The organism is Flavisericum labens (assembly GCF_045446075.1).
Lineage (GTDB): Bacteria > Bacteroidota > Bacteroidia > Flavobacteriales > Flavobacteriaceae > Flavisericum > Flavisericum labens.
Window position 1 is genome coordinate 230,228 of the sequence record NZ_JBJJBQ010000003.1, and the last position, 57,671, is coordinate 287,898.

Consider the following 57,671-nt stretch of genomic DNA (forward strand, 5'->3'; position numbering starts at 1 on the left):
ATGCCACAACAAGTTTTACATCGGGCTAATAAAATTCTGAAGAAGTTGGAGAAATCGCATTCCAGTGAAGAGCTTACTGATAAGGTGAAATCGATACAGGACGATATGCAATTGAGTTTTTTCAACTTAGACGACCCGTTACTTGAGAATATTAAAGACGAAATATTACAAACTGATATTGATACACTTACTCCCGTAGAAGCGCTTATGAAACTGAATGAAATTAAGCGGATGTTGGTCAAGAAAAAACAGGCGTAAAATAAATTTTATTTATTTTAACAAAAGGCTTTGGTTTTATTAGAAATATTTTAAATTTGCATCCGCAATACGCTATTGCACGTTCATCAACATACTGCGAAAGTAGCTCAGGGGTAGAGCATCACCTTGCCAAGGTGAGGGTCGCGGGTTCAAATCCCGTCTTTCGCTCTGATACTTTTTAGATATACCAATGCTGAAGTGGTGGAATTGGTAGACACGTTGGACTTAAAATCCAATGACCATTAGGTCGTGCGGGTTCAAGTCCCGCCTTCAGTACTTAGAAAAACCGTAAACGATTAAATATCAATTGTTTGCGGTTTTCTTGTTTCTTATCTAGTCAACCATTAGTTAACAATTTCAATAAAAGGGGGATTTTTACTCTTTTTTATAGGTTGGAAAAACTCGGTCTTTGTTGTGTGTAGTGTTTTTAACCTACCATTCTTAAAGCAATATCTCCGTTCGATTGTTGCTCGGTTTGTATAAAAACTAAATTCAAGTTTAAAATATTATCGTACTTTAAGATTAGAGCGTGACCTTTTATATCTTTGTACTCTAACTCATTTAGAGGTTTGCGAGAAGCATCTTTTATGTAAATTAAATTAAGATTTCCATCTTCTGAAAGTTCATAATCACTAGTACACCTGTATAGGTAAATGGACTTGCAACAAAAAGTCCAGTCTAATATAGTAAGTCCATCCTCAGAAAAAATTTCGAATGGCATATTTTCGTTGTTTATGAATCTTATGTAATAAATAAAGTCCGTCCCTTGTTCCCGCACTGTTCCTTGTTGCTCTTCCAAAAAGGCAATAGTTAAGTTGTAGTCATCTGAATCATTACAACTAACAATTAAAAGCAATAATGCTAAAATGTAAATTAATTTTTTCTGCTAAATTTATTCTATATTTCGACTTAAAACTTTCCGATATTTCTTGGGCCTTATTATGCTTATTTTAAATGAGAAGTGATATAAAATAAATCTCAAATATTATGATGATAAACAATAAGATAACGACATCAATCTTTTTTAGCGTTTTTATTGCGGTTTTAATATTTAGCTGCAAGCAAGAAAATAAACAACCCAAATCCATCATCCAATCCGAAAGTCACCAAGACATCAAAACTCCCGATGGTATGATTTGGGTAAAAAGGAAGACCTTTACCCAAGGGGCAAAGGATGGAGATAAATATGCGATGCCTCGAGAAAAACCTTCGCACACTGTTACTGTAGATGGTTTTTTTATTGATATCACCGAAGTAACAAACAAAAAATTTAGAACTTTTATTGATGCTATCGATTATGTAACCGTTGCAGAACGCCCCATAGATTGGGAAGAAATGAAAAAAGACTTGCCTGAAGGTACACCAAAGCCACACGATTCTTTGTTGCAACCAGGCAGCTTAATTTTCAATAAAAATGTAAACCAGGTAGCTACTATGGGTGATTATTCGCAGTGGTGGATCTGGAAAACTGGTGCCAATTGGAAACACCCACTAGGGCCAGGAAGTTCAATTGATGCTAAAGATAATTATCCGGTCGTGCATATTGCTTATGAGGATGCCCTAGCCTACTGTAAATGGGCAAATAGGCGCTTGCCAACCGAGGCTGAATGGGAAGCGGCAGCGCAGGGCACTGCAATCAATAATATTTATACATGGGGAAATAGCATAGAAGTTTTAAACGAAAATGCGAATACATGGCAAGGCGTGTTTCCCATTAAAAATGAGCCTATAGATGGATTTGAATTTATAGCCCCTGTTAAGTCTTATCCTCCAAATACTATTGGTTTGTATGACATGATGGGTAATGTTTGGGAGTTGACTAGCGACTGGTTTAACGTGAACTACTATCAAGAATTAGACACGACAACGGATGTGGTAAACCCCAAAGGTGCCGATAAAGGTTATAGTCCCAGTAACCCTTACCAAGAGGAGCATATTATAAAAGGAGGCTCGTTTTTGTGCCATGCATCGTATTGCGCCAGTTTTAGGATCTCTGCAAAAATGGGGACAAGCCCAGATTCGGCATCAGACCACGTTGGGTTCAGAACGGTGGCAACGCCAATAATGTTAAGAAATAAATAAAGCTTATTTCGGACACGTAAAATCGATTTCAATAAAATTCAATTTAGTTGAAGCTTAAGAATAAAATGTGTTTCTTTATTGCGTATTTGAACTAATATATTATTCAGTAACATTAAAGTCGACTAAATAGAAAAATATGGTATCCTTAGACACCTTAGATTATGTATTGATTATATTATTTTTTGTAATTACTTTATCCATAGGGATTTATGTTTCAAAAAAATCTGGAAAAAATTCTTCAGAGTTTTTTCTGTCTGGACGAACGATGCCATGGTGGTTGTTAGGAGTTTCAATGGTCGCTACAACATTTTCAACCGATACGCCTAATTTAGTTACCGATATTGTTAGAACTAATGGGGTTTCTGGTAATTGGGTTTGGTGGGCATTTTTGCTCACTGGTTTGTTAACGGTTTTTGTGTACGCTAAATTATGGCGAAAATCGAATGTGAACACCGATATTGAATTTTATGAATTTCGCTATGGCGGAAAACCAGCCAGTTTTTTAAGAAAATTTAGAGCGATTTACCTTGGCGTTATTTTTAATATTATCACGATGTCTTCGGTGACTCTGGCGGCCATAAAAATAGGAGGTATCATGTTAGGCCTAGAACCATGGCAAACGGTGGTTAGTGCAGGTTTAATAACGGTAGTCTTTAGTGCGTTGGGCGGTTTTAAAGGTGTGGTTTACACCGACTTTGTTTTGTTTTTTGTGGCTATGGGAGGTTCTATAGGAGCTGCATATTACCTTGTAAATTTGCCAGATGTGGGTGGTGTGGAAGCCTTACTGGCGAATGAAGGGGTGGCGGACAAATTATCAATATTACCAGATTTTGGCAATACGCAGGCATTAATAACCTTATTGATTATTCCTTTGGCAGTACAATGGTGGAGTTCTTGGTATCCTGGTGCTGAGCCAGGAGGAGGAGGGTATATAGCACAACGAATGTTGGCCGCAAAAGATGAAAACCATGCTATTGGTGCCACGTTCTTCTTTAATATTATGCATTATGCGTTACGCCCATGGCCATGGATTTTGGTGGCTCTGGCATCGTTAGTTGTTTTTCCTGATTTGGCTAGTATTCATGAGGCGTTTCCAAATATAGCAGATGACAAATTGGGTCATGATTTAGCCTATTCTGCTATGCTTACCAAATTACCGAGTGGTTTGTTAGGTTTGGTTTTGGCATCTTTGATAGCAGCTTACATGAGTACCATCTCTACACAATTAAATTGGGGATCGTCTTATATCGTCTACGACTTCTATAAACAGCAAATTAACCCAGAAGCTTCAGAGAAAAAATTAGTAGCTATTGGTAGATTTTCAACCGTGGTTTTAATGGTTTTAAGTGCTGTTTTGGCGTTGGTATTGCAAAACGCGCTACAATTGTTTGAACTCTTACTTGTGTTTGGTGCAGGTACAGGTTTAATATTTATTCTGCGCTGGTTTTGGTGGCGCATTAACGCATGGAGTGAGATTACGGCTATGTTTGCATCGGGAATTATATCTATTGTTTTAAAGCTTACACCAATAGGTGATGTGTTATTTGATGTGGAATCCGGAATATTCCCAGATTGGTTCGAATACCCTTTTGTTGTTCTTGTTACAACTATAGTTTGGTTGTTAGCGACTTATATTACGCAGCCAGAATCTAAAGCTGTACTTCGGTCTTTTTATGAAAAGATACAGCCAGGAGGACCGGGTTGGAGTAAAGTTGTTCGGGAGGCAGAGCTTGAAAATGTAAAAATAGCTGATAGTGGGAAAGAGTGGTCGGTGCCGTCAGGAATCAAGGCTATGGTATTGGGGTGTATTTTAATTTATAGCTGCATGTTTTCAACGGGTTATATTATTTACGGCGACTACAATAGGGCATTAATTCTAATTTCTATAGCGATTTTATCAGCAATACTGTTGATAAGAATTTGGAAAAAAATAAGAACAAAAATATTATGAGATTTATTCTATTTCGAAACGTAATTATTTAATGTCGCAGTTTTAAGTGGTTAGTTTCTAAGTGATTTGAAAATTCAAGATTAGATGTTTGCATTATCCTGTTGCATATTAATATGGTCTCTATTGAAAAAGTTATTTCTACAGCAAAACAAAAGCCGCCCAATTAAGGCGGCTTTGATTTTATTTATAAAAAAACCAGTATTTTTATTCTAGTTCTTTAGCTTTATTTTCAATAGCGTCACCAGCTTCTTCCATGGCTTCCCCAGTTTCGTTAACGGCTTCGTCTGTAGCGTCAATAGCTTCGTCTATGGCTTTGCCAGCTTCTTCCATTGCGCCTTCTGTAGCATCCGCTGCGTTGTCTGCAGCTTCTTCCATTGCATCACCAGCATTCTCCATAGCTTCTTCAACTGAATCAGCTTTTTTAGTATCTCTACAAGAGGTGAAACTTATAGTTAATGCTGCCAACAAAACGGTACTCAATAATAATTTTTTCATTTTAGTATTCATTTTAGTGTTAATTATTTAAGACGCTGATTAATTTAAGGAATTTTTTTGTTAATTCTGTTAATGACTAACAAAATTTATTGCGACTTTATGGTTATATACGAAGTTGATTGAGGATTTGGATTACCGCACCTTTGTTTTTAATGATGAATTTGGAATTAGCCGTACCAGTTTCTTGACGTTTTACTTCATTTTTAATCAAATCATCCAAAATATGGTTTAATTCTTTTTGATTTGAAATTGAAAACATGCCACCATTGTCTATGAGGTCCTTAGCTTCGGGAAATTTATCATAATTATGGCCAATAATAATGGGTACACCAAATACGGCTGGTTCCAGAGTGTTATGTAGGCCAGTATTCCCCATGGCGCCACCTACATAAGCAATGTCGGCGTAGTTGTAAATTTTTGTGAGAATACCGATCGTGTCAATTATAAAAACTTTCTGTTTTGAGAGCTGTGTATCGTCTTTTTCAGAATAAAGCACATGAGATACTTTTAATTTTTCCTGAATGTTTTTGATGTGCGTAGCCTTTATGTCGTGCGGTGCAATAATAAATTTTACATCGGCTTTATCATGCTTGTTAATATATTCGATCAATAAATTTTCATCTTCAGGCCAGGAACTACCAATTACAATACATAGTTGGTTGTTTTTAAAACCTTCAATAAAAGGTAAAGTATTGTCTTGCTCTAATTGACTGAAAACTCTATCGAACCGGGTATCGCCACTAACCGTAACATTGTTGTAATTTATGGATTCTAACAGTTGTTTTGAAACCTCGTTTTGGGTAAAAATGTGTTCGAAAGCAAAAAGAGACTCTCTAAGCGGTTTACCCAATGGTTTAAAATATGTTTGATTTTTTCTGAACGCCGCCGATATTAAAATGGCTTTAAGATTGTTTTTTTTTAGTTGATTTAAATAATTAGGCCAAATATCATATTTGACGAATACGGTAAGTTCAGGTTTTACCAAATCTACAAAATGCTTGGCATTAGTCTTTGTATCCATGGGTAAATAGATTACCACATCAGCTATGGGAGAGTTTTCCCGCACTTCGTAGCCCGATGGTGAAAAAAAAGTTAGAACAATTTTGTGTTCAGAATAGTGTTTTCTGAGGACTTTAAAAACGGGAAGACCTTGCTCATATTCGCCTAGTGACGAACAATGAAACCATAAAGTTTTGGCATTATCAGCTAACTCTGAATTTAGTGTGTTAAATGCTCGTTTTCTTCCTTCTACACCGCTTTTCAACTTGTCATTAAATGGTGCAGCACATTTTAAAATGAAATGTGCCATGTAAATGCCTATGTTATAAATAAAACTCAAATGCCTTTATTTGTTGCTAAAATACATTTCTTTAAGAAAACGAATTCCTTTATTTTTAAAAAAGAACACTTATATATAATCAAGAACTCTATTAGGCAAATATTCACAAATGTTTGATTGTATAGCGTTAATGATTTTTGTAATTTTGAGAACTGCGAATCCAGTGGGATTTGTGTTAAAACGGCTTTTCAAATAAGGTGTAAAAGCTATAATATTTTTTTGATGAAAAAAATTCAAATGGTAGACCTTAAAGGTCAATATAACGACATAAAAGATGTTGTTAATCCTTCCATCCAAGAGGTTATTGATAATACTGCATTTATAAACGGACCCAAAGTACACGAATTTCAACAGCAATTGGAAGAATATCTAGATGTTAAACATGTTATTCCTTGTGCCAATGGCACCGATGCCCTTCAAATTGCTATGATGGGATTGGGGCTGAAACCGGGTGATGAAGTTATTACTGCCGATTTTACTTTTGCAGCTACTGTTGAGGTTATTGCGCTGTTACAATTAACACCTGTTTTGGTTGATGTTAATGAAGACGATTTCAACATAAATATCGAGGCTATAAAAAAAGCCATTACACCAAGAACAAAGGCTATTGTTCCGGTGCATTTATTTGGTCAGTGTGCCAATATGGAAGCCATCATGGAAATTGCCCAAGAGCACAATTTGTATGTCATTGAAGATAATGCGCAGGCTATTGGAGCAACATACACATACAAAAATGGCAAAAAAGTTATGGCGGGGACGATTGGCGATGTAGGGGCGACCTCGTTTTTTCCTTCTAAAAATTTAGGTTGTTACGGTGATGGCGGTGCTATTTTTACTAATAATGATGATTTAGCACACACCATAAGAGGTATTGTAAACCATGGTATGTATGAACGTTACCATCATGATGTGGTCGGCGTGAATTCTAGGTTAGATAGTATTCAAGCGGCCGTTTTGGGTGCTAAATTGCCCTATTTGAATAGCTATAATGAAAAGCGAAGGATTGCGGCCAAAAAATATAATGAAGCTTTTAAAGGGATTGATAAAATTAGTACTCCAAAAGTTTCAAACGGATGCACTGAAATATGTGATACTTGCGATTGCCATGTATTTCATCAATACACCTTGCGACTTAAAGGTGTTGATAGGGACGCATTGGTAAAGCATCTTAATGAAAACCAAATACCATGTGGTGTATATTATCCCATCCCACTTCATAAGCAGAAAGCTTATTTGGATGAACGTTATAATGAAAATGATTTTCAGGTAACCAACCAATTAGTACAGGAGGTTATCTCACTTCCAATGCATACCGAATTGGATGACGAACAAATAGATTGCATTACATCAACCATAATAAAATTTATAAATGGATAAAATATTAGTAACTGGCGGCCTAGGTTTTATAGGTTCACATACTGTTGTTGAATTGCAAAACGAGGGCTACGAGGTCGTTATTATTGACGATTTGTCTAATTCTTCTGAGAATGTGCTAGATGGGATTACTGCCATAACAGGAAAAACTCCAATTTTTGAAAAATTGGATTTAAAAAACAGGACTGGTGTAGAGGCTTTTTTTGCTAAACATAATGATATTAAAGGTGTTATACATTTTGCCGCTAGTAAGGCCGTTGGCGAAAGTGTACAGGAACCATTACTATATTACGAAAACAATATTGGTACGCTCGTTTATATTTTAAAAGAATTAAAAAAGCTTCCTGAAGCGAGTTTTATTTTTAGTTCTTCGTGTACAGTTTATGGCCAAGCTGATGAATTGCCTATAACAGAAAATGCACCGGTTAAACAAGCTGAATCTCCATACGGAAACACCAAACAAATAGGCGAGGAAATCATAAAAGATACTTGCAAAGTAACGCCAAGCCTTAAGGCTATTGCATTGCGGTATTTTAATCCAGTTGGTGCACACGAATCGGCTAAAATTGGTGAGTTGCCTATTGGGGTACCACAAAATTTGGTTCCGTTTATTACGCAAACGGCCATTGGGTTACGTGAGCAATTATCGGTTTTTGGTGATGATTACCCAACTCCCGATGGTACCTGTATTCGCGATTATATTCATGTTGTCGACTTGGCAAAAGCTCACGTCGTGGCATTACAGCGTTTGTTAGGAAACAAAAACAAAGACAACTACGAAACTTTCAATCTAGGAACAGGAAAAGGAAGCTCAGTACTCGAAGTAGTTAAGGCTTTTGAGAAAGTTTCTGGAGAAAAACTCAACTACAAAATTGTTGGGAGACGTGAGGGTGATATTATTTCTGCCTATGCAGACACCAATAAAGCGAATAACGAATTGGGTTGGAAAACCAAATTAACGTTGGATGATGCTATGCGTTCTGCCTGGAAATGGGAACAATTGGTTAGGAGCGAAAAGTAAATAATTCAAATAACTTCTAGAAAAAATGAAGCCATTCTCATAATAGAGAATGGCTTTTTATATGAATGGACATATTTTGATTTTAACCAGAGAATCATTCTTTTTAAGAAACTATTCTATCCTGCTTTTTCTTTCTGAAGCTTGCCAATACCAAAATTATCATTCCCGTAGTTACGGAGAGGTCGGCCAGGTTGAAAATACCGGTTTTAAAAACACCGCCTAAATCTATAAAGAGGAAGTCGGTTACCTTTCCGTAGACCACCCGGTCATAAACATTAGCTACACCGCCACCAATAATACTTGAAAAAGCAAATAATGACCAATAATCTAAAGATTTATCTTTTATGATATATCGAAGCACAAACGCTAAAACAACAATGGGTAAAATGAGCAATAGAATAAGGCGCATCGTTTCGCCCAATTCACTACCCATACCTAAAAAAGCACCAGTGTTTTCAACATGCATTAAAACAAAAGCGTCACCAATTAAAGGGATACGTTCACCAGGGCTGATGCCATTTCTTAAATCAACGTTTGCCCGAACTAATACTTTTGATATCTGATCGGCAGCTATGGTTAAAACTATAACGACGGTAATAAAGAAGGAGCGTTTGCTTAGCTTCATTTAGCTATTGGTTTCAAAAGTTGCTGAAGCAGTTTCAGATTCGCGATTAATTTTCTTAACTAAACCTTGTAAAACTTTACCGGGGCCAACTTCAGTAAACAATGTAGCGCCGTCGGCAATCATTTGCTGAACGGATTGTGTCCATCTCACCGGAGCAGTAAGTTGCGAAATCAAATTAGTCTTTATTGCCGCTTCATCAATTACGGCATTGGCCGTTACATTTTGATAAATGGGGCAATTCGGTTTGCTAAATGTTGTACTTTTTATTGCAGCTGCCAATTCTTCGCGAGCTGGTTCCATTAAGGGTGAGTGGAACGCTCCGCCAACCGGTAATACCAACGCACGGCGGGCACCAGCATCTTTTAAGCTTTCACAGGCTTTGTTTATGGCTTCAACTTCACCAGAAATAACTAATTGACCAGGGCAATTGTAGTTTGCTGCTACTACAACACCTTCGGTCGTAGCACATATTTTTTCAACAATATCATCATCTAAACCTAAAACAGCAGCCATGGTGCTGGGCTGTAATTCACAGGCTTTTTGCATCGCTAAAGCACGTTGCGATACCAATTTTAATCCGTCTTCAAAATTTAAAGCGCCATTGGCAACCAATGCGGAAAATTCACCAAGTGAATGGCCGGCAACCATATCTGGCTTAAAGCTATTGCATAATGTTTTGGCCAAAATCACCGAGTGTAAAAATATAGCGGGTTGGGTTACTTTGGTTTCTTTAAGGTCTTCCGCAGAACCTTCAAACATAGTGTCTGTAATACTGAAACCTAAAATATCGTTGGCTTGTTCAAAAAGGTCTTGTGCTAGCGGTGAGTTTTCGTAAAGATCTAAACCCATTCCCGAAAATTGAGCGCCTTGGCCCGGAAAAATATATGCGTTCATTTTTTAGTTCGTTTTTAGTGCTGCAAAAATAGGAATAAAAATGTAACTATAAATTATTTGTTGCAGCTTCAGCACATCTTTCGCCATCCATAGCCGCAGAAACGATACCGCCAGCATAACCAGCACCTTCGCCGCAAGGGTAAAGATTTAAAATTTGAGGATGTGCGAAGTTTTCAGTTCTAGGTATGGAAACTGGTGATGAGGTTCTGGATTCTACCCCTACAATGTTGGCTTCGGAAGTATAGTAGCCTTTCATTTTTTTACCAAAGGCATCAAAGCCTTTTCTTAATCTGCTTCCAATTAGTTTTGGCAATAGGGAGTGAAGGGGAGCAGAGTTTAAACCTGGTTGATACGATGAAGCGTTCAAGGTATTTGAAAAATGCCCTTCAACAAAATCTGTTAAACGTTGGGCTGGAGCAGTTTGGGTTCTTCCACCTGCTGTAAAGGCCAATTTCTCCAAGTTTTTTTGGTATTCCAGTCCTTTTAAAGGGCCAAATTTTTCATATTTAGACAAGTCGGAATCGACATTAATTTCGACAACAATGCCTGAATTGGCGTATAGGTTATTTCGTTTTGAAGGCGACATTCCGTTCACTACAACTTCGCCATTGGCTGTTGCTGCAGGCACTATAAACCCACCTGGGCACATGCAAAAGGAATATACACCACGGTTATTTACTTGTTCTACCAAACTGTAAGAGGCGGCAGGTAATAATTCAGAACGCTTGCCCGAACAGTGATATTGAATGGAATCGATAATATGTTGCGGGTGCTCCACACGAACACCCATAGCAAAAGACTTAGCTTCTAAAGCCACTTCTTTCTCATGAAGTTTATAAAATATATCACGAGCGGAGTGTCCAGTGGCTAAAATGACTTTATTCACAGCCATTATATCACCATTTTTTAATTGAATGGATTGGATTTGTCCGTCTTTTATTTTGAAGTCGGTTACACGAGTTTCAAAATGGATTTCACCACCGTGTTTTAAAATAGTTTCTCTAATATTTTTAACCACTTTGGGTAGTTTGTTGGTCCCAATATGCGGATGGGCATCTACCAAAATTTGGTCGGTTGCTCCATGAAAAACCAGATTTTCAAAAATCCTGCGTACATCACCACGTTTTAAGCTTCTGGTGTATAATTTACCATCGCTATAAGTACCTGCACCGCCTTCGCCAAAACAATAATTGGAATCTTCGTTTACAAAATGCTCTTGGTTAATAGCTTTTAAATCGCGCCTGCGGTCACGAACGTTTTTACCGCGTTCTAACACAACAGGTTTGTAACCTAGTTCGATACAGCGTAGGGCAGCGTACATTCCGGCAGGGCCAAAGCCAATAATATGAATAGTCTTAGCCTTTGTTACGTCTTTATAATCAAATTGATATTCTGATGTTTTTGGAACTTCCTCGTTTATAAAAACCGAAACTTTATAGTTGAATACAATGTTCGGTTTACGGGCGTCAATCGATTTTCGGAGGACTTTAATGCCCGAAATGTCAGCTTGGTTAATGGCTAATTTTTCAGCAGATTTTAAGAGCAGAATATCGCTGATTTCTTCCTCTTTTAAACTAACACGAAGCTGAATGTCTTTTATCATACTGCGAAAATAATGAAAATAGCCATCGGTTCTATTGATTTTTATAATCCTCATAAATTGAGGAAATGTCTATAGCATTCGCGTTTCCGTTGTGAACGATTAATCGGTATTTTAAAATGGTAGGTTGGGTTTGGGAAAGCGATACGGGTTCTGCTCCTGGAAACGGATACACCGCATTTTGCATACTCTTTTTAGAGCGTAAAATCCATCGGTTTATGGGCTTGGGGTTGTCTGGATGGCAAAGTGTTGTAAGCCCGGAAATGGCATTTTTTTTACTCAAAGAACCAGAAATATCCATCCAAGGCCCTGCTTTTATGGGCAAGTTTTCTGGTACTATATTGCCTATAGAGCTGGTGAATGTTACATCTTGGGGAAGCTTAATCCTCGGTGAAAATCCGCCGTAACCCTTTTCGTTTTCGGCACCACCAATGCGCATATTTGGTTCCAAGGCGAGCAAGGAAATTTCAATATCTATTAGTCTGTAGTTTTTTTCTTTTGGATAAACTTTTATGGTGGTGCGCTCTTTTACGAAAGGTTTTTGGTTTCCGATACTATCTTTCCAAAGATTGGATTTCCAAAATGTTTCTGCCTGTATTCCTTTCGCGGAAGATTTTTGGAGAAGTGCTCCAACAGAGACAACATCCCAACTAAAATTTTCAATTTCCCAACCGTCCCCAATTCGTTTATCACCAATATGTAATTGATGCCAAGCCCAAAAAATCCCCCGGTGGTGCAGGTGGTCTTCAGGGAAATCTTCGGTTAAAATGTCGCCATCTAATGTGTAAAGTGGATGGATGTAATTAGCTCGATTGTAGGTTCCATTCAAACTTTTTTCCGCTATTTGGTATTTTAAAATGCTGTCATTTCCTTCGGTGAAGTAAGTGCCTTCGGAATTTATATGGACATTAATTGGTGTTGAATTTGTGCAACTCGTAAGTCCGAATAGGAGTAATAAAAAGGTTAAACATTTCATTTTAAATGTGTTTTAAAGAAATCGTAAAGAACGTTTAAATCAGCATAGTTTTGAGGTACAGAATGTCCTTCGCCATAATCGATTAAGGTTGAAGTTGGGACGTTCAAGGAATCCAACTTGTTTTTGAAATGCTCAATTTGATATTGGTAATACGGCGCATCAGTGGTGTTATAAAAAAATAACGTGGGAGCTGTTCTTGAAGATTCCACCAAATAACTTGCCCCCATAGTTTCCCATAATGCTCTATTACTTTCTAAATTACCCCATGCCCACGGACATCGCATTTCAAGGTTTTTATCGCCATCGTCCTTTACATTATAAATTTGGGTATAGTCAAAAACCCCGGAGCCAAGAGCTGCGGCTTGCACATCATCTGAAATACCTTGATTAAAACCTGCGTTTTCAAATTCCGGAACTGATTTATCACCAATAGCCATGGCGCCAGCGGTAGAACCCCGCGAGAAGCCGTAAATGCCAATGTTGCCCGAAAGCCCTAAGGCTTCACCTTTTTTCCGTAACGTGCGAATGGCCGACTTTACTTTTTGGGCGGCATCAGGATTTACTTGATAAGATTTGTAAGTTTCGGGTTGACCTCCCTTGGGTTGGCCTTCTCCCCAAGGACAATATTTAGGGTGGTCGGCAATGGCCCAAGCCATGCCATGTGCGGGTGCACCTTCTAAAAAAGAATCGTTAAAACCCGCAAACGTATATTTTAAATAGGTGCGTTTGTTTTGGTTGGTATTGGTGAGTTCCCCAGCTTTGGAGTCGAAAGTTGCGTAACTGTTGCTGTATGAAAACGACAGTACCACTGGAACTGTGGTTTTTGGGTTAGCTGGATAAATAATATCCATGTTTAGGGTATCGCCTTCAGTATATGCCTCTGGTGTGTTGTAAACGCTAGGGTCGTCTTTAAAATAAGGAACGTCCCTGGCAATTCTGTAGCCTTCAAATAATATATAGCTTTGGTAATTAGAGCAGTCGGTCAATCCACAAAACGCCCCATCTTCAATGGCATCATTAATGGCTATAATATCTTGGTTTATTTGTGTTGGCGTCGCATTTGGGTGATACTTGTAATCTAGTTCTATAACACGATAGCCTTGATTAAGTAGCCAACGGATATCTTCTTTATTGGAATTTTCACCTGTTTTTTCGAAAGCCAAATTTTCAAGGTATATAATGGTTAAAGGGTTGCCTTTAAAATCTACTAAAGGTGTTTTTGGGTGATTTATCTTATATGTAATGGGCGAGTTTGTAATACCACTATTCCAGTATTTGGCAGGTGAGCATGATAAAATGGAAAAACATATTATTATGTTGTAGATTAATATTTTTAACATGCAGTAAAAATAGTTAAAAACAGAGCAAATATTTTTAATGAGTTAGTTTTTAATATGAAGTTCTACATTAAATTCTTGGATAAGAAGCGTGTCTCTAACTCCTAATTTTGAATAGGATTCAGAATCAAAAGAGTTATTGGTTCTTTTATAAGCTTGCCAATACTCAAAAGTTTCATCAAATTCATCATAACTAATAAAATAATGGTCTACAAAGGGCATATATAAAACCTTTCCGTCTTTTTTTTACATATTTACATGCTTTAAATTTAACCGCATCACGGTATCCGCTTAAGGGAGGGGGGGGATAAAGTGTTCTTCAAATAAGGGATGGTATTTTAAATGGTTTTTATTAAAATCAAAACTATAGTAGCTATTGCCAACAACTGCAACACTGGTATCTCGACTTTCCCAATACGTTATTTCAGGGGTTTCATATAAATTAAGCATTTTGTTAAACGAACTACTCATTGAAATTAACTCTACACTTGTTTCAGAATGGTAGGTTACTGAAATGTCGTTTTCTATTTGTGTGGTATCGAGGTCTGTGAGATATTGTTTTACGCGCTTGAAAAGATTGGTTGATATTTCAGAATCTTTTACTTCGCCATATCTTGTAAAAACCCTAATGTTTTGTCCAGAAAATTTGGTTGATGTAAAGGTGGTTGGATATTCAATAATGTATTCTTCTTCCTTAGCACAAGAACTGAGAACTACAACAGTTATTAATAAACTTAAAAATATTTTCATGGTATAATTAGTTGCTACAATTACCATCAATTAAATTTTGTTTTGTTGGATTATAAGCATTCTTCTCTATTGTCATATCAAGATTAGGAAGGTTTTTAATGAGTGGCTCAACGCCACATAGGTTTGTTAAATTAGAATTCCATCTTACTCTAAGATATCCAGCAGTAGATAAATTTTTTAAACCATTTAGATTAGTTATGCTGCCATTACCAGAGATATCTAAATATCCACCAACAGAATTCAAATTAGCTAAGCCATCCAAGTTTTTTAACTTTGCATTTCCTATAATTTCTAAACGAGCAGCAAAAGTAGAATCATTATTTACATCGCTAATGGTTGAAATATTTTTCAACCCATCAATGTTTTCTAAAGATTCATTTTGCTCAATTCTTAATAATTTTAAGTTGCTACTGATGTTTTCTAATCCATCGATATTTGTTAGTTGCGAATTATCAAAAATCCATAATCTTTCAATATATGTAATTTTTTTAAGTGAGTTTATGTTGGTTAATGCTGTATTGCCTAAAATAGCTAATCCTTCATCAATGGATTTTAGGTTACTGAGTGGCTCTATATTTGACAATACCGTGTTGCCTGAAATTATTAAATAATCAATAGACGTTAAAGTACTCAAACCCTCAATATTTGATATGGAGGACGTTTGATGTCCATAATCAACACCAATCATAACAGTTCCAGTTACTTTAGTGTAGCCTTCTTTACCAAAATCATCAATTTGTTGTTGGGTGTTAAAAATAATATCACCCTCATAAACAACTTCGGGTTCTTGGTCCTTGGAGCAATTGAATAAAAGAATAAATACGGAAAGAATAAATGTAATTTTTTTCATTTCGAGATTTATGAGATGTCAGTCGAAATATAATAAAAATAATCTTACAAAAGTAAATTAATCGACGAAGCGAATTCTATCTTTTCCAGATAACCCCATCAAATCCTGTAAATCATAAAACTTTAAAACGCCATACAGCACGTTGGTGTAGACGTCTTTTTGCATCGGGTTTTCCAGAAAGTTGTAAAACGATTTTATAGACCGAGATATTTCGGTACGGTTTATTCTGCTGTCAAGATAAGTGGTGTGTATGGCCGTTGGACCGTAAAGCCCGTTGGCTATGAGTTTAATGTCGTGGTTTTTTAGTTTGTCGTGTTGTTCAATAAAATCGAGCACGGTCATCACATCCACGACACGCTGCCCCATAATAGGCTTGCCAATATGCATACTGGCCATGGCGTTGCGGTACTCCCAATTCCAGTATTTGGAGTCGTTGAGGTTAATGGGGTCGGCCGTTTCACCAAACCCACGCAAATCAGGAACCACCAAAATATCGTTTTGGTTGATGTGGTGGTCAATTAAAGGTTCGTTATTCAGTACATCGGCTTTACCGCTTTCATTTAAATACAGAAAGATGTCACTTTTTGCATTTGCGTTTTCGGGCATTAAAACTAAACAGGGTACAGGGAATTGTCCTGTTCTATTGATTTGGTATTTGTGTAAATTGAATTTTCTAAATGACTTTGAACCTGTTGGAAGCACATCGATTTCTTCCGTAGGAAGTACTTCAATACCCAAAAGTTTCATTACTTGTGTTCGTATTTCTATGCTGTCTTTTTTCAAAAAATCTTTTCTGCTGCTTTTCAATTTTTGAAATTCTTGTCTGTGGAATTCAGGAATAGAAATATTACCAGCAATGGAGGTGATTACTTGACCGGTTTCCGTGCAATTTAAGTTTTCAATATCGGTTGAACGGGTTTCGGTTTCCTTTACTGGCGTGTCATCGCCGTAAAACCATGTTTTAAACCAAGTGGTCATGGCTTCGCGTTTGGGTTTGGGCATTCCGTGGCCCGCTTCAACAGAAACCATTTTCACATGTTCCGGCTGGCCTAAAACTGTATAGGCTTGTTCTAGGTCTTTAAAAGCCTGTGTGGCTCCCCAATAATCTACAAAATCGTATTTCCCCGACATGATTAACACAGGTTTGGGAGCCATCATCAAAACAAAATCGGCTAGTTCCAGTTGCTCTCTGCCTTCATAAGGAATGTGTTGGCAACCATCGGAAGCACCATAAACCTCCAAAACCTTTTGGCGCTTTGTAAAATAACTGCAAACGGTGGCGACTTTTATGCGCTCGTCGAGGCCGAGCATATAGGTGGTTTGGGTACCGCCACCCGAACTGCCATAAACACCAATTCTATTATTATCGATGTCCTTTCGGTTTTCCAAATAATCAATGGCACGGTGGTTGTCCCAATATTCGTAAGCAGCTAAACTGGAACCCAAGAGGTTGGCACCGGCATTTACTAATGTGTGCTCTGTGGTGGCACCCCGAGTAAGTGATTTGCTGTTTTCATCTATAAACTGAATACGTTCACCTTGCCCAATAGGGTCGACCACTAAAACCGCAATTTTCTTTGTAACCATTAAAGTCGCCGCTCTCGATAACGGAGCCTTTCCGCGAAGACCGTGGCCGCATAAATGTAGCGTTGCAGGGAAGGGACCATTGCCATCGGGAATATAAAGGTTTGCGGTTACATAACGTTTCGGAGAACTTTCAAAAATGATGTTTTCAATCCTAAAACCATCCATTTGCGTAGTGCCAACTACTTTAGCGTTGAGTTTGCTTTTTTCAGGAAAATCGCCAACGATGTTTTTGTAGCGTTCAATGCATTCGTCTCGATATTTTACAAGGTTTTCTTTTGATTTTAAAGCTTCGGAAAACTCATTGTCACGAAGGTCGTATTGCTGTTGCATATCGCGTAGCAAAAAGTTGTTGTAAGCCGTACTCATTCGCCACGATAGAGCATTGCCAGGCTCCTGTGCTATTACTTTTAAACTTAATAAAAGAAAGGCTAGAGTTACAGATCTAAATAGTTTCATTTGTAAACGGATTAACAAAGTGATTACAAATTACATAAAATATGTGGAAGAAAAACGAAGCCTAGCACGAACCTATTTTCTTTCGTAAGTAATAAACGAAAATTCATAATCGTGGTCGCCATCTTTTTTATGAAAGGTGTTAGCGGTTTCTTTCCAAACAGTATCATCTACTTTCGGGAAAAATGCATCAGCCTCAAAACTTTCATGAACACGTGTTAATTCAATTTTATCAGCACTAGACATGGCCTGTTCATAAATTTGTCCACCACCTATTATAAAAGGTTGCGAGTCGCTTTTTGAAGCGTCAAGTGCATCTTCCAAACTGTTTACAACAATAACGCCTTTAGGAGCTTTGTAGTTACTTTGTCGGGTAATCACGACATGGGTTCTGTTCGGTAGTGGTTTTGGAAAGCTTTCAAAGGTTTTACGGCCCATAATGATATGGTGTCCACTCGTTAGAGCTTTAAAGCGTTTTAAGTCGTCTCTTAAATGCCAAATCAGTTGGTTGCCTTTTCCAATAGCATTGTTTTCGGCAGCAGCGACAATAATGGTCAATATCGATTTTTTATTCTGTGGGGATGTATTGTTTTGCTCATTGTAGACTTCGCTTTGCGCCAACAAAGTCTCCTCTTTTACAAGACCTTGTTTTATTTTTTCAATTCGGTCTTTCTGTTTGGCTACCAATTTTTCAAGCTGTTCTTTTTCCCATGCTTTCCCCATAAAATTATGGGTTATGAAAACATTAAAAACATGGTACAAAAGAAAAAATAACCATAAAAGAATAGCAAATAAAAACCATTCCATACCAAAAGGTCTGAATTCTTTCTCAATGCCAAGAACGGTGTTTGCCACGATTAAAAGAACAGCGCCAATTAAAAACAGCACGAAATGAACATAGAGTCGCTTTTTTTGCTTGATACGCCTCTGGGCATTTTCAATAAGCTCTAATTGGTCTTTGTCTATTTGCGGTTTGGCCTTCTTCTTTCCGAACATATTTATGTAAATAAAGTTTGTAAAGTTAATTTTTTTTTGATCAATATGTAATGAATGATTAAATACTCCATAAGAAAACATCAATGAATATGATTGATGAATAAAAACCTCTGAAAATCAGAGGAAAACGGAGTACGTTGCATTGATAATATTACAAATATTCAGTTGTTTTTTTTGTTTACCCTAATTTTAATCGATTACATGTTAACAAAATGATAATTCTTTACTGTAAACGAATTTAAAAGTACAGCACAAGCGAATTGTTTTTTAAATTTGTTCCAAAATACAACACAATTAAAATTTGAATTATGGCTATTAAAAAACAATACCTAAAAAGCAAACCAGTTTGTAAAGTAACTTTTTCTTTACCTGCAGAAGATGCCAAAAAAGTTTCTGTAGTTGGAACTTTTAATGACTGGAATGAAAAGAAAACAGCTCTTAAAAAATTAAAGAATGGTACTTTTAAAGGTACTTTAGATTTAGAAACAGGAAGTTCTTACGAGTTTAAATATCTTGTTGACGGTGTTTACGTTAACGATGAAGCAGCCGATGCTTATGCCTGGAATGATTTTGCCGGTGCAGAAAACGGTGTTTTAAACTTATAGTTTCTCTTATAAGACATTTTAAAAACGCACCTCATTTTTTAATGGAGGTGCTTTTTTTATTTTTACTTTTTTTGGCGTTACCCAAGGGTGGGGCCTTCGGCAGTCTCTGCCTCCTTTTTCGGGGAGCTTCAACAAGTGCCTTAATCCCTAATGCGGGTTTATTTTACTAATATTTTGCATATTCAAATGGCAAGGCTATTTTAAACAGCCACAGCACCTTTAATGTGTGGATGCGGATTATAATCCTCTAATGTGAAATCGTCAAAAGTGAAATCGAAGATGTCTTTTACATCGGGGTTTAACTTCATTTTTGGCAACGGACGAAGGTCTCTGGACAGCTGCAACTCCAATTGCTCAAAATGGTTGCTGTATATATGCGCATCACCAAACGTATGGATGAATTCCCCAGCTTCATAGCCACAAACTTGAGCCATCATCATGGTAAATAAAGCATAAGAAGCAATATTAAAAGGAACACCTAAAAAGATATCTGCACTACGTTGGTACAATTGACAGGATAATTTTCCGTTGGCCACATAAAATTGAAAAAAAGCATGGCAAGGCGGAAGGGCCGCTTTACCGTTGGCAACATTTTCGCTAAATGATTTTGAGGTGTCAGGGAGTACGGACGGATTCCAAGCTGAAACCAACATTCTTCGGCTATTGGGGTTGTTTTTTAGCGAATGGATAACCTCCTTGATTTGGTCAATTTCATCACTGTTCCAGTTGCGCCACTGGTGGCCATAAACAGGACCTAAATCCCCTTTTTCATCAGCCCATTCGTTCCAAATTCTAACACCGTTTTCTGTTAGGTATTTTATATTGGTATCGCCTTTTAAAAACCATAGCAATTCATAGATAATCGATTTTAAGTGCAATTTTTTGGTGGTTACCATCGGGAATCCTTCACTTAAATCAAATCGCATTTGGTAACCAAAAACACTTTTCGTTCCCGTGCCCGTGCGGTCTCCTTTCTCATTACCGTTTTCTAAAACGTGTTTTACTAAATCGTGGTATTGTTTCATATGCCCATCTTCCGTCTTCCCAAAGGGAAGAAATTTTCATAAGTTAAATTTGAATTATAAATAGTTAAAAATCAAATAGCTGTTTATTCAACAGGCTGACGACGAAAATAAAAAAAACGCATTAACGACGCCTTGTTTTAAGGTGTATAATATTAAAAAGTTATTAACGATTGTGTTTTATGTTTCGGTTTCCACTTTGGGGAATTAAAGGGGCTCTTTTATCCGATAATCATTCCAGCGATGGTGGCCGAAATCAACGAAGCAATAGTTCGCCCAATAGGCGCTTAAAACCATATCTGCATTGTATGCGCCAAAGACTACTTATGGGAAAGCATTGGCTCGTGATGATATTCGTTTACAAGATGTTTTTAGTGTTGGTTTTGCAACTTTTGACACTTCTAATTGTAAAGAAGAGGCTTTAATTAATTTGACTGTGTTTCGGTTCGCCAGCAATGTGAACGGAATCCTTTGAAATTATGTTGTCTTTACTTTGTACTGAAATGTTTAGAGTGAAGAAAAAACATAAAGCAAAAAATAGAAACAGCTTTTTCATAAATTAATAACGAGTTTATTCTCTTTTAGAAATTTCGTCACGAATATATGCTGCCTTTTCGTAGTCCTCTTTCGCAACGGCGTCTTCTAAAAGTTTTTGAAGTTCATCGAGTGTTTTGCCTTTTAAATTTTCTCGGGGCGATTCGGCCTCGAGCTCTTTGGCTACAACTTCATCCATTAAGATACTATCTTCCGTTCCTTCCCTATCTTCATCTTTTTTGGGGTTTACCTTAAGATAAATACCCGCTTTGTCAAGAATGTTTTTGTATGTGAATATTGGTGCTTGAAACCGAAGTGCCAAAGCAATGGCATCACTGGTTCTAGCATCGATAATTTCTTCAATTTTATCGCGTTCGCAAATTAAGCTTGAATAAAATACGCCATCAACCAATTTGTGGATAATCACTTGCTTAACCACTATTTCAAATCGGTCAGCAAAATTCTTAAAAAGGTCGTGTGTTAATGGGCGCGGCGGGCTAATTTCCTTTTCCAATGCTATGGCTATAGATTGCGCTTCAAAAGCACCAATAACAATAGGTAGTTTTCGGTCGCCATCAACTTCATTTAAAATCAAGGCGTATGCGCCATTTTGGGTTTGGCTATAAGAAATACCTTTTATATTTAATCGTACTAAACTCATATTATTTTCAAAACGCAAAGAACTGTTTAAATTAGAACTTTACCAAGTGCCAAGGCACAATTATGTATAAAGTGCTAATTTAAGCAGTTAAAAACGACTATACAATTTATGAAAAAATAAATTACTCGATAATCGAGATTTAAACGCTCCACTTGTATCGAAACTAAAAAAATATTTTACTGTTGTGCTTTAAAGGCTTTCAATTTTTCAATGAGTTCTGGAACCACTTGAAAAGCGTCGCCAACAACACCGTAATCGGCGGCTTTAAAGAATGGTGCTTCAGGGTCTGTGTTGATAACTACTTTAACTTTTGAAGCGTTAATACCAGCCAAATGCTGAATAGCACCAGAAATACCAATGGCAATGTATAAATTGGCGGCTACGGGTTTTCCGGTTTGTCCAACGTGCTCGCCATGTGGTCTCCAACCTAAATCGGAAACAGGCTTAGAGCAGGCTGTGGCTGCGCCTAAAATATCGGCAAGTTCTTCAATCATGCCCCAGTTTTCAGGGCCTTTTAAACCTCTTCCACCAGAAACTACGATTTCGGCATCGGCAATAGTTACTTTATCGGTAGCCTTATCAACAGACTCCACTTGAACTTGTGATTCTGGAACGGAAGGCGAGAAGTCTTCCGCAGAAGCACTACCACTATTTTCAACCAAACCAAAGGCATTGTTGGAAACTCCAACAATTTTTACATCGGTATTTATTTGTGAGTTTTCGAAAGCTTTATTGGTAAAAGCAGAACGTTTAACCGTAAACGGGCTTGTACTTGACGGCGCTTCAACAACGTTTGAGGCGTAACCTGCATTTAACCCTACTGCTAAAAGGGGGGCCAAATATTTACTATTTGCACTAGAGCTCACAACCACAACTTTAGAGCCTTCTTGCTCTGCAGCTTGTTTAATAACCGATGCATAAGTCTTCGCGTTAAATTTGTCCAGTTGGTCGTTTTTTACGTCCAATACTTTGTCAACGCCATATTTGCCCAATGTAGAGACATTATTGGTATTTACAGCAACCGCTGTAACAGTAGTGCCTAATTGTTCCGCCACAGCTTTGGCGTAAGATGCTACCTCGAATGCTGCTTTTTTAAAGGTGCCTTGTTCTGATTCTGTATATACTAAAACTGACATAATATTTTTTAATTTGTCATCCTGAAGCTATTTTTCAGGATTTTATTAATTTGTTATTCGTTTGAAAAAAATTCGAACGAGCGCGGAATAATCTAATTCCTAAATCACCTTGGCTTCGTTGTGAAGTAGGTTTACCAACTCGTCTAAATTATCTGGTTCAACTAACTTAACCGTACCTTTTGGAGCTGGTTTTTCGAAAGAAGCGGAAGTAGTTTCGGCTTCGGCATCAACAGGTTCAACAACATTCAATGGTTTTTTTCTAGCCATCATAATGCCTCGCATGTTAGGGATGCGCAGGTCGCTTTCTTCAACCAACCCTTTTTGTCCACCAATAACTAACGGCAACGATGTTGAAACGGTTTCTTTTCCGCCGTCAATTTCTCTAATAGCTTTTGCCGAGGTGCCATCAACTTCTAGACCAATACAGTTATTTACAAAATTTGCATCAGTTAAACCGGCCACCATGCCCGGAACCATACCGCCATTATAGTCTATTGATTCGCGTCCGGCAATTACTAAATCGTATCCGCCGTCTTTAGCCACACTGGCAAGTTGTTTCGCAACTGAAAAACCATCGGTAGGAGCAGTGTTTACACGAATGGCCTCATCAGCACCAATGGCTAGGGCTTTACGCAACGTAGGCTCCGTTTCAGCGCCACCAACATTTACAACGGTAACTATTGCGCCTTGTTTTTCTTTAAACCACATGGCACGGGTTAAACCAAATTCGTCGTTAGGGTTTATAACAAACTGTACACCACTGTTGTCAAACTTGGTATTGCCATCAGTAAAATTAATTTTTGATGTAGTATCTGGTACGTGACTTATGCACACTAATATTTTCATGATAATTTATATATTAAAATGTCCTATTTTTTCAGGCTACGAAGTTAATTATTTTATTCTGAATATTTGTTATGCGCGCATAGTAAATTTTAAAAAAATCTTATCTCTTGGTAAGTCATTTATTGTTATTTTTGCTATTCCAATTAAAATTTTTTTAATGAAAACAATTCAATTTAGAGAGGCTATTTGCGAGGCCATGAGTGAGGAAATGCGTAAAGATGAAAGCATTTATTTAATGGGTGAAGAGGTTGCCGAATATAACGGGGCCTATAAAGCATCAAAAGGTATGTTGGACGAATTTGGGCCAAAGCGTGTTATAGATACGCCCATTGCAGAACTAGGTTTTGCTGGTATAGCTATTGGATCAACCATGACGGGCAACAGACCTATTGTTGAATACATGACTTTTAACTTCTCTTTAGTAGGGATTGACCAAATTATAAATAATGCTGCCAAAATCAGACAAATGTCGGGTGGGCAATTTAAATGCCCAATAGTGTTCCGTGGACCAACTGCTTCGGCAGGTCAATTGGGAGCCACGCACTCACAGGCTTTTGAAAACTGGTTTGCGAATACACCGGGATTAAAGGTAGTTGTGCCCTCAAACCCATACGATGCAAAGGGTTTATTGAAAGCTGCTATTCGTGATGATGACCCAGTTATCTTTATGGAAAGTGAGCAAATGTACGGTGATAAAGGCGAAGTGCCCGAAGGCGAATATATTGTGCCATTAGGTGTTGCCGATATTAAACGTGAAGGAACCGATGTTACTATTGTGTCTTTTGGAAAAATTATTAAGGAAACTTATAAGGCGGCCGACGAACTAGAAAAAGAAGGTATTTCTTGTGAAATCATCGATTTGCGTACCGTACGCCCAATGGATAGAAAAGCTATTTTGGAGTCGGTTAAGAAAACAAATAGATTAGTGGTAGTGGAAGAGGCTTGGCCATTTGGAAACGTCGCTACTGAAATCACTTATTTGGTTCAATCTGAAGCTTTTGATTATTTGGATGCTCCGGTTGTAAAAGTTAATACGGCCGATACACCGGCACCATATTCTCCAGTGCTATTGGCAGAATGGTTACCAAATCATGAAGATGTGATTAAGGCCGTTAAAAAGGTGATGTACAAATTATAAATAAAACAGAATTATTTACGTTAAATAGGCTTCATCAGCACTCTTGCTGATGAAGTTTTTTTGTATTATGAACTTGAGACTAATTATTGCCCTTTTTCTACTCGGAACTTTTTCTGCCTTTGCCCAAACTAAGGTTAGTGGTCATGTCTTTGATGAAAATGAAGAACCCATACCTTTTACCAATGTAATATTTCAGGGCTCTACGCAAGGTACTATCACCGATGAAAATGGTAAGTTTTATTTAGAATCAGACGAAACATGGGCTGGGCTTGTAGTATCTTTTATTGGTTACGAAACTTTAATAGCGCCCTTAAATAAACGGGTAAATTATAATTTAAAATTTACATTAAAGGAAGAACGTGCAGAACTAAATGAAGTTTTAATTGTAGCAGGCAAAATATCTAAAAAAAACAATCCAGCTATTGATATTCTTAGAAAAATCTGGGACAATAAAAGAAGTAACGGCTTAAAGCAATTCGCCCAGTATCAATATGATAAATATGAAAAAGTTGAATTCGATATTAATACCATCGATAGCGCACTTATAAAAAGTAAGCTCTTCCGAGGGATGGAATTTGTTTTTAACGAAGTAGATACCTCGCGCGTTACAGGAAAAACCTATTTGCCCATATTTATTAACGAGGCAGCTGCAGAAGTTTATGGAGATAACGAAATCAATAAAACCAAAGAGATTTTAAAAGGAAATAAAAACTCAGGTTTTAGCGATAACCAAATAATCATCGATTTTGTAGACGACCTGTACAACGACTTTAATATCTACAATAATTATCTCCAGTTTTTCGATAAAAGTTTTGTTAGTCCGCTTTCTAAAACCGGAATCAGTACCTACAATTATAAACTGATGGATAGTGCTTTTATCGATAATAAATGGTGCTATAACATAATCTATTACCCACGCCGTAAAAATGAACTTACTTTTAAAGGTGATTTTTGGGTGGCCGATACCACTTATGCTATCAAGGAAATTAATCTTCAAGCATCAAAAAGTGCTAATATTAACTGGATAAAAGATATTTATATTGAGCAGGAATTCGAAGTATTGAATGATTCGTTATTCCTAATTAAGCGGGATTATATGATGACTGATTTCGCATTCAATAAAAAGGAAAAATCGAGAGGTGTTTACGGAAAAAGAACGACACTATACGATAATTATAAGTTCGACATAAAAAAGGATGAAGATTTTTACGAAAAGGATGTGTATAATTACGACATGGATGTTTACCATCGAGATGATTCATTTTGGGCTAAAAATCGATTGGAAGAACTGAACAAAGATGAAAAGGGCGTGTACAAAATGTTGGATACGCTAAAAACCGTAAAAAAGTTTAAGCGGCTTTATAATTTGGGAAGCATTTTGGCATCGGGTTATATTGAATTTAATAAACTTCCGTTGGATTATGGCCCCATTTTTTCAACCTTTGGGTTTAACGAAGTTGAAGGACTAAGAATGCGAGCTGGTGGACGTACCTATTTCGGGCCAAATGACCTTTGGCGATTGGAAGGGTTTATGGCTTATGGTTTTAGAGACGATAAATTTAAGTACGGCATATCTGGAAAATTGCTGCTGAATAAGAAAAACCGACTTATCATTTCCGGAGGCAACCGTCGCGATGTAGAACAAATAGGGGCTAGTTTAACAACAAGTACCGATGTATTGGGTAGGAGCTTGGCGTCGTCGTCATTAGTCGGTACGAGCGCCAACGATAAGCTCACTAGTATAAACTTAACCAGTTTGGCAATTGAGGCTGAACCTTGGCGAAACGTAATATTTAGGCTGGGTGCTAACTACCGTACTTTAGAGTCGGCGTCGCCAACCTTCAGTTTGGATTATAATACGACTGATGGGGTAAAATCTGAAATTAACCAATATGAATCTACTTTATCGGTATCTTATTTCCCGAAGCGGAAAATGACCGGTTATGGTGTAGAACGCCGAACAGCCAACGATGATTTTGCACGACTCTTTGCGCAAGTTAGCCGGGGTGATAAAACCATTTTAGATAGTGATTTTGACTACACAAAACTGCAGTTTTCGTATATCCAGCCATGGCAAGTGGGCGGTTTTGGTAGGTTGACCGCAACAGTTGAAGCAGGTAAAACCTTTGGCAAGGTACCGCTTGGGTTGTTAAGTGTGGTTCCGGGAAACCAATCATACTTTTCAATTTATAAAACTTTTTCACAGCTCGATTTTTATGAGTTTGTTACCGATACCTATGCCTCATTTCATTTTGAGCATAATTTTAATGGGCGCCTGTTTTCAAGAGTACCACTGTTAAGAAAGCTAAACCTTCGTGAAATTGTAAGCGTACGCGGGGCATGGGGCAATCTTTCGGATGAAAATATAGCACTGAGCACCACCAGTAACCCAAATAACATTGATTTGGTGGCGCCATCAAACCAACCTTATTACGAATACAGTTTAGGTGTTGGCAACATTTTTAAGGTGTTTAGAATCGACTTTAATTTTAGGGGAAATTACAAAGACAAGGTAGAATATCCCAACGCCCGAAAATTTGGGATAACAGGTAGTTTTGGGTTTTATTTTTAGAGGGCGCGTTTAACGTTTTGTATAAGATTAGAGTAGTGTTGTGTGCAAGGGTTTTCGAAAGGAAATAGGACATAACAAAAGTTCAAGAACTCATAATTAATTACCTGATTTAATATTATATTTTGCAAAGTTATATTTAGTTATTAGTGTAATTAATTAATGATAGCCACAATCCTTAAAGGGGCACCACTTCCACCTTGAATTTTCATGGGCAATGCAACTATTTCAAATCCAGAATTTGGTAATTTGTCTAGATTGGTAAGATTTTCAAAGGCTGGAATGTTATGTGAAAGTAAAATAACATGACTTTCAAAATATTCAGATTGACCATAATCGATACTTGGCGTATCAATTCCAATTGCATTAATATTTCGTTGCTCAACCAGCCATTTTGCCGCTTCTTTAGATAATCCAGGGAAGTGTAGTTTTTTAACCGCATCTTCACCGCGTTGGGCTGTTCCCATATATTTAGCTTTGTCAGGATAATATTTAGAAAATCCTGTTTCTAATAAAATAATACTTCCTTTTGGGATTTTAATTTTTTCTTTATTTTCCCACGCTAAAAAGTCATCAATCTTTATTAGGTAGTCAGAATTATTAAGTGCGTCAGAGGAAATATCAATTTTAATTGCTGGTCCGATTAATTTTTCAAGAGGAATTTCATCTACAGTTTGGCCTTTTTCTGAAAAATGAATGGGTGCGTCTATATGAGTTCCACCATGTTCAGCAGTGCTAAAATTATTTGCACAATAATAAAACCCTTTATCAGTATGTCCTTTAAAAACAGTATCTAATTTGAATTCCTTTGCAGTTACCCAATACACGGTTTTATCAGAATAGGCATGTGATAAATCTACCAGTTTCCGTTCTGATGTTTTTATTTGAATAGGTTTAACAGAATCTGACGAAGCTGTTTGTTTTTGAACACATCCAATCAATAAAAAAGGGAATGATAGAATAAATAAAAGTTGCGTTTTCATTTTTGTAGGTTTTATACTCTAGACGTTTAATAATTATGCTTGTACAAGGTTGTACGTCGTTACGTTTCAATGTATTATATGCATCGTTGAACGAAGTTAGTTGAAAATTTTTATAAAATTAAGTTTACAATAAAAAAAGACCGCTATTTAGCGGTCTTTTTAAATATCTAAAAAAGTACTGGTTTACAATCCGAAAACGTCTTTTACTTGTTCCACATAATCCAACTTTTCCCAAGTAAACAATTCTACATCCAATGTTACGGTTTCGCCATTGGGTTGCGAAAAGGTTTTGGTTACGGTTTCGTTGGTGCGTCCCATGTGTCCGTATGCCGCAGTTTCACTATAAATGGGTGAACGTAATTTTAGGCGTTCTTCAATGGCAAACGGGCGCATATCGAAAATTTCAGAAACTTTTCTGGCAATTTCACCATCGGTCATATCTATTTGGCTAGTACCATAAGTGTCTATAAAAATACCCATAGGCTCAACTACGCCAATAGCATAACTTACCTGAACTAAAATTTCGTTGGCAATGCCAGCAGCGACTAAGTTTTTGGCAATATGTCGAGTAGCGTAAGCGGCACTTCGGTCTACCTTACTAGGGTCTTTTCCTGAGAATGCACCACCACCATGGGCACCTTTTCCACCATAGGTGTCCACAATGATTTTACGTCCGGTTAAACCGGTATCGCCGTGCGGTCCACCAATAACAAATTTCCCGGTAGGGTTAATGTGGTATTTAATGTTGCTGTTAAACAATTTTTGTGCGTTTTCTGGTAATTTGGCCACCACACGCGGTATTAAAATATCAACAATATCTTTTCTAATTTTTGTCAACATGGTATCGTCATCGGCAAAATCGTCGTGCTGTGTGGAAATCACAACAGCATCAATACGTTGCGGTACATTATCATCACTATATTCAATAGTTACCTGACTTTTACTGTCGGGACGCAAATAGGTGATATCTTTATTTTCTCGTCTTAATTCGCCGAGTTCTTTTAGAATTCTATGCGACAAATCCAGAGCCAATGGCATAAAGTTTTCTGTTTCATTGGTGGCGTAACCAAACATCATACCTTGGTCGCCAGCACCTTGCTCTTCTTTGCTGCCTCGGTCTACACCTTGGTTAATGTCTTCAGATTGTTCATGGATGGCTGAAAACACCCCACAAGAATTTCCATCAAACATGTATTCGCCTTTGGTGTAGCCAATCTTGTTAATAGTGTCTCTGGCAATTTTCTGCACATCTAAATAGGTGGTAGATTTTACTTCACCGGCAAGTACTACCTGCCCTGTGGTTACCAAAGTTTCACAGGCTACTTTCGATTCGGTGTCAAAAGCCAAAAAATTGTCGATTAAGGCGTCGCTAATTTGGTCAGCTACTTTGTCTGGATGCCCTTCAGAAACACTTTCTGAAGTGAATAAATAAGCCATATGTTTTTGTTTTATTGCAAGATTTGACGGAAAACGTCGAAGGAAGTTTACACTGCCTTTAGCATTTTTTTTAATACTGAACTTGTTTCAGTATCTCTTCATTCGAGGTACTTTGATTTTCAGTATTAAGAGGTTGCAATCAGTCAAATCTTTCCTCTTGTTGTAATTTTTGATGGGGCAAAAGTAAAAAAATAAAGTAAAACGGTTGTTAAAAAAAATCTTAAAAATTCTTAAGGTTGGAAATCTAATTTTTTTTTGTTTTTCTCTATAAAAAATTGGCTGTTTAATTTTATTTACAAATATTTGTAGCCTAAGATGAAAAAATACGTTTTATATAGCATTTCTACTACCATCGGTGTCAATATGGATTAGCGATAGTAGGGACGGTTTAGTAAAACAAAATATAAATTTAAGCCTTCCTTTGAGTGAAGGCTTTTTTAATGCAGTTTTTTTTCATTTTGGGCATCATAAAAATATTGATTTAAACAGTTGTTTTTCAGTTGTTTGTGTTTGTTTTTAGGGTTGTGAATTTAACCCGTAAAAACAAACCTAGGGTAAGATAAAGCAGCAATAAATTAATTTCGAAAACTATTTAATGTAGTTTTGCGGAAAATTTTAAAAAAATCTTAAAAGAATTAGAATTTCAAACTAAAATTAGATAAAACAAAGAATTATCCATAACAAAAATGAAGGAACTCAATAAACATAGTAGAAGGTTAACTCAGGATGAATCGCAACCAGCATCGCAGGCCATGTTGTACGCCGTAGGTTTAACGGATGAAGATATGAACAAGGCTCAAGTGGGTATTGCCAGTACAGGCTACGACGGAAACCCTTGTAACATGCATTTGAATAATTTGGCCGCTGAGGTTAAAATTGAATGTAAAATTGCAGGATTGGTCGGTTTAGGGTTCAATACCATTGGGGTAAGTGATGGTATTTCTATGGGGACTTCAGGTATGAACTATTCTTTGGCTTCTCGCGATATTATTGCAGACTCTATTGAAACCGTGATGAATGCACAAAGTTATGATGCGTTGATTTCTGTGGTAGGTTGCGATAAAAATATGCCGGGTGCCGTTATTGCTATGTTGCGTTTAAATCGCCCTTCAATTATGATGTATGGCGGAACGATAGCCTCTGGAAAGTATAAAGGAAGAAAGTTAAATATTGTTTCAGCTTTTGAAGCTTTAGGACAAAAAGTAGCTGGTGAAATTGAAGAAGATGAGTATAGAGAGATTATAAAAAGAGCTATCCCCGGAGCAGGAGCTTGTGGAGGTATGTATACGGCAAATACCATGGCATCGGCTATTGAGTGTATGGGCTTTGCATTACCTTATAACTCGTCAATTCCTGCTGAAAATCCAAATAAGTTATCTGAAAGCGAAAGAACAGCTATCGCCGTAAAGAATCTTTTGGAGTTAGATTTAAAGCCTCTAGATATAATTTCTAAAAAATCGATTGAAAATGCTATTGCGCTAGTTAATGCCTTGGGTGGATCAACCAATGCGGTACTCCATTTCCTGGCCATTGCGCATGCCGCTGATATTGAATTTACTTTAGAAGATTTTCAACGTGTAAGCGATAGAACGCCGCTTATAGCCGATTTAAAGCCAAGTGGTAAATATTTAATGGAAGATGTACACGGTATTGGTGGAACACCAGCCGTAATGAAATATTTATTGGATAATGGTTATTTGCATGGAGATTGTATGACGGTTACTGGGAAAACTCTAGCCGAAAATCTTGCAGATGTTGAACCACTTCAGTTTGAAAATGAACAAGATGTTATTTATCCAAAGGACAAAGCCTTAAAATCTTCAGGAAACTTACAAATTCTATATGGAAATTTAGCCACTGAGGGTGCTGTTGCAAAAATATCAGGAAATGAAGGATTGCTGTTTGAAGGGAAAGCGGTTGTTTACGATGGTGAACAAGCTGCCAATACTGGAATTTCAAATGGAGAAGTAGAGCGTGGTGATGTCGTCGTCATCCGTTATGTGGGGCCAAAAGGCGGGCCAGGTATGCCAGAAATGTTAAAACCAACATCGCTGATTATGGGTGCTGGTTTAGGGAAATCGGTAGCACTAATTACAGATGGTCGTTTTTCTGGTGGAACCCACGGGTTTGTGGTTGGTCACATAACCCCAGAAGCGCAAACTGGAGGAGTCATTGGTTTGATAAAAACCGGTGATAAAATTAGAATCAGTGCTGAAGATAATTCCATTAATGTGCTGATTTCTGATGAAGAACTAGCCAAAAGAAAAGTCGAATGGAAGGCTCCTGAGCTAAAACACAAAAAAGGAATATTATACAAATATGCAAAATCAGTGGCATCGGCATCAAAAGGATGTGTTACTGATGCATTTTAAATTATAATTCCTGCTAAGGCAGGAATCTCATCATTAAAAGTTGAGAATATGAAAACACAAACCGCAGATAAAACTAAAGAAGTGGCAAATAAAGTTGGACGTATTACAGGTAGTGAGGCTGTTATAAGAAGTTTAATAGCCGAAGGAGTTGATGTGCTTTACGGATACCCAGGTGGTGCTATTATGCCAGTTTATGACGAGTTGTTTAAATTTCGGGATCAAATCCATCACGTATTAACCCGCCATGAGCAAGGTGCCGCACATGCTGCACAAGGTTATGCCCGAATTTCGGGTAAAGTTGGCGTGGCTATGGCAACTTCTGGTCCGGGAGCAACCAATTTAATCACTGGAATAGCCGATGCACAAATAGATTCCACACCGTTGGTGTGTATTACCGGGCAAGTGGCATCTCATTTATTAGGTAGTGATGCTTTTCAGGAGACTGATATTGTGGGTATTTCAACGCCTGTAACCAAATGGAATTGCCAAGTCACCAAAGCTTCAGAAATCCCAGCAGCGTTGGCTAAGGCCTTTTATATAGCTAAAAGCGGAAGACCAGGACCAGTATTGGTTGATATTACAAAAGATGCTCAAATTAGCGAGCTCGATTTTAAATACGAAAAATGCAAAGGGGTTAGAAGTTATAACCCGGTACCAAAAACCAATCCTGCAGACGTTAAAGCTGCTGCAGAATTAATCAATAACGCAAAAAAGCCTTTAATTGTTTGGGGGCAGGGCGTTATTTTAGGTGAAGCTGAAGCCGAATTGAAAGCGGTAATCGAAAAATCTGGTGTGCCTGCATCATGGACGATTCTTGGGGCATCTGCATTGCCAACATCACATCCCTTAAATGTGGGAATGGTTGGTATGCACGGAAACTATGCACCCAATAAATTAACCAACGAATGCGATGTTTTGATTGCTATTGGAATGCGTTTTGACGACCGTGTTACAGGCGATTTAAGGACCTATGCAAAGCAGGCAAAGGTTATTCATTTCGATATCGACCCTGCAGAGATTGATAAAAATGTAAAGACCGATGTGGCTGTTTTAGGGAATTCCAAAGAAAGTTTGCGTATGCTGTTGGATGCTTTAAATGAAAATAAGCACGAATCTTGGTTGAAGGAGTTTGAAGATTTATATAAAATTGAGTTTGAAAAAGTAATTAAAGAAGATCTTGAGCCTTCAAAAGAAGGATTGACCATGGGAGAAGTGCTCAAGCAAATAAATATTGAAAGTAAAGGTGATGCCGCTATTGTTTCAGATGTGGGGCAACACCAAATGATTGCTTGCCGTTATGCCGAATTCAACGTTACAAAAAGTAACATTACCTCGGGTGGTTTAGGCACTATGGGCTTTGCGCTTCCAGCTGCTATAGGTGCTAAAATGGCGGCACCTGAGCGGGAAGTGGTTGCTATAATTGGCGATGGTGGTTACCAAATGAATATTCAGGAACTGGGTACTATTTTTCAAACCAAAGCGGCCGTTAAAATTGTTGTTTTGAACAATGAATTTTTAGGTATGGTACGTCAATGGCAACAATTGTTTTTCGATAGACGCTATGCGTCAACCGAAATGACCAACCCGAATTTCGTGGCAATCGCAGAAGGCTACTATATAAAGGCCAAAAAAGTGACAAAACGCGAGGAACTGGCCAAAGCGGTTAAAGAAATGATGGCTTCAAAAGAATCATACTTCCTTGAAGTATGTGTTGAAAAGGAAGATAACGTTTTTCCAATGATACCATCAGGAGCCTCAGTTTCAGATATTAGATTAAGTTAAGACAACAACAATGAACGAAGATATAAAAACATTCACCATATCAATATATACCGAAAATAACATTGGGTTGTTAAACCGTATTTCGGCTATATTCCAAAGAAGGCATATCAATATTGAAAGCTTAACCACATCGAGGTCTGAGATTGACGGTGTGAACCGTTTTGTAATTGTGGTAAACATTACTGAGACCAATGCCAAAAAAATTGTCAAGCAAATCGAAAAGCAGGTGGAGACTATAAGGGCTTATTACCATACAGATGAGGAGACCATTTTTACGGAGTCCTGTATGTTTAAGGTGAAATCGAGCTTGTTGTTTGATGAGCCTCAAATACAGAACATTATTAAAGAAAGCAATACTAGAATAGTGACTGTAAACCGCGAGTTTTTTGTGCTTGAAAAATCAGGTAGACGTCACGAAATAGAAGCACTACGCCGCGATTTAAACGTTTTCGGCATCATGCAATTTGTACGTTCTGGAAGGATTGCGGTAACTAAAGAAGAAATGAAAGTAACTGAATTGCTTACAGCATTCAACAACCAATAATAACAAACCAATAATAATAATAAAATTAAAATGGGAAATTATTTTAACACACTATCGTTAAGAGACAAACTAGATCAATTATCGAAGTGTAGATTTATGGACACTTCAGAGTTTTCAGATGGAGTTAATGTTTTAAAAGGAAAAAAAATCGTCATTGTAGGATGCGGCGCCCAAGGATTAAACCAAGGGTTGAACATGAGAGATTCTGGATTGGATATTTCTTATGCTTTACGTGATGCAGCGATTTCAGAAAAGCGTGCGTCTTATGTTAATGCAACAGAAAATGGTTTTACAGTAGGAACATATAAAGAATTAATTCCAACTGCCGATTTAGTGTTGAACTTAACACCAGATAAGCAACATACTAACGTGGTAAATGCCGTAATGCCTTTAATGAAAAAGGGAGCTACTTTGGCCTATTCCCATGGTTTTAATATTGTTGAGGAAGGGATGCAAGTCCGTGAAGACCTTACCGTAATTATGGTGGCGCCTAAGTCGCCAGGTTCTGAGGTTCGCGAAGAATATAAAAGAGGTTTTGGTGTGCCAACATTAATTGCTGTACACGAAGAAAACGATCCAGAAGGAAAAGGTTGGGCGCAGGCTAAAGCTTATGCTGTAGCTACTGGAGGTGATAGAGCAGGTGTATTGGCATCATCTTTTATTGCTGAAGTAAAATCAGATTTAATGGGTGAGCAAACCATTCTTTGTGGTTTATTGCAAACAGGTTCTATCCTTTGTTTCGATAAAATGGTTGAAAAAGGGATTGAGCCAGGTTACGCTTCAAAATTAATCCAGTACGGATGGGAAACTGTTACCGAAGGATTAAAATATGGTGGTGTTACCAATATGATGGATCGTCTGTCTAACCCAGCAAAAATCAAAGCTTTTGAATTGGCTGAAGAGTTGAAAGATATTATGCGTCCATTGTTCCAAAAGCATATGGATGATATTATTGAAGGCGAATTTTCAAAAGGCATGATGGAAGATTGGGCCAACGATGATAAAAAATTATTGGATTGGAGAGCGGCAACAGGAGAAACTGCTTTTGAAAAAACTCCAGCTGGTAATGATGAAATTACCGAGCAAGAATACTACGATAACGGAGTGTTAATGGTAGCTTTGGTAAAAGCAGGTGTAGAATTGGCTTTTGAAGCTATGGTAGATTCTGGAATTATCGATGCATCAGCTTATTACGAGTCATTGCACGAAACGCCGTTAATCGCCAACACCATTGCTAGGAAGAAATTATTCGAAATGAACCGCGTGATTTCTGATACTGCAGAATACGGATGTTATTTATTCGATCATGCTTGTAAGCCTTTATTGAGTGATTTCATGAAGAAAATAGATACCGACGTCATCGGAAAAGCATATTCTAAAGACAACGGAAAAGCTGTTGATAACGCCAAATTAATTGCTGTCAATAAAGCATTAAGAGAGCACCCAGTTGAAAAAGTAGGTGAGTTCTTAAGAGAATCAATGACGGCAATGAAACCAATAGTATAAGCCATTAACTAAACTAAATTTTGATGGTAAAAACCTGTTGGATTTCAAAGTCCGACAGGTTTTTTTATTTTTAAATAATCCAAAAGGAATGAAAGCGGAAAGCCAAACATATTTTCCAAATATGGACGATATAAAAAAAGCAGCTGAAACTATTAAAAAAGTTTCAGACATCACACCATTAGGTCATAGTCTTAGGTTATCCAAAAAGTTTAGCGCCAATGTATTTTTTAAACGAGAAGACCTTCAGCAAGTACGATCGTATAAAATTCGCGGTGCGTATAATAAAATTAGCTCGCTTACTCAGGCAGAATCCCGAAATGGAGTGGTGTGTGCCAGTGCAGGTAATCATGCCCAAGGCGTAGCGCTATCATGCAAACTGCTAAAGATAAAAGGCTCGATTTTTATGCCGTCACCAACCCCAAACCAAAAAATAGAGCAGGTTAAAATGTTTGGTGAAGATTTTATTGAAATAAAGATGGTAGGCGATACGTTTGATGATGCGAATCAAGCAGCAATGATTGAATGCGAACAACAGGGAAAAACTTTCATACATCCTTTTGACGATAAAAAAGTTATTGAAGGCCAAGCTACCATTGGATTAGAAATTTTAGAACAAACCGAATCACCCATCGATTATGTATTTATAGCTATTGGAGGTGGTGGATTGGCATCAGGTCTCTCAACCGTGTTTAAAAACTTATCGCCCGAAACAAAAATTATAGGTGTTGAGCCCGAGGGGGCGCCTTCAATGAAAATTTCCATAGAAAATAATGAAAATACCGAGTTGGAGCACATCGAAAAATTTGTTGACGGTGCTGCGGTTAAGCGTGTTGGTGACTTAAATTTCGAAATCTGCAAAGAGAACTTGCACCAAGTAATCACTGTGCCCGAAGGTAAGGTTTGCGAAACTATTCTTGAGCTCTATAATAAAGATGCTATTGTGGTAGAGCCTGCTGGTGCGTTAAGTATTTCGGCGTTGGACTTTTATTCCGAAAAAATTAAAGATAAAAATGTGGTTTGCGTAGTTAGCGGAAGCAATAATGATATTACCCGAACCCCTGAAATTAAGGAGCGAGCGTTACTTTATGCTAACTTAAAACACTATTTTATTATTAATTTTCCGCAACGCGCTGGTGCACTGAAGGAATTTGTGGTTGAAATTTTAGGAGAAAACGACGATATTACTTATTTTCAGTACGCCAAGAAAACCAATAGGGAAAATGGTTCGGCTGTAGTAGGTGTACAATTAAAATCGGCCGATGATTTAGAACCATTGATTAGCAAAATGAAAAAACGAAATTTTTATGGCGATTACTTAAATAATAAGCCTGACTTGTTTCAGTTTTTAGTTTAGTTTGTTCGGCTTTTTTGAATTATTTATGGCGAAATCGTTTTCGCAGTCCAACCCGAAATTCTAGACAATTAACCCTATCGTTCTAGTTAATTTTTCTTTAATTTGAGGCGCTTAATTTTAAAAGAGAGGTTTCTAAATAAAGGCTACGGCATTAACAAAAAATTAAACCCATGAAAGACAAGTTTCAAGATATTCCAGAAGAATTTAAAATAGAGTCAATATACCATCAAAACACTTATTTATCCAATGGTGAATTAAAACATTGGGAAGGTGATACGGCCGAGGTGTATTCTACCATTTCGTCAACTGAAAGATATCGGCCAACTTTATTGGGTACGGTGCCGCAATTGGGTGAAGAAGAGGCGAAGGAGGCTTTAGGTTCTGCCGTTTCGGCATATGGTAGTGGTCAAGGTTTATGGCCAACCATGAAGGTGGCCGACAGAATTGCTTGCATGGAAAAGTTTGTTGAGCAAATGAAAACCAAGAGAGACGAAGTGGTTAAATTCATCATGTGGGAAATCGGAAAAAATCTTCCAGATTCTGAAAAGGAATTTGATAGAACCGTCGATTATATTTACGATACCATTGAAGACTATAAACAATTAGATAGAGATTCGGCTAAATTTGAAAAAAACTCAGGAGTGTACGCTCACATTCGTCGCGGACCTCTTGGGGTTGTGTTGTGTTTGGGGCCTTACAATTACCCGCTTAACGAAACCTTCACGCTTCTTATTCCGGCTTTAATGATGGGGAATACGGTGATTTTTAAACCAGCAAAGCTTGGAGTGCTGCTTATTTCGCCTTTATTGGAAGCTTTTCAGAGTAGTTTCCCAAAGGGTGTGGTTAATGTTATTTATGGTCGCGGTCGCGTTTTGGCCACGCCCATAATGAAATCAGGAAAGATTGATGTATTGGCATTAATTGGTAACAGTAAATCGGCGAATGCCTTACAGACTCAGCACCCAAAAGGGAATAGGTTGCGTATGGTTTTAGGTTTGGAAGCAAAAAATCCAGCCATTATTTTGCCAGATGCAGATTTGGACTTGGCAGTTGAGGAATGTATTTCAGGAACTTTGTCTTTCAACGGGCAACGTTGTACGGCACTCAAAGTACTTTATGTACACGAGTCGGTTGTTGAAGAATTTAATAGGCGTTTTTCATATAAAGTCGATCAATTAAAATTTGGAAATCCATGGGAACAAGGGGCGAAATTAACACCGCTGCCAGAAGTTGATAAACCAGCGTATATTCAAGAATTAATAGATGATGCTTTGGGCAAAGGCGCTAAAGTACTTAATGAAAAAGGAGGTGTTATTAGTGAGAATTTTATTTTTCCAGCGGTATTGTATCCTGTTAATAAAGACATGAGAGTATTTAAGGAAGAACAATTCGGTCCAGTAATTCCGGTGGTACCGTTTTCTGATATTGATGAGCCTTTAAATGACATGGCCGAATCAAATTACGGTCAGCAAGTGAGTTTGTTTGGTAAAAATGTACAAACTTTATCGCCACTTATTGACACACTGGTGAACCTAGTTTGCCGTGTGAACCTTAATAGTTCTTGCCAACGTGGGCCAGATGTTTATCCGTTTACAGGAAGAAAGGATTCAGCTTTCGGAACCTTAAGTGTGCATGATGCCCTTAGGTCTTTTTCAATACGAACATTCGTAGCTTCGAAAGATAACGTGTACAATAATGCCATTTTGCAAGAGCTTTTAGAGCGTAAAACTTCCAACTTTATTAGTACCGATTATATATTGTAGTCCAAATATTTTGAAGCCAGCCATCCTTTTAGTAATTTACTGAAATTCAAAATTTGAAAAGATGAAACGCATTAGCTTAAAATTATCTGTGGTTATTTGTGCTGCTCTTTTGTTGAATTGTGGCGGTAAAGAAAAGAAGGAGAAAGAAGGATTTACTTATGAAAAAACAAGCGCCTCTGAAAAGACCGAAGTGAAAGAAGATGATAATATTGCCAATGTTGTTTTAACGGGCAATGATGCCATGCAATATAACACCAAAGAAATAAGGGTTAAAGCTGGACAAAAGGTTAAACTTACATTGCGCCATATCGGGAATATGGACATTAATGTTATGGGCCACAATTTTGTTTTGCTCAAAAGAGGAACGGACTTAGTCGCATTTGGAAATAAAGCGGCAACCCAAAAAGAAAACAATTACATTCCTGAGAATTCAGATGAGGTTATTGTCCATACTGATTTGATTGGAGGTGGTCAAACTACCTCAATTGAATTTGATGCACCCGAAGTGGGAACCTATGAGTTTTTATGCAGTTTTCCGGGACATTATGCTTTAATGCGAGGAAAGTTTATTGTAGAGTAGTTGGTTGAGCTGGGAATAGGCTTAAAGATTTAATAGTAAATCATTTAACTAAAACAAAAAAATATTGAAATATTGCAACTCAAAAGGTTGCAATAAGAAATTATTGATAATTTTACGTAAAAAGCGCTTCTATTTTAGCTGTTTTTACAAATAAAATTATAATTTTACAACATGAAAATTTTAAAAAATAAAATACGTTGTTCTACACCCGGTTTGCCGGTACGCAATCGCCGTATCTAATATTAGCCTTGTAAACCCAAAAACGTAATTTTAAATTTTTTCATAGTGTCCAAAAATATTTTCATAGCATTTCAAAATAAAGTTAATTTGTTAATTAACCACAAGTCTATGCGCCTTGATTTTCCTCGTCGCCCGTAAGGGTTATGTTAAATTTTTTGAATTAGGTGAGTCCAGTTCAGTTGTAAAGAAAAAGATAAAATAAAATGACACTCAATAGAAAAAAGGAAAATGAAGGTTGTTATAGCCGATAAATCGCACATAAAATTCGCAGAAATAATTTGTGAAACCATAGCAGAATCTGCGACTGTTAGAGGTACGGGTATTGCCAGACGTACGCCAGAGTATATTGCTACAAAAATGGAAAATGGTAACGCGGTTATTGCTTTAGATGGCGATAAGTTTGCGGGATTTTGCTATATAGAAAAATGGGGTCATGGCAAGTTTGTTGCCAATTCTGGGCTTATTGTACACCCTGATTACAGAGGCGAAGGCCTTGCCAAAAAAATCAAGCATAAAGTTTTTGCGCACTCTAGAAATAAATTTCCAGATGCCAAAGTGTTTAGTATCACTACCGGATTGGCTGTAATGAAAATGAACAGCGATTTAGGTTATAAGCCTGTGCCTTTTTCTGAATTAACAGATGATTCTACTTTTTGGGATGGTTGCCAAACCTGCAAAAATTATGATGTATTAACACGAACTAATAGAAAAATGTGTTTGTGCACTGGTATGTTATACGACCCAAAAGTAAAGGAGCAAAAAGTGCATAAGAAAATAAAGGAAAAGGTTTTTAAAAGATTGAAACATATCAAGGAAAGCATGTTCTTAAAAAACAATAAAAACAAAAAGAAGTAAGATTCAGTTTTAAAGCTGCACTTGATTCTGAAAAATCAATAAATTGAGTAAACAGATGAAAAAATTAGTAATAGCATATAGCGGTGGGTTAGATACATCGTATTGCGCTGTAAGCCTATCAAAAGAATACGATGTACACGCAGTGAGTGTAAACACGGGTGGATTTACAAAAAAGGAAATCGAACATATTGAAAGCAATGCCTATAAAATGGGCGTTTCAACTTATAAAAATATAGATGCCGTTGCGACATTTTACCAAAAAGTGGTTAAATATTTAATATTTGGCAATGTGTTAAAAAACAACACATATCCACTATCGGTTAGTGCCGAACGTATCATTCAGGCCATCGAAATTATTGAATACGCCAAAAGTATTGATGCCGAGTATATTGCACACGGTAGTACAGGTGCAGGAAACGACCAAGTACGTTTCGATATGATTTTTCAAACCTTGGCACCTAATATTAAAATCATCACACCAATTAGAGATGAAAAGCTAACCAGACAGCAAGAAATTGATTACCTAAAAGAGAATGGTATCGACATGTCTTGGGAAAAGGCTAAATATTCTATTAATAAAGGCCTTTGGGGAACCAGCGTTGGCGGTTCAGAAACCTTAACCTCTGAAAAGCCTTTACCAGATGAAGCTTATCCGTCGCAATTAAAACATGCCGAAGAAGAAAAAGTAAAATTAACTTTTGAACAAGGCGAATTAGTGGCAGTAAATGGAGTTGAGAATAGTTCTGAAATAAACATTGAAGTTCTTAATAATTTGGCTTCGGCGTATGCCATAGGAAGGGATATTCATGTTGGTGATACCATTGTTGGAATTAAAGGACGTGTAGGTTTTGAAGCCGCTGCTGCATTAATTACCATTAAAGCGCACCATTTATTGGAAAAGCATACGCTAACCAAATGGCAATTGCAACATAAAGAATACATTGCGAGTTTTTATGGGATGCATTTGCACGAAGGGCAGTATTTAGATCCTGTAATGCGCGACATGGAAGCCTTTTTACAAAGCAGTCAAGTCAAAGTTTCTGGTGACGTAACCGTATCTTTGAGGCCATATCATTTTTCATTGGATGGAATTTCATCTGAGCACGATTTAATGAGTGCTAAGTTTGGAAGCTATGGTGAAGAAAATAAAGGTTGGACAGCCGACGAGGCTAAAGGGTTTATCAAGATTTTTGGAAACCAAAATAAAATATATCAGCAAGTAAATTCATAATAAAATGATTCAGGTAGGAATAATTGGTGGAGCGGGATATACGGCAGGTGAGCTAATCAGGTTATTGATTAACCACCCAGAGACGGAAATAAACTTTGTATTCAGTACATCCAATGCGGGTAATAAAATAAGCAAAGTACACCAAGATTTGGTAGGGTCGTTAGATTTAGAATTTACCGACACTGTAAACCCAGAGGTTGATGTACTGTTTTTATGTTTGGGTCACGGTAACTCGGTTAAGTTTTTATCGGTAAATACCTTTTCTGAAAACACAAAAATTATTGATTTAGGAAATGATTTTAGGTTAGAAGCCGATAAAGTTTTCAATGGTAAAACATTTGTTTATGGTTTGCCTGAACTACAGGGCGAAGTTGTTAAAACAGCAAATTATATTGCTAACCCAGGGTGTTTTGCGACAGCCATTCAGTTGGCTTTGTTGCCATTGGCTGATAAAGGTTTACTTAACAACGATGTACACATAAATGCCGTAACAGGCGCCACTGGAGCGGGAACATCGTTGTCTGCGACCACGCATTATACTTGGCGCGACAATAATTTTTCGTATTACAAACCATTTACGCACCAGCATCTAGGCGAGATTAACCAATCGGTTAAGCAATTGCAGAATGGATTCTCGAAAGACATTTTGTTTATGCCCAACAGAGGGAATTTTTCAAGAGGTATTTTTGCTACGGTTTACACCGATTTTGAAGGCTCGGTAGAAGAAGCTAAAGATCTTTACAAAGCGTTTTACAAAGATGCTGCATTTACCTTTGTTTCAGATGATTTTTTACATTTAAAACAAGTTGTAAACACCAATAAATGTTTGGTACATTTACATAAACACGAAGGCAAATTATTGATAACAAGTATTATTGATAATTTATTGAAGGGAGCTTCTGGTCAAGCTGTTCAGAACATGAATTTAATGTTCGGTTTGGATGAAACCACAGGTTTACATTTAAAAGCGACTTATTTTTAAGAGCAGGAGTGGCGCGTTAGTGATTGCAGTGGAAAGCCCACAGTGAGGAACGAGCGAGGACTTGAAACGAAAAGTGCGACCCTTGTGGTAACGCCAAAACAATAACTTAAAAACAACTAAAATGCCATTATTTAATGTTTATCCATTATACGATGTGACTCCAGTTTCCGCAAAGGGGCTTTATGTTTACGACGATGCGGACAAGGAATATTTAGATTTGTACGGTGGACATGCCGTGATTTCTATTGGCCATGCGCACCCGAAGTATGTCGAGGCTGTTTCCAATCAGGTTTCAGAATTAGGCTTTTATTCCAATGCCATTCAAAACCCGTTGCAAAAGCAATTGGCCGAGAAGATTGAGACGCTTTCTGGATGTAAAGATTATCAACTGTTTTTGTGTAATTCTGGTGCTGAAGCTAATGAAAACGCTTTAAAATTAGCTTCGTTTAAAACGGGTAAATCACGCGTGGTGGCCTTTAAAAATGGGTTTCACGGGCGTACCTCGGCAGCTGTAGCGGCAACCGATAATCCTAATATTATAGCACCAATCAACGCTCAGCAGAAAGTATCTATTTTAGAATTAAACGATATTTTAGGTGTTAAAGCAGAACTTGAAAAAGGCGATGTCTGTGCGGTAATCGTGGAGTTTATTCAAGGAGTTGGTGGATTGGATCAAGGAACTGCCGATTTTTTTGAACAGGTTTTTGCACTGTGTAAAACCAACAATACCATGTTTATTGCCGACGAGGTGCAATCGGGCTACGGGCGTTCTGGTAAGTTTTTTGCATTTCAACACTATAATGTGACTCCAGATATTATTTCCATAGCCAAGGGTATGGGTAACGGATTTCCTATTGGGGGCGTTTTAATTCACCCCGATATTGAGGCCAAATATGGCATGTTGGGCACTACATTTGGTGGTAATCATTTGGCGTGCGCCGCGGGTTTGGCTGTTTTGAATGTGATTGATGAAGAAAAATTGATTGATAACGTTAACGAAATGTCAGCGTACTTTTTAAAATTAGCGAAAAGTATTCCGCAAATAAAAAACATAAAAGGCAAAGGTTTGATGCTCGGTTTGGAATTTGATTTTGAAGTGGGCGACCTTCGAAAAAAAATGATTTACGAACACCGCATATTTACAGGCGGAGCTTCCAATAAAAAGCTTTTAAGGATTTTACCGCCGTTAACAATAAAGAAAGACCATATTAATCACTTTTTTGAAGTTTTAATTGAAACTTTGTCAGAAGTTGAAGAAAATAATTTGCAGAATATTTAGCGTACTGTTAATACAATAAGCATGCAAAAGAAAAAACGTGTTTTACTTAAAGTGGGCTCTAACACCCTTACCAAAGAAACCAACAATATTTCTAGGGGTAAGATTGAAGATATAGCAAATCAGATTGCGCATCTTCAAGATACACACGAGTTTGTTATTGTGAGTTCGGGCGCTATTGCCGTGGCCAAACAATTTGTTAAGTTAGAGAGTAAACAAAAAGATGTTTTTGTAAAACAGGCTTTGGCCTCAATAGGGCAGCCACATCTAATTCGTATTTATCAAGAAATTTTTAGGGAGTACGGATTGTTAACCTCTCAGTGCTTATTGTCGTATTCAGATTTTGAAAAACAGGAAAGCAGAAAAAACATCGTAAACACTATCAATGTTTTGGTGAACAATAATTATATTCCCATCATCAACGAGAACGATACGGTGGCTACCCATGAAATACAATTTGGAGATAATGATAAATTAGGAGCGTTAACGGCATCACTTTTAAAAGCTGATTTATTTATCATTGCAACCAATACCAACGGTATTTATACTAAGGAGTCATACGAAAATGGTACACCAAAGACCATTGAAGTGGTTGATGATTTTGAAGAATTGACCAAACAAATTGTCAACTCAAAATCTTCCCACGGAAGTGGTGGTATGCAATCGAAAGTTGAAGCGGCTTCGGTAGCTAAAAATGCCAATATTGAAACATGGATTGTAAATGGTTTAAACGATAATTTTATATTAAACGCCTTTAGAAATAAAGTGCCATTTACCAAAATAAAATAAAAAGAATCAAGACCTACAAGGTTTCCAATATCTTGTAGATCGTTAAAATTAACGAAACCTAAATGAAACATTACACCTCCATACACGATATAGATAACATTAATTCATGGATTGAGGAAGCAAAACAATTAAAGCAAAACCCTTTAAAATATTTAGAGTTGGGTAAGAATAAAACCCTTGGCTTGTTGTTTTTCAATTCGAGTTTGCGAACGCGTTTAAGTACGCAAAAGGCAGCATTGAATTTAGGGATGAACCCGATTGTAATGAATGTTTCTGGTGATGCCTGGGGGCTCGAGTTTGAAGATGGGACTGTAATGAATGGATCCACCGCCGAACACATAAAAGAAGCTGCTGCTGTAGTGTCTCAATATTGCGATATTGTTGCAGTGCGTGCATTTCCTACCTTAACTGATAAGTCAAAAGACGAGAGCGAGCAAGTTCTAAGCGCTTTTAAAAAGTATGCTTCGGTGCCTATTGTAAATATGGAAAGCGCTACGGGACACCCGTTACAAGGATTTACAGATGCTTTAACTATTTCAGAACATGCGAAAACATCTAAGTCTAAAGTAGTTTTAAGCTGGGCACCACACATAAAAGCGTTGCCGCATGCCGTTGCTAACAGTTTTACACAGGCCATGCTAAAAATGGATGTCGAATTAGTCATTGCTAATCCGAAGGGGTATGATTTAAATCCTGAAATTACAGGGAGCACGAAAATTTATCATAACCAAGAAGAAGCTTTTAAAGACGCCGATTTTGTTTATGTAAAGAACTGGAGTAGTTATGGAAACTATGGAAAAGTGCTCAAAACAGACTCCAATTGGATGATTACTAAAGAAAAATTGGGCGGCGCAAAATTTATGCACTGTTTACCGGTAAGACGCAATGTGATTGTTGAAGATGCGGTGTTGGATAGTGAGAGTTCATTGGTTATTGAGCAAGCCAACAATCGAACGTATGCTGCGCAACTAGTGCTTAAAAAGATATTGGAAAATGCATAAAGAAAAACTATCCGTAGTAAAAATAGGAGGTAACATCATTGAAGATGAAAATGCTCTATGCGCTTTTCTGAAACTGTTTTCAAATTTAGAAGGGAAGAAAATTTTGGTGCATGGTGGAGGAAAACGTGCCACACATATGGCTTCAAAATTAGGAATTGAATCAAAAATGGTTAATGGCCGGCGTATTACCGATGCCGAAACTTTAGAGGTCATTACCATGGTTTATGGTGGTTTGGTCAACAAAAATGTAGTGGCCAAATTACAAGCTTTAAATACGAATGCCATTGGTCTAACAGGAGCGGATGTCAATAGCATAAAATCAGTAAAAAGACCTGTAAAGGAAGTCGATTTTGGTTTTGTAGGCGATGTAGAAAGCGTATCTTATCCATCGATTGATAAATTAATTCAAGCCGATTTTACACCAGTATTTTGTGCTATAACCCATGATGGGCATGGGCAGTTGCTAAACACCAATGCCGACACCATTGCCTCGCAAGTGGCTGTTGGGATGAGTCATTTATATGAAACATCTATATATTATTGTTTCGAACTAAATGGCGTATTAAGAGATATAAACGATAAAAATTCTGTAGAGAAGCACATTGATTCAAAACTCTATAAAGAACTTTTAGAACAGGGCATTATTGCAGACGGCATGCTCCCAAAGTTAGAAAACTGTTTCGATGCATTACAGCATGGTGTAAAAACCATCAACATGGGAAACACGAATATGTTGACCCAAGAAAATGATAATTTTACAAGAATAACTTTATAGAATGGCGTTAACTAAATTAACAAACGATGCAATCTCTCTGTTAAAACAATTAATAGAAACCCAATCGTTTTCTTCAGAAGAAGACCAAACGGCATTGCATATTGAAGGTTGGTTCAAACAAAATGATATAGACTTTACTCGAACAAAAAATAATGTTTGGGCGGTAAACAAACATTTTGATGAAAGCAAACCAACCCTTCTGCTAAATTCGCACCATGATACTGTAAAGCCAAACACCGCATACACGAAAGATCCTTTCAAAGCCATTGTTGAAGATGGTAAATTATATGGTTTGGGTAGCAACGATGCTGGTGGCTGCCTAGTGTCATTAATAGCTGTCTTTACTTATTTTTATAATCATAAAGATTTAAAATACAATTTAGTTTTGGTCGCTTCCGCGGAAGAGGAAAGTAGCGGTCCAAATGGATTGAACAGTATGTTGCCAATTATTCCAAAAGTAGATGTGGCCATTGTAGGCGAACCTACTTTAATGAATTTGGCCGTGGCCGAAAAAGGTCTTGTGGTTTTTGATGCTGTTGTAGCAGGAACGCCTAGTCATGCCGCTCACCCCAACGATAACAATGCTATTTACAACACCATTGAGGTGCTGCAATGGTTTAAAGATTTTAAATTCAAAAAGAGCACCGAGGCACTTGGTGAGGTAAAGCTAACGGTAACACAAATAAATGGCGGTTCGCAACACAATGTGGTTCCAGCCGATGTCGAATTGGTAATTGACGTTAGGGTCAACGATGCATATAGCAACGCTGAAATAGCTGAGGTTTTGCAAAACCAATCACCATGTACAAGTATCACTCCGCGTAGTTTGCGTTTAAATTCGTCGTCTATTCCTATGAATCATGGTTTGGTAAAAGCTGGAATTGCCATGGGAAGAACCACCTACGGTTCGCCAACTTTATCAGATCAAGCCGTTTTGACTTGCCAAAGTTTAAAATTAGGCCCTGGCGATAGCACGCGTTCGCATTCGGCAGACGAATATATTTATTTAAAAGAAATAGAAGAAGGTGTAAAAATTTATGTTGAATTGTTAAATAGAGTAATCGTTTAACGTCATTATGAGGAGCGTAGCGAGGTGGTTATCTCGTGATAATCAACAGATTGCTTGATCCCATTCGCAATGACAAACGAAACAAATCAACGTGTAAACAAATAAACATTAAGGAAATGAAACTCTGGGACAAAGGTATATCCATCGATAAAAAAATAGAACAATTTACGGTAGGCAACGATAGGGAAATTGATATTCATATCGCCAAATATGACATCACTGCATCAAAGGCACACGCCAAAATGTTGCATAAGATTGGTATTTTAACCACCATTGAATTGGAACAGTTATTGGGCGGATTACAAGTTTTAGAAAATGAAATTGAAGATGGCGAATTTATTATTGATGAGCAGTTTGAAGATGTGCACTCTAAAATAGAGTATGAATTAACCGTTAGTTTGGGTGACGTTGGAAAAAAAATCCACACAGCCAGATCAAGAAACGATCAAGTTTTAGTGGCCTTAAACCTATACTATAAAGAGAATTTGGCTCTAGTAAAAGAAAAAACAAAAACTCTTTTTAATACACTTTTAGATCAAGCTGATAACTATAAAGACAAGGTGTTGCCAGGATACACGCATTTACAGGTGGCTATGCCGTCTTCATTCGGGCTTTGGTTTTCTGCATATGCCGAGTTGATGGTTGATGATGTATTTTTAATTAATGCAGCCATAAAAACGGTAGATCAAAACCCATTGGGGTCTGCCGCAGGTTACGGTAGCTCATTTCCAATAGATAGAGAGTTTACCACTAAAGAAATGGACTTTGCTACTTTAAAATACAATGTAGTAGCAGCCCAAATGGGGCGTGGAAAAAATGAAAGAACCATAGCCGCCGCTTTAGGAAGTTTAGCCAATACCATGGCGCGCTTTGCCATGGACACTTGTCTGTATATGAGTCAGAATTTTGGATTCATTTCGTTTCCAGACGAATTGACTACAGGAAGCAGCATTATGCCACACAAAAAAAATCCCGACGTCTTTGAGCTCATTCGTGGGAAGTGTAATAAAATTCAAGCGCTTCAAAGTGAAATGGTTTTAATCACCAACAATTTGCCTAGTGGTTACCATCGCGATTTTCAACTATTAAAGGAAAATATGATTGCTGCGTTTGAAGAAATTAAAGATATTTTAGATATTTTTAATTATTCTATTCAGCAAATTATTGTAAAGGATGTTGATATCAATAGTGATTTGTACAAATACTTGTTTACGGTTGATAACATCAATAATTTAGTTGTTGAAGGACAAACTTTTAGGGAGGCCTACCAGAAAATTGGTAGCCAAGTGCAAGACGGGACCTATGTGCCAGATACGTCTAAAAAGCATACCCATGAGGGTAGTATTCATAATTTATGTTTAGAAGAAATTCGATCTAAATTTCCTGACTAATTAAGATTTAATTTTTTGTGGGGATGTAAAGCAGCAACAGCAGCTCCTATTAAACCTGCATAGTTGCCCAATTTGGCAGGAGCTATAGGAGTGGCAATGGTAATCCATTTTTTGAATTCATCAAAATCTTTAGATGTGCCTCCGCCAAGAATGATATAATCGGGGCATAAAACTGTTTCCACAATTTCTAAAAAAACATTAAAGCGTTTGCCCCATTTTTTATAGGTCAAATTCTCACGTTCTTTAACAGAGCCGGCTGCCCAATGTTCAATTTTTTTGTGCTTTTTGTAAGGTATTTGACCCATCTCTAAATTAGGAATAAGTTCGCCGTTAAAGAATGTTCCACTTCCAAGGCCTGTTCCGACAGTAATTATTACAACTAAACCCGTTTTGCCTCTTCCAATGCCATAGTTCATTACGGCATAGCCAGCGGCATCGGCATCGTTAACGACGGTAACGGGTAAACCACACGCATCAGAAAACAATGTTTCGGCATCAATACCTACCCAACTGGAATGTAAGTTCCCTTTGGCTTGACAAACGCCATTTTTAACAATACTTGGGAATCCACATCCTATCGGGCCTTCATAATTAAAATGTTCAACGATTTCTTTAAATGTTTTGGCCATCGCTTTTGGTTTTCGCGATTTTGGGGTTGGTATTCTGTAGCGTTCAGATAAAAGTTTTCCCGTTTCAGAATCTATGATGGCACCTTTCATTCCTGAGCCTCCTATATCTATACCGAGTATTTCCATAAAGTATTTTTTAGTTTAGGAAGTTAAAAGATACAAAGATTTGATATACCAAAATACCAAAACGGCATATCGGATATTTATAAGAGGTCAAATTTATCCCATAAAAAAAGTGCATCGGTTAAAATGCACTTTTAAGGGCTTCCCAAATAGTATGTTTAATTTGTTGGTGACTAACTCAAATAATTAAATAATAGTGGATTGCCCTAAATGTATGTTAGTAAAGTTTAAATTGGTCTCGTCTGGATTATTAATAAAATCTTCAATAAAATCGCCCACCTTAGTGGTGCTTATGTTGTCGTATTTGTTGTTTAAATCGGGAGTGGTAATGTGTAGCTTTAATGACTTGTCTACACCTTCTCTTACTAAAGCAGCTTCTTCGTCAAGCCCAAAATGGTCCAATAACATGGCTGCCGATAATATAGAAGCAATGGGGTTGGCAATTCCTTTGTTGGCGGCTTTGGTATAAGCACCATGAATGGGTTCGAACATGGCGTGCTCATCGCCTACAGAGGCTGAAGCAAGCAGTCCAATAGAGCCTACAATAACACTGGCTTCTTCCGAAAGGATATCGCCAAACATATTTTCTGTTAAAATAACATCAAATTGTCGCGGCCGGATAATAAGTTCCATGGCGGCATTGTCAATATACATGTAGTTAACTTTTATATCGGGATACTGTGGTGCAATTTCTAGTACTACGCGCCTCCAAAGCTTAGAGCTTTCCAATACATTGGCCTTGTCAACTAATGTTAATTTGCGTTTTCTGGATTGAGCCGCTTTAAATGCTTGGTGTGCTATCCGCTCAATTTCATGTCGATGGTAAGTACAAACATCAGAAGCTGTATTACCGTCTTCACTCAATGTTCTTTCTCCAAAATAAATTCCGCTGGTTAGCTCACGATATATGAGAATGTTCGTGTCTTTTATTTGTCTAACCTTGAGCGAGGATTTACTCAATAAATCATCATACGCAATAATAGGCCTAATATTGGTGTGCAGTCCCAAGGCTTTTCTAATCCCTAAAAGCCCTTGTTCTGGACGGATTTTAGCATCGGGATCTAAATCGTAAGACGTTTTTCCTATGGCACCAAATAAAACAGCGTCAGCTTTTTTGCAAAGATCAACGGTTTCCTTAGGAAGTGCTGTACCGGTTTTATCAATAGCACTGGCACCCACCAATGCATTGTCAAAAGTAAATACATGGTTAAATTCCATGGCAATAGCTTTCAAAACCTTAACGGCTTGAGCTATAACTTCTGGACCTATACCATCGCCTGGTAATACAGCAATATTTAACTTCATTTAGTGTTTACTTGATTAAGCAGAAGTAATTTCTTTGTATACTTTGCTGTTTTCTATAATGTGATGGATGTCGTTATCATCAACTTCTTTTTTCGTATCGGCAAAATCTAAGAAATTAGCGTAGATTTCATCCAATTGAAGTTTGGTTAATTCGTATCCAATGTTTTTTGCTCTATAGGCCAATGCAGCTCTACCGCTTCTGGCGGTTAGTACAATAGCCGACTCAGTAACACCAACGTCCTTTGGGTCGATAATTTCGTAAGTTTCTCGATTTTTTATTACTCCATCTTGGTGAATTCCAGAACTGTGTGCAAATGCGTTTGCGCCTACAATAGCTTTATTGGGCTGGGTGTAAATACCCATATTATCAGATACTAATTGGCTTATGCCGTAAAGCATTTCAGATTTAATATTGGTATCTAAATTCAAATAGGGGTGCTGTCTTAAAATCATCACTACTTCTTCTAAAGCCGTGTTTCCTGCACGTTCGCCAATACCGTTTATAGTACATTCTATTTGACGGGCACCATTAATAACGCCCTCAATAGAGTTTGCTGTTGCCAAGCCTAAATCGTTGTGGCAGTGACAAGATAAAATAGCTTTATCAATGCCTTTTACGTTTTCTTTTAAGTATTTCATCTTAGCACCGTACTCGCTAGGTAAACAATATCCAGTAGTATCTGGAATATTTAATACAGTTGCTCCAGCCTTAATAACTTCTTCACAAATTCGGGCAAGAAAATCATTATCGGTACGACCAGCGTCTTCAGCATAAAATTCAACATCTTCCACAAAAGATTTGGCGTATTTCACGGCATTTACAGCACGTTCTACAATGGCTTCCTTATTTGATCTGAATTTGTGTTTAATATGTGAGTCTGAAGTGCCAATTCCGGTATGAATTCTTGGTTTTTTGGCATATTTTAAGGCTTCAGCAGCCACTTTTATATCGTTTTCTACAGAACGTGTTAAACCACAAACGGTAGCGTTTTTTACAATTTTTGAAATGGCTTCAACAGATTTGAAATCTCCAGGGCTAGAAACTGGGAAACCAGCTTCAATAATATCAACCCCTAATTTGTCAAGCTGTTCAGCAATGACTAATTTTTGGTCGGTATTTAGCTTACAACCAGGTACTTGCTCGCCATCTCTTAGCGTTGTGTCAAAAATTTGTACTTTGTTATCAGACATTTAATTAAAATATATTTTCTTTTTGATTTACGAATGTATATTTTGGTTTCTAAAATATAGAATTCAATAAATAGTTTTTACGATGTTTAAGCCTATTGTTGTTTTTGTAACGTATTGAAAATCAAAAAATTAATCATCTAATTAGAACTATGACAAAAGAGCAAAAAGATAATTTGTTTGTTTTGGTAAAATCCCTCTCAAAATCTGAAAAAAGACAATTTAAGCTTTATGTGGGAAGATTAGGGGTTAATGAAGACTCTAAGTTCTTAATGCTTTTTAATATACTCGATAAACTTTCAGTTTATGACGAAGCATCCATTCTAAAAAAAGGCATTGTGAAAAAGCAACAGCTTTCTAACTTAAAGGCGCATTTGTACAAACAGATTTTAATTAGTTTGCGGTTAAACCCATCGCATCAAAATGTTAGGATTCAGATTAGAGAACAGTTAGATTTTGCCACGATACTATATCATAAAGGGCTCTACAAACAAAGTTTGAAAATTCTCGATAAAGCCAAAAATTTAGCTATTTCGCATGAAGAAAAAAATGCGGCCTACGAAATTGTTGAGCTTGAAAAAGTTATTGAATCACAATATATTACAAGGAGTTTGAGCAATCGTGCCGATGAGCTTTCCATTCAAGCCAAGGAGCTGAGCCAACAAAATGTTTTAGCCAGCAAGTTGTCTAACTTATCGCTGCAACTGTATGGTTTGTTTTTAAAAACAGGATATATAAAAAATGACGAGGAACATAAAATTATAACCCAATATTTTAATGACAGGCTTCCAAAATATGACATTAATAAATTAGGTTTTAGGGAAAAATTGTGGCTTTACAAATCGTATTTATGGTACAGTTTTTTAACCGTTGATTTTTTATCGTGCTACAAGTACGCCTCAAAATGGGTAGACCTTTTTCGTGAGAATAAAGATATGATTGTGTTGAATCCTGTGTTTTTCTTGCGAGGCAACCATTATTTGTTAGAAGCTTTGTTTTATTTAAGACAGTACGAAAAGTTTAAAGAAGCACTTAGCAGGTTAGAAAAAATAACTCAAGAAAAATGGTTTCCGCTAGATGATAATAATGAGAGTCTGGCATTTTTATATGTTTATAACAATAAATTCAATCTACATTTTATTGAAGGAAGTTTTAAAGAAGGTTTGCCGTTGATTGATGAGGTTTTGGAGCGCTTAAAAGGTTATAAAAATCGTATTGATGAACATCATATTATGGTATTTTATTACAAAATAGCGAGTATGTATTTTGGTGCCGGAGAAAACAAGAAATGTATCGAGTATTTGGATAAAATTATCAGTAATAAAACCTTGCAAATGCGAGAAGATTTGTTGTGTTTTTCAAGAATTTTGAACTTGGTGGCCCATTACGAAGCTGGTTTAGATTATAATTTAGATTCCTTAATTAGAAGTACGTATAAGTTTTTAATCAAAATGGAAGACCTATATGAGGTCCAAAAAGAATTCATCAAATTTTTAAGAGGTCTCGGCGATATTTATCCGCATGAGGTGAAAAATGAATTTATAAAACTTCATGAAAAATTAAAGGAATTTGAGGATGATCCTTATCAGAGTCGTGCCTTTTTATACTTAGATATTATTTCGTGGTTAGAGTCCAAAATACAAAACAGGCCTATTGGTTTGGTTATTAGAAATAAGTTTCATGAAAGACGTCACGAAAAGCAACAATAATGAACAAAAAGAAAATTTCTACTTAAAAAATTTGGATATTAACTTTTTCTGAACGAATATTTGCATACACAAAGTTCACATGCTTATTGAAATGTTATCAAGAAAGGCGGAGGGATTAGACCCTATGAAGCCTTAGCAACCCTTTATCTGTAAAGAAGGTGCTACATTCTACCCCGTTCTAACCTATTGTAGAGCACGACCGGATAGATAACCAAAAAGAAATTACTTTCTGTAATTTTAAATTCTTTGTAACATTTTTCTAGTAAGTCGAAAAGGACTCTGAAATGCTTTTGCATTATAGTTTCGATTGAATTTGTCATTCTCGCGAATGCGGGAATCTTTATAGTTTAACCAAAATAAGATATTAGAAAATGAACGAAAACAAATTAGCAACGAATGCCTTACACGCGGGTCATGATGTCACAACAAATGCTGGTACTAGAGCTGTACCTATTTACCAAACAACGTCTTATGTGTTTAATAACACAGATCACGCAGCAAACCTATTTGCTTTAAAGGAATTAGGTTTTATTTACACCCGATTAAACAACCCTACTAACCAGATTTTACAAGAGCGACTTGCGGCAGTTGAGGGCGGTATAGGAGCCGTGGTTTTTGCATCTGGCACATCGGCGATTTCAACAGGATTGTTGACCTTATTAAAAGCGGGCGATCACATTGTAGCTTCAAGTAGTTTATACGGAGGAACCTACAATCTTTTAAGCGTAACACTGCCTAGATTAGGCATTACAACCACTTTTGTTGATGCCGATAATCCTGATAATTTTGCTGCTGCTGTAAAAGATAATACAAAAGCCTTTTTTGTAGAATCTTTAGGAAACCCAAAATTGGATGTATTGGATTTAAAATCTATTTCAGTTCATGCCAAAGCGGCTGGAGTACCTTTTATTGTTGATAATACTGTGGCTACCCCCGCTTTGTTAAATCCAATTGAGCATGGCGCAAATATTGTAATCCATTCGTTAACCAAATATATTGGAGGTCAGGGTACTTCATTGGGAGGAGCTATCATTGATGCAGGAACTTTTGATTGGGCCAACGGGAAATTCCCAGAATTTACTGAGCCTTCGGCGGGTTATCACGGATTGGTTTATAACGAAGCATTAGGGGAGGCTGCCTATACTTTTAAACTGATTTTAGAAGGTTTAAGGGATTTTGGTGGTGCATTGAGCCCAACAAATGCGTTCAACATAATTCAAGGATTGGAAACTTTACCAGTTAGAATTAAACAACACAGTGAAAATGCGCTTGAGATTGCAAAATGGTTGGAGCAGCAACCCGAAGTGGATTGGGTAAATTATCCAGGATTAGAAAGTAGTAAATATAAAGCACTATCAAATAAATACCTGAAAAATGGACAGAGTGGTATTGTTACCTTTGGAGCCAAAGGAGGTTTTGATGCTGCTAAAGCTATTTCTGATAATACCAAATTATTTTCATTATTAGCTAACATAGGTGATACAAAATCGTTGATTATTCATCCAGCAAGTACAACACACCAACAGTTAAATGAGGAGCAACAAGAATCTGCTGGGGTAACTGCAGATTTAATTAGATTGTCAGTAGGAATTGAAGATGTAGAAGACCTAAAGGCTGATTTAAAGGAAGCTTTTAGTAAAATATAAATTAATGGGTTCCGTAGGCAATATTGCCATGCGGAACCAAAAAAACAAAGCATATAAATTGAAGCATCCGTTGCAGCATATCAACATTAAAAATTATTCCACCGAAAGTGGTGTCACTATTCCTGAGTTAAAGCTGAGCTATCAGGTTTTTGGCCAAACTTTAGGTACGGCGCCCATAATTTTGGTGAACCATGCGTTAACAGGAAACAGTAATGTTGCCGGTGAAGATGGCTGGTGGATAGATTTGATAGGAAAAGACAAGGTGATTGATATCAAGCTGTACACTATTTTAGCATTCAATATTCCTGGAAACGGTTTTGACGGTTTTGTAATTAAAAATTATAAGGATTTTGTAGCCAGAGATGTGGCTAATATTTTTTTAATCGGATTACAAAAGTTAAATATTGACAAAGTATTTGCAACCATTGGAGGTTCATTAGGTGGAGGCATCGCTTGGGAAATGGCGGTGAACAATCCAACTTTTACCGAGCATTTAATTACCGTGGCCACCGATTGGAAATCTACCGATTGGCTAATTGCCAATTGTCAGATACAAGAGCAATTTCTGTTAAACTCAAAACATCCGGTGCACGATGCCCGCATGCATGCCATGTTATGTTATCGAACACCTGAGTCTTTCAAAGAACGCTTCAAACGTTCTAAAAATGAAGATTTAGAGATTTTTAATGTAGAAAGTTGGTTGCTTCACCATGGAAAAAAGTTACAGGAGCGTTTTCAGCTTTCAGCTTATAAATTAATGAACCAATTACTTAAAACTATAGACGTGACCAAAGGACGATCTAATGATTTTAACGTGTTGGATAACATTGAGGCGAACATACACATTATTGGTGTAGACTCCGATTTGTTTTTTACAGCTGAAGAAAACCGTGAAACGCATAAGCAATTGGCTTTAACAAACCCGAACGTAACTTATAATGAGATACACTCGGTACACGGGCATGATGCCTTTTTAATGGAATACGAACAATTGGAAAAGATTATAGAGGGCATTTTTGTGCCCGATTCTAAAAGAAAAAGAATGAAAGTATTGAAATTTGGAGGGAAGTCGTTGGCTAACGGAAAAGGTTTGGAAACGGTACTTTCAATTATCAAAGATAAGGTAAACTCTGGCGAACGTATTAGTGTTGTGGTTTCGGCAAGAGGTTCGGCAACTAATGATTTGGATTCTATTTTAAATAAGGCTTTAAAAGGTAAACCTTATCAAGAAGAGTTGGAAGCATTTAAGGCATACCAGTCTGAGCCCTCAAAAACTATTGATTTTTCTGAAGAATTTTCAGTACTCGATAAGCTTTTTGAAGGTGTTAGTTTGCTGCGCGATTACAGTAAAAAAACCAAAGACAATATCTTGGCACAAGGCGAATTGTTAGCTGTTAGGCTAATCACCAATTTATTGAATGAAGAAGGCGTAAAAGCTAAGGCTACCGATGCCCGTGAACTAATAAAAACAGATGAGGCTTTTGGTAATGCGCAGCCTTTATCAAAATTATCAAAAGAGAATACCGAAGCTTATTTTAAAGCCAATAAAGATGTGGTTAATGTGGTTACTGGCTTTATAGCTTCAAACTTAAAGAACGAAACCACCACTCTTGGAAGAAACGGTAGTAATTATACGGCAGCTTTATTAGCCAATTTTTTAGATGCCGAAGAACTTCAAAACTATACCCATGTTAATGGTATTTATACCGCCGATCCTAATTTGGTGGCCGATGCCCAACAAATAAGGGAGCTGTCATACAGTGAGGCTAACGAATTGGCTAATTTCGGCACATCGGTATTGCATGCGAAAACCATTATTCCCTTAGTTGAAAAGAACATCAATTTACGCATTCTAAATACTTTTAATCCGAATGATGAAGGCACATTAATTACTGCCAAGCCAAGTACCAAGGAGGTAACATCGTTGTCGGTTTTAGATAATGTGGCGCTATTGAATTTAGAAGGCCGCGGACTTTTGGGGAAGAGTGGTGTAGATGCCCGTATTTTTGGTGCTTTGAGCAATCATGGTATTAGTGTGAGTA

Annotated in this window: 50 protein-coding genes, 2 tRNA genes and 1 riboswitch (2 of these 53 running past the window's edge); of the genes, 30 read left to right on the forward strand and 22 right to left on the reverse strand. The window is 37.2% G+C overall.

Annotation, left to right across the window (positions count from 1 at the left end; all coding sequences use genetic code 11):
* The 3 genes from mutS to ACIEHO_RS07560 all read left to right on the forward strand — a co-directional run.
* Window positions 1-258 carry the 3' end of a DNA mismatch repair protein MutS gene (gene mutS, locus ACIEHO_RS07550; protein WP_406970267.1) on the forward strand. Its footprint begins 2,352 nt before the window's first position, so only the last 258 of its 2,610 coding nucleotides appear in the window; the start codon falls outside the window, past its left edge; it ends in the stop codon at window positions 256-258.
* A gap of 96 nt (window positions 259-354) precedes the next feature.
* A tRNA-Gly gene (locus ACIEHO_RS07555) sits at window positions 355-426 on the forward strand.
* A 24-nt stretch (window positions 427-450) separates the two neighbouring features.
* Window positions 451-534: transfer RNA gene (locus ACIEHO_RS07560), tRNA-Leu, on the forward strand.
* A gap of 151 nt (window positions 535-685) precedes the next feature.
* Here the strand turns inward: ACIEHO_RS07560 and ACIEHO_RS07565 are convergent.
* Entirely contained in the window at window positions 686-1,114 is a 429-nt protein-coding gene (locus ACIEHO_RS07565; RefSeq protein ID WP_406970269.1) for a hypothetical protein, read from the reverse strand.
* A gap of 131 nt (window positions 1,115-1,245) precedes the next feature.
* Between ACIEHO_RS07565 and ACIEHO_RS07570 the strand changes: the two genes are divergently transcribed.
* Window positions 1,246-2,340 carry a formylglycine-generating enzyme family protein gene (locus ACIEHO_RS07570; protein WP_406970271.1) on the forward strand — a complete coding sequence of 365 codons (1,095 nt, stop codon included), beginning with the start codon at window positions 1,246-1,248 and terminating at the stop codon, window positions 2,338-2,340.
* 136 nt (window positions 2,341-2,476) lie between these two features.
* A complete protein-coding gene (locus ACIEHO_RS07575) occupies window positions 2,477-4,291 on the forward strand; it encodes a sodium:solute symporter family protein (protein ID WP_406970273.1) in 1,815 nt (604 codons plus the stop codon).
* A 204-nt stretch (window positions 4,292-4,495) separates the two neighbouring features.
* Here ACIEHO_RS07575 and ACIEHO_RS07580 read toward each other — a convergent pair whose 3' ends face one another.
* Together ACIEHO_RS07580 and ACIEHO_RS07585 are read right to left on the reverse strand one after the other, a co-directional pair.
* Entirely contained in the window at window positions 4,496-4,786 is a 291-nt protein-coding gene (locus ACIEHO_RS07580; RefSeq protein WP_406970275.1) for a hypothetical protein, read from the reverse strand.
* Window positions 4,787-4,889: 103 nt separating this feature from the next.
* Window positions 4,890-6,095: a 3-deoxy-D-manno-octulosonic acid transferase gene (locus ACIEHO_RS07585; RefSeq protein ID WP_406970277.1), complete on the reverse strand. Its 1,206-nt coding sequence runs from the start codon at window positions 6,093-6,095 to the stop codon at window positions 4,890-4,892.
* Window positions 6,096-6,347: 252 nt separating this feature from the next.
* On the opposite strand from ACIEHO_RS07585, the gene ACIEHO_RS07590 reads away from it, so the two are divergent.
* Together ACIEHO_RS07590 and galE are read left to right on the forward strand one after the other, a co-directional pair.
* A complete protein-coding gene (locus tag ACIEHO_RS07590; RefSeq protein WP_406970279.1) occupies window positions 6,348-7,502 on the forward strand; it encodes a DegT/DnrJ/EryC1/StrS family aminotransferase in 1,155 nt (384 codons plus the stop codon).
* Window positions 7,495-8,520: a UDP-glucose 4-epimerase GalE gene (galE, locus tag ACIEHO_RS07595; protein WP_406970281.1), complete on the forward strand. Its 1,026-nt coding sequence runs from the start codon at window positions 7,495-7,497 to the stop codon at window positions 8,518-8,520. The genes ACIEHO_RS07590 and galE overlap by 8 nt, the downstream gene beginning before the upstream one ends.
* Before the next feature lie 103 nt (window positions 8,521-8,623).
* On the opposite strand, the gene lspA is transcribed toward galE, so the two are convergent.
* From lspA to ACIEHO_RS07645, 10 genes are all read right to left on the reverse strand, one after another.
* Window positions 8,624-9,145, reverse strand: coding sequence for a signal peptidase II (lspA, locus tag ACIEHO_RS07600; RefSeq protein WP_406970283.1), 522 nt, complete (start codon window positions 9,143-9,145; stop codon window positions 8,624-8,626).
* Window positions 9,146-10,039, reverse strand: coding sequence for an ACP S-malonyltransferase (gene fabD, locus ACIEHO_RS07605; RefSeq protein ID WP_406970285.1), 894 nt, complete (start codon window positions 10,037-10,039; stop codon window positions 9,146-9,148).
* Window positions 10,040-10,085: 46 nt separating this feature from the next.
* A complete protein-coding gene (locus ACIEHO_RS07610) occupies window positions 10,086-11,642 on the reverse strand; it encodes an NAD(P)/FAD-dependent oxidoreductase (protein WP_406970548.1) in 1,557 nt (518 codons plus the stop codon).
* Window positions 11,643-11,673: 31 nt separating this feature from the next.
* Window positions 11,674-12,615, reverse strand: coding sequence for a DUF6807 family protein (locus ACIEHO_RS07615; protein ID WP_406970287.1), 942 nt, complete (start codon window positions 12,613-12,615; stop codon window positions 11,674-11,676).
* Complete coding sequence (locus ACIEHO_RS07620) at window positions 12,612-13,955, reverse strand: alpha/beta hydrolase family protein (RefSeq protein ID WP_406970289.1); 1,344 nt, start codon at window positions 13,953-13,955, stop codon at window positions 12,612-12,614. The genes ACIEHO_RS07615 and ACIEHO_RS07620 overlap by 4 nt, the downstream gene beginning before the upstream one ends.
* A gap of 42 nt (window positions 13,956-13,997) precedes the next feature.
* On the reverse strand, window positions 13,998-14,174 hold the full coding sequence (locus tag ACIEHO_RS07625) for a hypothetical protein (RefSeq protein WP_406970291.1): 177 nt from the start codon (window positions 14,172-14,174) through the stop codon (window positions 13,998-14,000).
* Window positions 14,175-14,243: 69 nt separating this feature from the next.
* Entirely contained in the window at window positions 14,244-14,729 is a 486-nt protein-coding gene (locus tag ACIEHO_RS07630) for a hypothetical protein (protein WP_406970293.1), read from the reverse strand.
* A complete protein-coding gene (locus tag ACIEHO_RS07635) occupies window positions 14,710-15,552 on the reverse strand; it encodes a hypothetical protein (protein ID WP_406970295.1) in 843 nt (280 codons plus the stop codon). The genes ACIEHO_RS07630 and ACIEHO_RS07635 overlap by 20 nt, the downstream gene beginning before the upstream one ends.
* Window positions 15,553-15,609: 57 nt before the next feature.
* Window positions 15,610-17,595 (reverse strand): alpha/beta hydrolase family protein, encoded by a 1,986-nt coding sequence (locus ACIEHO_RS07640; RefSeq protein WP_406970297.1) that lies wholly within the window; start codon window positions 17,593-17,595, stop codon window positions 15,610-15,612.
* Window positions 17,596-17,667: 72 nt separating this feature from the next.
* Window positions 17,668-18,588, reverse strand: coding sequence for a dihydrofolate reductase (locus ACIEHO_RS07645; RefSeq protein WP_406970299.1), 921 nt, complete (start codon window positions 18,586-18,588; stop codon window positions 17,668-17,670).
* Window positions 18,589-18,896: 308 nt separating this feature from the next.
* On the opposite strand from ACIEHO_RS07645, the gene ACIEHO_RS07650 reads away from it, so the two are divergent.
* Window positions 18,897-19,193, forward strand: a complete 297-nt coding sequence (locus ACIEHO_RS07650) for an isoamylase early set domain-containing protein (protein ID WP_406970301.1) — start codon at window positions 18,897-18,899, stop codon at window positions 19,191-19,193.
* A 200-nt stretch (window positions 19,194-19,393) separates the two neighbouring features.
* On the opposite strand, the gene ACIEHO_RS07655 is transcribed toward ACIEHO_RS07650, so the two are convergent.
* Window positions 19,394-20,218, reverse strand: a complete 825-nt coding sequence (locus tag ACIEHO_RS07655; protein WP_406970303.1) for a thymidylate synthase — start codon at window positions 20,216-20,218, stop codon at window positions 19,394-19,396.
* A gap of 301 nt (window positions 20,219-20,519) precedes the next feature.
* Here ACIEHO_RS07655 and ACIEHO_RS07660 point away from each other — a divergent pair, with 301 nt between their 5' ends.
* Window positions 20,520-20,690 carry a hypothetical protein gene (locus ACIEHO_RS07660; protein ID WP_406970304.1) on the forward strand — a complete coding sequence of 57 codons (171 nt, stop codon included), beginning with the start codon at window positions 20,520-20,522 and terminating at the stop codon, window positions 20,688-20,690.
* 96 nt (window positions 20,691-20,786) lie between these two features.
* Here ACIEHO_RS07660 and ACIEHO_RS07665 read toward each other — a convergent pair whose 3' ends face one another.
* The 3 genes from ACIEHO_RS07665 to ACIEHO_RS07675 form a co-directional block, all read right to left on the reverse strand.
* Window positions 20,787-21,410, reverse strand: coding sequence for a bifunctional nuclease family protein (locus tag ACIEHO_RS07665; RefSeq protein ID WP_406970306.1), 624 nt, complete (start codon window positions 21,408-21,410; stop codon window positions 20,787-20,789).
* Between the two features lie 176 nt (window positions 21,411-21,586).
* The gene (locus ACIEHO_RS07670) at window positions 21,587-22,546 is read right to left on the reverse strand and encodes an electron transfer flavoprotein subunit alpha/FixB family protein (RefSeq protein ID WP_406970308.1); all 960 of its coding nucleotides are present in this window, start codon (window positions 22,544-22,546) and stop codon (window positions 21,587-21,589) included.
* A gap of 99 nt (window positions 22,547-22,645) precedes the next feature.
* Complete coding sequence (locus tag ACIEHO_RS07675; RefSeq protein ID WP_406970310.1) at window positions 22,646-23,392, reverse strand: electron transfer flavoprotein subunit beta/FixA family protein; 747 nt, start codon at window positions 23,390-23,392, stop codon at window positions 22,646-22,648.
* Between the two features lie 157 nt (window positions 23,393-23,549).
* On the opposite strand from ACIEHO_RS07675, the gene ACIEHO_RS07680 reads away from it, so the two are divergent.
* Together ACIEHO_RS07680 and ACIEHO_RS07685 are read left to right on the forward strand one after the other, a co-directional pair.
* Complete coding sequence (locus ACIEHO_RS07680) at window positions 23,550-24,530, forward strand: pyruvate dehydrogenase complex E1 component subunit beta (protein WP_406970312.1); 981 nt, start codon at window positions 23,550-23,552, stop codon at window positions 24,528-24,530.
* Between the two features lie 67 nt (window positions 24,531-24,597).
* A complete protein-coding gene (locus ACIEHO_RS07685; protein ID WP_406970314.1) occupies window positions 24,598-27,102 on the forward strand; it encodes a DUF5686 and carboxypeptidase-like regulatory domain-containing protein in 2,505 nt (834 codons plus the stop codon).
* A gap of 152 nt (window positions 27,103-27,254) precedes the next feature.
* Here ACIEHO_RS07685 and ACIEHO_RS07690 read toward each other — a convergent pair whose 3' ends face one another.
* Window positions 27,255-28,082, reverse strand: a complete 828-nt coding sequence (locus ACIEHO_RS07690) for a cyclase family protein (RefSeq protein WP_406970316.1) — start codon at window positions 28,080-28,082, stop codon at window positions 27,255-27,257.
* A 183-nt stretch (window positions 28,083-28,265) separates the two neighbouring features.
* A complete protein-coding gene (gene metK, locus ACIEHO_RS07695) occupies window positions 28,266-29,519 on the reverse strand; it encodes a methionine adenosyltransferase (RefSeq protein WP_406970318.1) in 1,254 nt (417 codons plus the stop codon).
* A 686-nt stretch (window positions 29,520-30,205) separates the two neighbouring features.
* Here metK and ilvD point away from each other — a divergent pair.
* From ilvD to argH, 16 genes are all read left to right on the forward strand, one after another.
* The gene (gene ilvD / locus ACIEHO_RS07700) at window positions 30,206-31,891 is read left to right on the forward strand and encodes a dihydroxy-acid dehydratase (RefSeq protein WP_406970320.1); all 1,686 of its coding nucleotides are present in this window, start codon (window positions 30,206-30,208) and stop codon (window positions 31,889-31,891) included.
* Window positions 31,892-31,939: 48 nt separating this feature from the next.
* Entirely contained in the window at window positions 31,940-33,673 is a 1,734-nt protein-coding gene (gene ilvB, locus ACIEHO_RS07705; protein WP_406970322.1) for a biosynthetic-type acetolactate synthase large subunit, read from the forward strand.
* 10 nt (window positions 33,674-33,683) lie between these two features.
* Entirely contained in the window at window positions 33,684-34,217 is a 534-nt protein-coding gene (gene ilvN / locus ACIEHO_RS07710) for an acetolactate synthase small subunit (protein WP_406970324.1), read from the forward strand.
* A gap of 30 nt (window positions 34,218-34,247) precedes the next feature.
* Window positions 34,248-35,723 carry a ketol-acid reductoisomerase gene (gene ilvC / locus ACIEHO_RS07715; RefSeq protein ID WP_406970326.1) on the forward strand — a complete coding sequence of 492 codons (1,476 nt, stop codon included), beginning with the start codon at window positions 34,248-34,250 and terminating at the stop codon, window positions 35,721-35,723.
* Between the two features lie 88 nt (window positions 35,724-35,811).
* Entirely contained in the window at window positions 35,812-37,077 is a 1,266-nt protein-coding gene (gene ilvA, locus ACIEHO_RS07720; protein WP_406970328.1) for a threonine ammonia-lyase IlvA, read from the forward strand.
* 170 nt (window positions 37,078-37,247) lie between these two features.
* Window positions 37,248-38,840, forward strand: coding sequence for an NADP-dependent glyceraldehyde-3-phosphate dehydrogenase (locus tag ACIEHO_RS07725; protein ID WP_406970330.1), 1,593 nt, complete (start codon window positions 37,248-37,250; stop codon window positions 38,838-38,840).
* Between the two features lie 61 nt (window positions 38,841-38,901).
* Window positions 38,902-39,420 carry an azurin gene (gene azu / locus ACIEHO_RS07730; protein WP_406970332.1) on the forward strand — a complete coding sequence of 173 codons (519 nt, stop codon included), beginning with the start codon at window positions 38,902-38,904 and terminating at the stop codon, window positions 39,418-39,420.
* A gap of 468 nt (window positions 39,421-39,888) precedes the next feature.
* Window positions 39,889-40,515, forward strand: a complete 627-nt coding sequence (locus tag ACIEHO_RS07735; RefSeq protein ID WP_406970334.1) for a GNAT family N-acetyltransferase — start codon at window positions 39,889-39,891, stop codon at window positions 40,513-40,515.
* A gap of 55 nt (window positions 40,516-40,570) precedes the next feature.
* Entirely contained in the window at window positions 40,571-41,746 is a 1,176-nt protein-coding gene (locus ACIEHO_RS07740; protein ID WP_406970336.1) for an argininosuccinate synthase, read from the forward strand.
* A gap of 4 nt (window positions 41,747-41,750) precedes the next feature.
* Window positions 41,751-42,728: an N-acetyl-gamma-glutamyl-phosphate reductase gene (argC, locus tag ACIEHO_RS07745; protein ID WP_406970338.1), complete on the forward strand. Its 978-nt coding sequence runs from the start codon at window positions 41,751-41,753 to the stop codon at window positions 42,726-42,728.
* A 121-nt stretch (window positions 42,729-42,849) separates the two neighbouring features.
* On the forward strand, window positions 42,850-44,007 hold the full coding sequence (locus tag ACIEHO_RS07750) for an aspartate aminotransferase family protein (protein WP_406970340.1): 1,158 nt from the start codon (window positions 42,850-42,852) through the stop codon (window positions 44,005-44,007).
* A 21-nt stretch (window positions 44,008-44,028) separates the two neighbouring features.
* Entirely contained in the window at window positions 44,029-44,793 is a 765-nt protein-coding gene (gene proB, locus ACIEHO_RS07755; protein WP_406970342.1) for a glutamate 5-kinase, read from the forward strand.
* Window positions 44,794-44,855: 62 nt separating this feature from the next.
* On the forward strand, window positions 44,856-45,794 hold the full coding sequence (locus ACIEHO_RS07760; RefSeq protein ID WP_406970344.1) for an N-acetylornithine carbamoyltransferase: 939 nt from the start codon (window positions 44,856-44,858) through the stop codon (window positions 45,792-45,794).
* A complete protein-coding gene (gene argB, locus ACIEHO_RS07765; RefSeq protein WP_406970346.1) occupies window positions 45,787-46,569 on the forward strand; it encodes an acetylglutamate kinase in 783 nt (260 codons plus the stop codon). The genes ACIEHO_RS07760 and argB overlap by 8 nt, the downstream gene beginning before the upstream one ends.
* A 1-nt stretch (window position 46,570) precedes the next feature.
* Window positions 46,571-47,638, forward strand: a complete 1,068-nt coding sequence (locus ACIEHO_RS07770) for a M20 family metallo-hydrolase (RefSeq protein ID WP_406970348.1) — start codon at window positions 46,571-46,573, stop codon at window positions 47,636-47,638.
* Between the two features lie 116 nt (window positions 47,639-47,754).
* The gene (argH, locus tag ACIEHO_RS07775; RefSeq protein ID WP_406970350.1) at window positions 47,755-49,029 is read left to right on the forward strand and encodes an argininosuccinate lyase; all 1,275 of its coding nucleotides are present in this window, start codon (window positions 47,755-47,757) and stop codon (window positions 49,027-49,029) included.
* Here the strand turns inward: argH and ppgK are convergent.
* The 3 genes from ppgK to ACIEHO_RS07790 form a co-directional block, all read right to left on the reverse strand.
* Window positions 49,026-49,784: a polyphosphate--glucose phosphotransferase gene (ppgK, locus tag ACIEHO_RS07780; protein WP_406970352.1), complete on the reverse strand. Its 759-nt coding sequence runs from the start codon at window positions 49,782-49,784 to the stop codon at window positions 49,026-49,028. The two genes, argH and ppgK, sit on opposite strands and share 4 nt — an antisense overlap.
* Window positions 49,785-49,967: 183 nt before the next feature.
* Complete coding sequence (leuB, locus tag ACIEHO_RS07785; protein ID WP_406970354.1) at window positions 49,968-51,086, reverse strand: 3-isopropylmalate dehydrogenase; 1,119 nt, start codon at window positions 51,084-51,086, stop codon at window positions 49,968-49,970.
* A 15-nt stretch (window positions 51,087-51,101) separates the two neighbouring features.
* The gene (locus tag ACIEHO_RS07790) at window positions 51,102-52,277 is read right to left on the reverse strand and encodes a 2-isopropylmalate synthase (RefSeq protein ID WP_406970356.1); all 1,176 of its coding nucleotides are present in this window, start codon (window positions 52,275-52,277) and stop codon (window positions 51,102-51,104) included.
* Between the two features lie 149 nt (window positions 52,278-52,426).
* Between ACIEHO_RS07790 and ACIEHO_RS07795 the strand changes: the two genes are divergently transcribed.
* From ACIEHO_RS07795 to thrA, 3 genes are all read left to right on the forward strand, one after another.
* Window positions 52,427-53,983 carry a hypothetical protein gene (locus ACIEHO_RS07795; RefSeq protein WP_406970358.1) on the forward strand — a complete coding sequence of 519 codons (1,557 nt, stop codon included), beginning with the start codon at window positions 52,427-52,429 and terminating at the stop codon, window positions 53,981-53,983.
* A gap of 91 nt (window positions 53,984-54,074) precedes the next feature.
* A riboswitch (SAM riboswitch) is annotated at window positions 54,075-54,197 on the forward strand.
* Between the two features lie 157 nt (window positions 54,198-54,354).
* Window positions 54,355-55,629, forward strand: coding sequence for an O-acetylhomoserine aminocarboxypropyltransferase/cysteine synthase family protein (locus ACIEHO_RS07800; RefSeq protein ID WP_406970360.1), 1,275 nt, complete (start codon window positions 54,355-54,357; stop codon window positions 55,627-55,629).
* A 58-nt stretch (window positions 55,630-55,687) separates the two neighbouring features.
* Window positions 55,688-57,671, forward strand: partial view of a bifunctional aspartate kinase/homoserine dehydrogenase I gene (gene thrA, locus ACIEHO_RS07805; RefSeq protein WP_406970550.1) — the 5' portion only. Its footprint extends 1,415 nt past the window's final position; only the first 1,984 of its 3,399 coding nucleotides appear in the window; the start codon lies at window positions 55,688-55,690; the stop codon falls past the right edge of the window.

Excerpts from the sequence above, each read along its gene's own strand:
- ACIEHO_RS07570 (WP_406970271.1), top strand. The coding sequence starts at position 1,246 with ATGATGATAAACAATAAGATAACGACATCAATCTTTTTTAGCGTTTTT.
- ACIEHO_RS07575 (WP_406970273.1), top strand. The coding sequence starts at position 2,477 with ATGGTATCCTTAGACACCTTAGATTATGTATTGATTATATTATTTTTT.
- ACIEHO_RS07580 (WP_406970275.1), bottom strand. The coding sequence starts at position 4,786 with ATGAAAAAATTATTATTGAGTACCGTTTTGTTGGCAGCATTAACTATA.
- ACIEHO_RS07585 (WP_406970277.1), bottom strand. The coding sequence starts at position 6,095 with ATGGCACATTTCATTTTAAAATGTGCTGCACCATTTAATGACAAGTTG.
- ACIEHO_RS07590 (WP_406970279.1), top strand. The coding sequence starts at position 6,348 with ATGAAAAAAATTCAAATGGTAGACCTTAAAGGTCAATATAACGACATA.
- galE (WP_406970281.1), top strand. The coding sequence starts at position 7,495 with ATGGATAAAATATTAGTAACTGGCGGCCTAGGTTTTATAGGTTCACAT.
- lspA (WP_406970283.1), bottom strand. The coding sequence starts at position 9,145 with ATGAAGCTAAGCAAACGCTCCTTCTTTATTACCGTCGTTATAGTTTTA.
- fabD (WP_406970285.1), bottom strand. The coding sequence starts at position 10,039 with ATGAACGCATATATTTTTCCGGGCCAAGGCGCTCAATTTTCGGGAATG.
- ACIEHO_RS07610 (WP_406970548.1), bottom strand. The coding sequence starts at position 11,642 with ATGATAAAAGACATTCAGCTTCGTGTTAGTTTAAAAGAGGAAGAAATC.
- ACIEHO_RS07615 (WP_406970287.1), bottom strand. The coding sequence starts at position 12,615 with ATGAAATGTTTAACCTTTTTATTACTCCTATTCGGACTTACGAGTTGC.
- ACIEHO_RS07620 (WP_406970289.1), bottom strand. The coding sequence starts at position 13,955 with ATGTTAAAAATATTAATCTACAACATAATAATATGTTTTTCCATTTTA.
- ACIEHO_RS07625 (WP_406970291.1), bottom strand. The coding sequence starts at position 14,174 with ATGCCCTTTGTAGACCATTATTTTATTAGTTATGATGAATTTGATGAA.
- ACIEHO_RS07630 (WP_406970293.1), bottom strand. The coding sequence starts at position 14,729 with ATGGTAATTGTAGCAACTAATTATACCATGAAAATATTTTTAAGTTTA.
- ACIEHO_RS07635 (WP_406970295.1), bottom strand. The coding sequence starts at position 15,552 with ATGAAAAAAATTACATTTATTCTTTCCGTATTTATTCTTTTATTCAAT.
- ACIEHO_RS07640 (WP_406970297.1), bottom strand. The coding sequence starts at position 17,595 with ATGAAACTATTTAGATCTGTAACTCTAGCCTTTCTTTTATTAAGTTTA.
- ACIEHO_RS07645 (WP_406970299.1), bottom strand. The coding sequence starts at position 18,588 with ATGTTCGGAAAGAAGAAGGCCAAACCGCAAATAGACAAAGACCAATTA.
- ACIEHO_RS07650 (WP_406970301.1), top strand. The coding sequence starts at position 18,897 with ATGGCTATTAAAAAACAATACCTAAAAAGCAAACCAGTTTGTAAAGTA.
- ACIEHO_RS07655 (WP_406970303.1), bottom strand. The coding sequence starts at position 20,218 with ATGAAACAATACCACGATTTAGTAAAACACGTTTTAGAAAACGGTAAT.
- ACIEHO_RS07665 (WP_406970306.1), bottom strand. The coding sequence starts at position 21,410 with ATGAGTTTAGTACGATTAAATATAAAAGGTATTTCTTATAGCCAAACC.
- ACIEHO_RS07670 (WP_406970308.1), bottom strand. The coding sequence starts at position 22,546 with ATGTCAGTTTTAGTATATACAGAATCAGAACAAGGCACCTTTAAAAAA.
- ACIEHO_RS07675 (WP_406970310.1), bottom strand. The coding sequence starts at position 23,392 with ATGAAAATATTAGTGTGCATAAGTCACGTACCAGATACTACATCAAAA.
- ACIEHO_RS07680 (WP_406970312.1), top strand. The coding sequence starts at position 23,550 with ATGAAAACAATTCAATTTAGAGAGGCTATTTGCGAGGCCATGAGTGAG.
- ACIEHO_RS07685 (WP_406970314.1), top strand. The coding sequence starts at position 24,598 with ATGAACTTGAGACTAATTATTGCCCTTTTTCTACTCGGAACTTTTTCT.
- ACIEHO_RS07690 (WP_406970316.1), bottom strand. The coding sequence starts at position 28,082 with ATGAAAACGCAACTTTTATTTATTCTATCATTCCCTTTTTTATTGATT.
- metK (WP_406970318.1), bottom strand. The coding sequence starts at position 29,519 with ATGGCTTATTTATTCACTTCAGAAAGTGTTTCTGAAGGGCATCCAGAC.
- ilvD (WP_406970320.1), top strand. The coding sequence starts at position 30,206 with ATGAAGGAACTCAATAAACATAGTAGAAGGTTAACTCAGGATGAATCG.
- ilvB (WP_406970322.1), top strand. The coding sequence starts at position 31,940 with ATGAAAACACAAACCGCAGATAAAACTAAAGAAGTGGCAAATAAAGTT.
- ilvN (WP_406970324.1), top strand. The coding sequence starts at position 33,684 with ATGAACGAAGATATAAAAACATTCACCATATCAATATATACCGAAAAT.
- ilvC (WP_406970326.1), top strand. The coding sequence starts at position 34,248 with ATGGGAAATTATTTTAACACACTATCGTTAAGAGACAAACTAGATCAA.
- ilvA (WP_406970328.1), top strand. The coding sequence starts at position 35,812 with ATGAAAGCGGAAAGCCAAACATATTTTCCAAATATGGACGATATAAAA.
- ACIEHO_RS07725 (WP_406970330.1), top strand. The coding sequence starts at position 37,248 with ATGAAAGACAAGTTTCAAGATATTCCAGAAGAATTTAAAATAGAGTCA.
- azu (WP_406970332.1), top strand. The coding sequence starts at position 38,902 with ATGAAACGCATTAGCTTAAAATTATCTGTGGTTATTTGTGCTGCTCTT.
- ACIEHO_RS07735 (WP_406970334.1), top strand. The coding sequence starts at position 39,889 with ATGAAGGTTGTTATAGCCGATAAATCGCACATAAAATTCGCAGAAATA.
- ACIEHO_RS07740 (WP_406970336.1), top strand. The coding sequence starts at position 40,571 with ATGAAAAAATTAGTAATAGCATATAGCGGTGGGTTAGATACATCGTAT.
- argC (WP_406970338.1), top strand. The coding sequence starts at position 41,751 with ATGATTCAGGTAGGAATAATTGGTGGAGCGGGATATACGGCAGGTGAG.
- ACIEHO_RS07750 (WP_406970340.1), top strand. The coding sequence starts at position 42,850 with ATGCCATTATTTAATGTTTATCCATTATACGATGTGACTCCAGTTTCC.
- proB (WP_406970342.1), top strand. The coding sequence starts at position 44,029 with ATGCAAAAGAAAAAACGTGTTTTACTTAAAGTGGGCTCTAACACCCTT.
- ACIEHO_RS07760 (WP_406970344.1), top strand. The coding sequence starts at position 44,856 with ATGAAACATTACACCTCCATACACGATATAGATAACATTAATTCATGG.
- argB (WP_406970346.1), top strand. The coding sequence starts at position 45,787 with ATGCATAAAGAAAAACTATCCGTAGTAAAAATAGGAGGTAACATCATT.
- ACIEHO_RS07770 (WP_406970348.1), top strand. The coding sequence starts at position 46,571 with ATGGCGTTAACTAAATTAACAAACGATGCAATCTCTCTGTTAAAACAA.
- argH (WP_406970350.1), top strand. The coding sequence starts at position 47,755 with ATGAAACTCTGGGACAAAGGTATATCCATCGATAAAAAAATAGAACAA.
- ppgK (WP_406970352.1), bottom strand. The coding sequence starts at position 49,784 with ATGGAAATACTCGGTATAGATATAGGAGGCTCAGGAATGAAAGGTGCC.
- leuB (WP_406970354.1), bottom strand. The coding sequence starts at position 51,086 with ATGAAGTTAAATATTGCTGTATTACCAGGCGATGGTATAGGTCCAGAA.
- ACIEHO_RS07790 (WP_406970356.1), bottom strand. The coding sequence starts at position 52,277 with ATGTCTGATAACAAAGTACAAATTTTTGACACAACGCTAAGAGATGGC.
- ACIEHO_RS07795 (WP_406970358.1), top strand. The coding sequence starts at position 52,427 with ATGACAAAAGAGCAAAAAGATAATTTGTTTGTTTTGGTAAAATCCCTC.
- ACIEHO_RS07800 (WP_406970360.1), top strand. The coding sequence starts at position 54,355 with ATGAACGAAAACAAATTAGCAACGAATGCCTTACACGCGGGTCATGAT.